Below are 55,700 nucleotides of genomic sequence, written 5' to 3'. Positions count from 1 at the left end.
AGGTCGGGGTCGGCGCCCTGGAGTGGCTGCACGCCCACCGCGACGGATTCCGGCTGGAGTTGGACGTCGACCCGGAGGTCGGCTTCCTCGAACGCTTCAAACCGGTCGGCGAACTGGCCCTCATCTGCAAGGTGTTGTTCCGCGAAGGCGTGGCCGGGTCCCGACAGTCCGCGCTGGCGCGGCAGTTGATCGACCATGCCTGGTGCCACACGCTGGACGGCGGCAGGATGCTGGTGCGCGGCCAGCGCACCGAGCCCCTCTCGCCCATCCCCTTCGAGGTGTACCTGCCGTTCCGGGAGCTGGGCTACAGCAGCCCCGAGGCCGAGCGGGCCTTCCGGCTCAACCAGCGGCTGGACAGCTTCGCGGCCCTGGAGATGTCGCCGGTCCGCCGCCTCGGTCTGTCCGCCTTCCAGCGCCGCTTCGGCCTGCCGCCCCGGCCGCCGGAAGCCGACCTCGTCGGCGCTACCTGGCTCGGCCGCGCACCCGAACCCTGGACGGTGGAGGGGCACATCGCCTACGACATCACGCACACCGTCTTCCATCTCACCGACTGGGGAGAGAACCCCGAAGGTCTGCCGGCCGGGGTGGCCGACTACCTCGCGACCTGGCTTCCGGTCTGGCTGGACGACTGGCTCGATCTGCAACGCTGGGACCTGCTCGGAGAGTTGCTCGTCGTCGACGCCTGTCTGCCGCACCCCACGTTCGACGAGCGGGCCTGGGAGGGTTTCGCCGCCGCCCAGCAGCCGGACGGCACGATGCCCGCCGTGCGCACGATGCCGCAGGGCGAACCCGACGAGGTCTTCGACATCGTCTACCACCCGACGCTGGTCGCCGCCTTCGCCTCCGTCCTGGCCACGTCCCGCGCCCTGACGCGGCTGGCGCACACCCCGTCATGACAGTCGGCGCGCACCCCTGGCCGGGCGGTCCGCCCGACCTCACCGACGTCCTCCCGCCCGACGTCCCGCAGCGGGGACCGGCCGCGGCCGACGAGGTCGTACGGCGACGACTCGACGCGGCCGTCGACGCCGTGGACGCGCCCGACGTCGTGTTCGCCCTCTCCCGGCACGGTCGCCGCACCGTGCGCACCGGAGGCACCGCACCGCCGCCGCCCGTGCCCCGCGAGCGGTTGCGCTACGAACTGGGCTCGGCCTCCAAGACGTTCACCGGGCTGCTGCTGGCCCAGCTCACCCACACGGGCCTGCTGTCCGGGGGCGAGCCCGCCGCCGCCCTGCTGGATCCCGCTCGGCGGCCGGACGAGCAGCCGGTCACCCTGGCCCACCTGATCACCCACACCTCCGGCCTGCCCGCCCTGCCCGCCGACTTCTTCGTCCGGGCGCTGCCGGCGTGGCGCACCAACCCCTACGCCCGCTATCCCGCCGAGCGCGTGGTCGACGCCTTCCTGCGCCACCGGCAGCACCGCCGGCCGGGCACCCGCTGGCACTACTCCAACTTCGGTGTCGCCGTCCTCGGTCACGCCCTGGCGGCGGCGACCGGCACGCCGTGGGAGGAGCTGCTGACCGGTCAGGTGCTGGGCCCGCTCGGGCTGAGCGAGGCCACCCTCGTCCCCGGCGGCCCGGACACCGACGCCACCGGGCACCGCAGGGACGGCACGACACCCCTACCCCCGCTGGCCGTCGGCGGCTTCCAGGCGGCCGGCGCCGTCCGGGCCGCCCCGCACGACCTGCTCACCTTCCTGGAGGCGCACCTGGATCCGTCGGACCGGCCCCTGACCGGCGCGCTGCGCGCGGTCCGCCGCCCGGTGCTCCGGCGCGGCCTAGGACACCGGCAGGTGCACACGGTGGCCTGGTTCCGGCACCCCGCGGAGGGCGGCCCGATGTACTTCCACGGCGGCGCGACCCTCGGCCAGCAGGCCTTCCTGGGTTTCCGGCCCGACACCGGCACGGCCCTGGCCGCCCTGTGCACCCGCCGCTTCCGGGTCGGCGACGCCTTCGTGCCGACCGCGTACGCCCTGCTGGCCGAGCTGTAGCGGGACGGCGCGGGGGCGGGATCCGCGGACCCCGCCCCCGTCACGTCGTCACGGTGTCCTCAGACGCGCTGCCACAGACCCGGAGCGAGGGCGGGCTGCCAACCGGCCTGCGCCTGATGGGGCTGCAGGCACTCGTAGGAGACTCCGTCGACGGTCACCCGTGCCCCGACCTCGTACACCCGGCCCGCGGCCCAGGCGCCCTCCTGGCCGTCCTCGGGGGTGGAGGTGCCGCTCTCGCTCGTGCTGGTCCGCAACGTGAGGCCGTAGGTGCTGAGCAGCGGGTTGATCGGCTGGTAGAAGGTCGTGCCGCCGCGCGTGCAGTCGCCTGAGCCCCCGGAGGTGACGCCCTGGGCCTGGACTCCCGAGATGTACGAACCGCCGGAGTCACCCGGCTCCGCGCACACCGTCGTACGGGTCACTCCGTCGACGGTGCCCTCGGCGTAGTTGACGCTGGTGTCATGCTGCTCGATCGTGCCGCAGTGCCAGCCGGTGGTGGAGCCTGACCGGCACACCGCGGCACCCGCCAGGGCCTGCACCGACCCGGCGGTCTGCACGTCCTGGCCGCCCTCGCCCTTGACGGCGGGCGTCGCGGTCCAGTCACTGTTGACGCCCACCCACGCCATGTCGTGCCCGGGGAAGACGGAGGCCTGGAAGGTGCCCTGGGCGACCTGGTTGTACCCGGCGGTCCTGGCCCCCGCCTTCCCGCAGTGGCCGGCCGTGGCGAAGCCCTGCTGGTCGCCCTTGGTGACGCCGAATCCCACGGAGCAGCGGGCCGTGTCGTCGATGTAGAAGGCGTCACCGCCCCGGATGTCGTAGAGGGCTCGCGGCTGGTCGGCCGACACCTTGACGTCCACGAGCGCGCTGTCGACGCCGGCGGCCTCGACGAGCGTGTCCGCGGCCGCGCGGCTCGTCGCCTGCAGCGTCACCCGGTTGGTCCGTACGTCGATGTACCGGACCGGCGTCTCCAGGCCCTTGCCCATGACGGCACGGTCCAGCTTGGTCTTGACGGCCTTCAGGTCCGCCAGCGGGGTGTCGACGACCACCGCCCGCGCGCCGCCGGCCTCGATGGCCGGGCTGTCCGCGACATCGGTGCTCGCGACCGTGAGGTCGGCGGAGGTGGCGCCGCTCACCCACGCTCCCGCGAAACGCTTGCCCAGCGCGTTCTGGAGCCGGCCGGCGCGCGTGCCCGCCTCGGCCTCGTTCACCAGGCGGGTCCTGGCCTGGGCCTCGGTCAGGCGCAGATCGCGCTCCATGGCCCGCAGGACCACGGGCGAGGGGCTGTTCGCGCCCAGCGTCTCGGCGGCGGACGGTGCCGGCGTCGGCGCGGGGGGCTCGACGGCCGCGGCCGCGGGCAGCCCCGTGAGCACGAGTGCGCCGAGTACCGTCAACGCGGCACAGCCGGCTGAAACGTGTCTGTGGGCCATCAGGCGTCTCCTCGGGTGGGGGTACGAAAGGTCTCGAATCCCTAGGTTTCGCCGAAAAAGGATCAGATGATGTCCGTTTCCCGCTCGTTCCGCGCAACGGACGACAAGAAGGGGCCGCCCGGCCGAGCACGGGATGCCGGGGAGCCTGACCGCCGGGTACCGGAGGGGTCCCCGGCGGCGACGCCGAGCGTGAACGGGTCACTGCCGATCCTGGCCGCGTCGAGTTCGCGGGAGCCGGCCGCACCCCGGGCCGGCAGGCTGGTCCCGAAGGCCAGAGCGGCGGCCGCCGCGGTGACCGTGAGGAACCGCCGTCGGCCCAAGTGCCGTGCGGCGGCGCGCAGTTCGGGGTGGTGTCGCGAAGCCGAGGGGGCTCCTCCCGCGGTTGATCGCCGGCAGAGAACCCCCGCATGCCAACCAGACAATGATCAGATTTCGGACATGCCTGTCGGAGCGCCGGTTAACCTGTGCTCATGCCTCGCTACGAATACCGCTGCCGGACCTGCGGCGACACCTTCGAACTCAGCCGCCCCATGGCCGAGTCCTCCGCCCCCGCCGACTGCCCGGCCGGCCACGACGACACGGTGAAGCTGCTGTCGACGGTGGCGGTGGGCGGTTCCGCGTCCGCCGCCGCCTCGGCCCCGGCACCCCGGGCGGGCGGCGGCGGAGGGTGCTGCGGCGGCGGTTGCTGCGGCTGACCGCCGTACCGAAGCGACTTCAGGCTGCCTTCAGGTCCGCTTCCCTAGCGTGGGCCCATGTCAGCCATCGACTGGGTCAACGGCCTCATGGACACCCTGGGCGCGCCCGGGGCCGGGGTCGCCATCGCCCTGGAGAACCTCTTCCCGCCCATCCCGAGCGAGGCGATCCTGCCGCTCGCGGGCTTCGCGGCGAGCACCGGCCGGATGAGCCTGGTCGCCGTGCTGCTGTGGACGACGGCGGGTTCGGTGATCGGCGCCCTCGCGCTCTACGGCGTCGGCGCGCTCCTCGGCCGGGACCGCACGGTGGCACTCGCGGCCCGGCTGCCCCTCGTCAAGGTGTCGGACATCGAGCGGACCGAGGCCTGGTTCCTGCGGCACGGCACGAAGGCGGTGTTCTTCGGCCGGATGATCCCGGTCTTCCGCAGCCTCGTCTCGGTCCCGGCCGGCGTCGAACGCATGCCGCTGCCCGTGTTCCTGGCCCTGACCACCCTCGGCAGCGCCCTGTGGAACACGGCGTTCGTCCTCGCGGGCCACGCCCTGGGCGCCAACTGGGCCCAGGTCACCGACGTCGTGTCCGCGTACTCGAAGGTGGTCCTCGGGGCCGCCGCGCTCGCGGTCGTGGCGTTCGTCGCCGTGCGACTGCTGCGGCGGCCCTCGTCTACTGAGGCGTCCGAGCCGTCCTGAGCAGCTCCCGCAGGATCCGCTCCCCCGCCAGCACTCCCCGCTCCGGCAGCGCGCTGATCGCCGGAGCGGTCCAGTTCTCGTCCGCCAGCTCTCCGTGCCCCGGCCGCCAGCCCCGGTCGGCCGCGAGCAGCAGGTCGGCGTCGAGCAGGGAGTCGCCCGCGGCCAGCGTCAGGGCGGCCCCGGTACGGCGGGCCACCTCGCGCACGGCCGCGCTCTTGGTGAGCGGCTTGGGGACGGCGTAGATCTTGCGGCCCTGGAGGGAGACCGTCCAGCCGCGGCTCTCGGCCCACACCGCGAGCTCCTTCACCCACTCCTCGGGCAGCAGTTCGCGCTCGACGACGAGGTAGGCGAAAAGGTCCTCGGCGACGCGGTGCTTGCGCACCCACAGCGGGTCGGCCGTCTCCTGGAGATGCGCGGTGATCTCGTCCAGCGGGGCGCACTCGTCGGCGAGGCGGGCCAGGACCCGCGCGTGCCAGTCGAGGTCGGTGACGCCGTCGACCAGCAGATGGCCGCCGTTCGCGCAGATCGCGTAACCGGGGGGCGGGCCGGGCAGGTTGATGCGCTGGTACTGCTTGCGGGTGCGGGTGGTCGTCGGCACGAAGACCGCCTCGTCCCCGAGTTCGCAGAGCAGTCCGGCCGCGGTCTCCGTCATGTACGACAGCGGCCTGCTCTCGTGCACCTCGACACAGAGCAGCCGGGGCGCCCGCGCGTCCGGCATGGTCAGCGCGAGGGCGGCGGCGGAGTAGATGAGCGTACGGTCGAGGTCGCTCGCGACCAGCACCGGAGCCTGGACCGGCATCAGACCGACACCGCCCGGCCGTCGGCGCCCGTCGCGCCCCGCGTGTACTTGGGGTGGATCAACCCCACGCAGGTGTACGGGAGTTCGGCGACCTCTTCGACCGGAACACCTCGCTGCCCGGCCAACAGGCGTACGTGGTCCAGGTCCGCGCCCGCGCCGGCCCTGGCGAGGATCTTCCAGGGCACCCGGCGCAGCAGCACCCGGGTGGTCTCACCGACGCCGGGCTTGACGAGGTTGACGTCGTGGATGCCGTACTCCTCACTGATGCGTTCGACGGCGGCCCAGCCCTCCCAGGTGGGCTCGCGGTCGCCGGCCAGCAGTTCCTTCACGGTGGCGTCGACGGCGTCGACGACCTCGGGGAAACGGGCGGCGACGGCGTCCAGGAAGTCCACCGACACGTCCGCGCCCGCGAGTTCGCGGTAGAACTTCGCGCCGTGGAAGTCGTCCGGGCCGACCAGGTCGGCGCGCAGAACCGTGCGCGAGATCAGGCCGGACACCGTGGAGTTGAGACAGGCGGAGGGGATGAGGAAGTCCTCACGGGTGCCGTACGTCCGCACGCACGAGCCCGGGTCGGCGAGCACGGCGATCTCCGGGTCGAAGCCGGCGGCGCCGCCCTCGGCCTCGAACGTCCTGACCGCTTCGGTCAGTTCGCGGGTGATCGCGCCCTTGCCGGTCCAGCCGTCGACGAAGACGACGTCGGCGGGGTCGTGGTGGTCGGCCAGCCAGCGCAGGGCGTTGGCGTCGATGCCGCGGCCGCGGACGATCGAGACGGCGTAGTGCGGCAGGTCTAGACCGTGGCGGAACCCGGCCCAGCGGCGCATCAGGACGCCCACAGGGGTACCGGCGCGGGCGAGCGAGACGAGGACGGGACGGGGCGAGCGCTCCTGGAGCACGATCTCCGTGACCGCGCCGACGGCCTGGGCGAGCCGCGCCGAGGACTCCTCAAGAGCGGTCCGGAACAGCTCCTGGTACTGGTCGCTCGGCTGGTACTCCATCGGCAGCGACTCCGCGTAGTGCGCGCCGCCGCTCTGGATGGCCTCCTCGCGCTCCTCGGTCGGCGCCTCCAGCGTGACGTCCGAGAGGTCCTGGAGCAGCCAGCCGACGTCCTCCGGTGCGTAGGAGGAGAAGGCGGGGCCGCGGAGGGGCTCTGGGAGCATGGAGGGCCTTTCGGGGGTGTAACTGGGGACGACGACGAGGACGACCTGCCGGGTGTGCGCGGCGAGCCGGGCCAGGAGGCCGTCGGGGGCGGTCAGTTCGGGGGTGTCGGCGGCGGAGTCGATCACGGCGACGACCGCGTCGAAACCGGCGCCGGCGACGTTGTACGCGTAGCGGTCGCCGGGCCCGTCCACCGGGTTGTCGTGGGCCGGGAAGCTCAGGCGGGTGCGGATCGCGTAGCCCGGGTCGTCCACGGCGAGCACCGGGGAGCGGGTCGTGGTGGAGAAGGTCACCTCGACGCCTTCGGCGACCTGCTCCAGCTCGCGGGCGAGACGCAGGGGGGCGTACATCAGCTCTTCGAACCCGAGGACGTGTACGCGGTGCGCGTCTGTCGGGAGGGCTTCCGCCAGGCGGGCGGCCATCGCGGGGAGCGCGGATTCGAGGCGTATTCGGTGTTGCGGAGTGAATCCGTGGCGGCCTCCGTCGGGGAGGTCCCGGGGCCACGAGAGGTCGACGCGGCTGGTTGCCGGGCGCGGGTCCGTGGGGGCCGGTCGCGCCCGCGCGGCGGTAGCCGCAGATTCAACACAGCCCCGCGCCCCTGACGGGGCTTCCTCGAACCTCGCCACAAGGTCCTGCCCCTTCTCCAACACCCCCTCGGGCAGTTTCACGGTGCCGGAGGCCGCCGCCACCAGGTCCACCCTCGCGCCGATCTCCGCGGCGAACCCGGACAGCCGCCCCGCGTCCTCCGGCGACCTCATGTCCACCAGCGCGACCACGACGTACCGGTCCCGTGGATACCGCTCGTGCAGGTCCCTGATCGTGTTCAGGACCGTGTTGCCCGTGGAGAACTCGTCGTCGACCAGGACGAGGGGGCCGTCGCCGGCCAGCAGCGCGGGGTCCTCCGGGAGGAGCAGATGGCTCGTGGCGTGGGAGTGGGACTCCTCGAAGCCGCCCGCGGGGGCCACGCCGGGGACCGGGCGGCGGGTGGAGTGGAGGTAGGGGGCGAGGGCGACGCCGTCGGCGACGGAGTGGCCCAGGCCCGTCGCCGTCTCCGCGTAGCCGAGGACGACCGCGCGGGCCGCCTCCTCGTCGCCCAGCAGCTCGCGCACCCGGCGGCCCAGGGCGAGGCCGTGGCCGTGGACGACCGAGGGCGACTGCGGGACGTGCTTGCCCAGCACGTTGGAGACCAGCAGATGGGCCCGCTTGGGGTTGCGGCGCAGCGCCAGTCCCAGCAGGTCGGTCAGCCGGTCGTCGCCGACGAGTTCGACGCCGAGCCGGTCGGCGACCCACGTCCCCGACCAGACCTCGCCCGGTGCCGGGTCGTTCACTGCCTTGTTCATGCGTCCCTTGGTGTTCACGGATGGTCAGCCGGAGATCCCGGCGGCGAGCAGCTCCACGAAGCCGATGTCCTCGTTGGCCACCCCGAAGACCTCGGCGCGCAGCATGGTCCGCTCGGCCCAGGCGCGATGCGGCTTCACTTCGTTCATCTTGTTCGTGTACTGCGACCTGAGCACCCCGCCGCCGCCGCGCTCGGGGCGCAGGATGTCCTGGGCGTCGCTGAACTCCTCGTGGCTGACCACGGACAGCGCGTGCACGGGCAGCACATGGGAGGGGTGGATGCAGGTCTTGCCGAGCAGGCCGTTGGCCTGGTCGAGGGTGATCTCGCGCAGCAGGCCGTCCATGGCGTGCTCGATGAGCGCCTCGCGTAGTTCCTCGGCCTGGCCCTCCAGGAAGGGGCTGCGGCGCAGCTGCGGCTTGAACATGCGCTCCTGGACCCGGAAGTACTCCCAGACCGGCCCGGTCACGGTGAACCCGGTGCCGTCGGCGCGGCCCAGCATGTTCACCACGTCGGCGATCACGGAGGCGACGATCTGGACGTCCCAGGCGGTCATGTCGGGGGCGCGGCGCAGGCCGTAGGAGGAGCAGAAGTCGGTGACGCCGAGGCGCAGCGCCAGGACCCGGTCGCGGTACTTGTCGACCGCGCGGGCGATGCCCTCCAGGGTCTCTACGCGCGTCTCCCGGTAGAGCAGCTCCGGCGACTCCAGCACCGGCATGGCGAACAGCCGGTGCCCGCCGGCGGCCTCGGCGGCGGAGAGGGCCTCCAGGAAGGGGATGCCGCGCTCCTCGGTGAACTTCGGGAGGACGAATCCGGACAGCAGCCGGACCGCGGGACCGAGCCGGCGCACGAGATCGGGGATCTGCTCGGGGGAACGGACCCGGATGAAGAGCAGCGGGAGATCCACCCCCCGCTGCGCCAGGTCCGTGAACTGCCGGACGAGGTTCTCCTCACCCTCGGCGACGTCCTCGTCACCGATCGAGTCTTCCAGGCACAGCACCATCGAGACCACGCCGCGTCCGGTCTGCTTGACGATGTCGTCGGCGAGCCGCGGCCGCGTGGCCGGACTGTAGAGCGTGGCGCCCAGGGCCGCGGAGAGCAGCCGGGCCGGGGAGTCCGCGGTGAACTCGCAGGGCTCCTGGTGGAAGAGGCGCTGACGCACCTCAGGGGCGATGTGCCCGAAATGACGCATATGACTCCCCCGTGGTAGCTGTGCCCTCTGTGAAGGGTTCACAGGTGGCCGGTAATAGTACGTAGGTACCCATGTCTGAGGTTCCCACCGGGCATGAATTTCAGGTAACGCGGACAAGCACGGCCGTCTCGGCACCGGTACGAATCGAATCGGTGTCGCGTACCCCCACGTTGTCGTGATCAGGACCGAGAGGGCAGGATGACCGCATGACGCACGCCATGCTGAAGGGGTCGAACGTCCCGCTGGAAGCCACCACGGTACGCGCCGTGCTGCGCTGGGCGCCCGGGCAGGGGGTCCCGGTCGTCGACGCCTCGGCGCTGCTCCTCGGCCCCGACGGTCGCGTGCGATCCGACGAGGACTTCGTCTTCTACAACCAGCCCCGGCATCCCTCCGGGAAGGTCTGGCTGCTCGGCAAGAAACGCGTCGCCGAGGGCCCCACCGACACGATCCAGACAGAGCTCTCCGGTGTCGAGCCCGACGTCAGCCAGATTCTCCTGGTCGCCTCCACGGACGACACCTCCGCGGAGGACGCCACCTTCGGCAGGGTCCGGGGCCTGTGCATCCTGCTGTACGACGCCTCGGTCCCCGACGGTGAGCCGCTGGTCTCCTTCGACATCAAGCCGGAGACGGGCCAGGAGACGGCCCTGATCTGCGGCGAGCTGTACCGCCGCGGCGAGGGCTGGAAGTTCCGCGCCCTGGGCGAGGGCTACGTGGAGGGTCTGCAGGGCCTGGCCACGGACTACGGCATCGTGGTGGACGAGACCGACTCCGCGGAGACCCCGTCCCAGCCCGAGCCCACGTCGTTCCCGCTCCCCCCGGAGCAGCCGGCCCAGTCGGCCGCCTCCGTCCCCACCCAGGCGGCCTACGGCTACCCCCAGTCACCGACCCCGGCCACGGCCCCCGTGGCGGCGTCCGGCTACGGCTACCCGCACCCGGTGCCCACGGTCCCGGCGGGCGCGGAGTTCCGGATGCCGCCCCAGGGGCCGCAGTTCATCGGACGGTAGCGGCGCTCACCGGTCGGCCTTCGACTTGTATCCCCGCCCCCACTGCAACCCCCACCCGTAGAGCCGGTCCAGCTCGCCCTGGAACCCGTACACGAACTGCACCTCGCGCCGCACGATGAGCTCGTCCTTGACGTTCTCGATCATCACGACCGCGCAGGATCGGGCCTGGGGGTGCCGCTCGTCGAGACCTATCTCGATCCGCGGCCCGTTGCTCGGGTACAGCGTCACGATCGCGTGCGTACGGTCGAACGCCGGCGTCTGGTCGTAGATGTACACGAAGACCAGCAGCCGCTTGATCTGGTCCCGGTGGTCGAGGTTGACGTACATCGTCTCGCCGGACGCCGACCCGAACCGGTCGTCCCCGCTGAGCTTCACGTACGGCGGCGCGTTGACGTCCCCCAGCAGGCCGCCGAGGGGCTGGACGACTCCCTTGGTGCCGTCGGCCAGCTCGTACAGACAGCCGAGGTCGAGGTCGACGTTGACCATGCTCTGGCTGTGCCCGAGGACCTCCGGCGGCTTGAGCGCCTTGAAGGGGTGCCTCAGCAGCGACTCCCGCTGGGAGCCCCCGATGTCGGAGGTCCGCATCCGCCAGGTCAGGTTGACGCGCAGGTTCCCGGTCGCCGCGCCCTGCTTGGTCAGCGAGACCCGGTTGTGCCGCTTGGTCAGTTCGATGGCGTTGCTGGCCGCGCTGCCCGAGTCGAAGTCGACCTCGCGGCCGCCTCGGAGTCCGTCCAAGAAGCCCATTCCCGCCCCCATGTTCACTTTGGAGAAGACCGGCGGGGCGGCCGGAGGCCGGCCGCCCCGCTCAGAGCGTTCCTCACCAGGGAGGGTGTCACACCCCGGACGAGACCTCAGTCTTCTCGTCCGAGCCCTGGGCTTTTCCCTCGGCCGCTGCCAGCGCCCTGTTGCGGCGCACCGAGGACAGGAAGGACCAGCCGATCAGGAGGACACCGACCAGGCCGGTGATGATCTCGTGGATCTCGTACTGGATGGTGACCATGAGGATCACCGCGAGGGCGCCGATCGCGTAGTGCGCGCCGTGCTCCAGGTAGACGTAGTCGTCCAGGGTGCCCTGGCGGACCAGGTACACGGTCAGGGACCGGACGTACATCGCGCCGATGCCCAGGCCCAGCGCCATCAGGACGATGTCGTTGGTGATGGCGAACGCGCCGATCACGCCGTCGAAGGAGAACGAGGCGTCCAGGACCTCCAGGTACAGGAACATGAAGAAGGCGGCCTTGCCGGCCATCGCCACGGCCGACTTGGGCTTGCCCTCGCGCTCGGCGCGCTCCTCCTCCTCGTGCTCGCGTTCCTCGTCCTCTTCGAGCTTGTCCTCGAAGTAGCCGGAGAGACCGCCGACCACCATGTAGGTGATCAGGCCCGCGATGCCGGAGATCAGGACGGTCTGCGCCTTGTCCACGTGCGCGCCGCCGTGCTGGTGGGCGTGGGTGGCGAAGGTGAACGCGGTGATCAGCAGGACGACCAGGGCGATGCAGACCGACAGCATGTCGACCTTGCCGAGCTTGGCCAGCGGCCGCTCGATCCAGCGCAGCCACTGGATGTCCCGGTCCTCGAAGATGAAGTCCAGGAAGATCATCAGCAGGAACATGCCACCGAACGCGGCGATCGCCGGGTGCGCGTCGGTGACCAGCTCCTGGTAGTGGTCCTTGTTGTTCAGGGCGAGGTCGACGGCCTCGATCGGCCCCATCTTGGCGCTGATCGCGACGATCACCACGGGGAAGACCAGCCGCATGCCGAACACGGCGATCAGGACGCCGATCGTGAGGAAGATCTTCTGCCAGAAGGCGTTCATCTTCTTCAGGATTCCGGCGTTGACCACCGCGTTGTCGAACGACAGGGAGATCTCGAGGATGGAGAGGATCGCCACCACCCCGAAGCCCTCCCACCCCCCGTAGAGGACCGCAGCGACCAAGCCGAGCGCGGTGACCGCGAACGACCAGCCGAAGGTTTTGAGAACCACTGGCTACCCAATCCGTACGTGTACGGGTTTCCCCCGTGCCGCACTCGGCTTTACGAAACTTTGAAGCGAAGTGTAGTCGGGCACCCTCGAAGCCCGACCCGGCCCCGGCTTTTGCTCATATCGCGTTATGAGACGTTGACCCCGAAGTCGAGGGCGATGCCCCTGAGGCCCGAGGCGTAGCCCTGGCCCACCGCCCTGAACTTCCACTCGCCCTGGTGGCGGTAGAGCTCGCCGAAGATCATCGCGGTCTCGGTGGAGGCGTCCTCGGAGAGGTCGTAGCGGGCCAGTTCCTGGCCGTCGGCCTGGTTGACCACGCGGATGAAGGCGTTGCTGACCTGGCCGAAGGTCTGCCCGCGGTTGTCGGCGTCGTGGATCGACACCGGGAAGACGATCTTGTCGCACCGGTCCGGCACCTGGGAGAGGTCGACCAGGATCGACTCGTCGTCGCCCTCGCCCTCACCGGTGAGGTTGTCGCCGGTGTGCTCGACCGAGCCCTCCGGGCTCTTGAGCTGGTTGTAGAAGACGAAGTACTCGTCACCCAGGACCCGCCCGCTGCTGCACATCAGGGCGCTGGCGTCGAGGTCGAAGTCGGCTCCGGTGGTGGAGCGCGCGTCCCAGCCGAGTCCGACCATCACCTGGGTGAGGTTGGGGGCGGCCTTGGACAGGGAGACGTTCCCTCCCTTGGCGAGCGTGACGCCCATGTGCTGTTCCCTCCCCGAGAGTGTGTTGCTGTGCTGTTCCTGCACGTCCGGCGCCGCACGCAAACCGTGCGGCGCCGGACGAAAAGAGCCGGGGCCGGCCCGGGGGCCTGCCCGGGGGCCAGGTCCTAGACGTTGACGCCGAAGTCCTGGGCGATGCCGCGCAGGCCCGAGGCGTAGCCCTGGCCGATGGCGCGGAACTTCCACTCGGCGCCGTTGCGGTAGAGCTCGCCGAAGACCATGGCGGTCTCGGTGGAGGCGTCCTCGGAGAGGTCGTAGCGGGCGATCTCCGCCTCGCCGGCCTGGTTCACGACGCGGATGAACGCGTTGCGCACCTGGCCGAAGGACTGCTGGCGGTTCTCGGCGTCGTAGATCGAGACCGGGAAGACGATCTTGTCGACGTCGGCCGGGACCGCGGCGAGGTTGACCTTGATCTGCTCGTCGTCGCCCTCGCCCTCACCGGTGATGTTGTCACCGGTGTGCTCGACGGAGCCGTCCGCGCTCTTGAGGTTGTTGAAGAAGACGAAGTTGGCGTCGCTGGCGACCTTGCCGGCCGCGTTCAGCAGCAGCGCGCTCGCGTCCAGGTCGAAGTCGGTGCCGGTTGTGGTGCGGACGTCCCACCCCAGACCGACGATGACCGCGGTCAGGCCCGGGGCCTCCTTGGTCAGCGATACGTTGCCGCCCTTGCTGAGGCTGACTCCCACGAGTCCTCCATAGGTTTGCTGGTTGAGATGCTGCCGGATCAACGATTCGATCCTAGTGACGGGTTCCCGGCACACGCAGTCCCTGGAGGCGAACAATCACAGGGTGTCGAGCGCCTTCACGTACTCGTTCAGGTCGCGGGCGTCCGGCAGGGCGTTGACGACGGTCCAGCGCACCACGCCCTCCTTGTCGATGACGAAGGTGCCGCGCACCGCGCAGCCCTTGTCCTCGGCGAAGACGCCGTAGGCCCGGGAGACCTCGCCGTGCGGCCAGAAGTCGCTGAGCAGCGGGTACTCCAGGCCCTCCTGCTCGGCGAAGACGCGCAGGGTGTGGATGGAGTCGTTGGAGACCGCGAGCAGCTGGGTGTCGCGGTCGGCGAACTGCGGCAGGTTGTCACGCAGCTCGCACAGCTCACCGGTGCAGACACCGGTGAAGGCGAAGGGGTAGAAGAGCAGCACGACGTTCTTGCCGCCGCGGAAGTCGGACAGCTTCACGGTCCGGCCGTGGTTGTCCTTGAGCTCGAAGTCGGGGGCCTTTTCGCCGACCTGGATCGCCATCGCGTGGATGTCCCTTCGGGAGGCTGTTCGAGTGACACGCCCACCCTACGCAGCGATCACCGCAGGAAAGCGGACGGGCCGGTCGCGCCGGCCCGTCCGGTCCTGCAGGGCTACTTCTTGGACTTGGCCGCCTTGGGTGTCACCAGCCGGCTGCCGCTCCAGTCCTTGCCCACACTGACGCTCTTGGAGGCGGAAAGGCCTGCCGTCGTCGCGGCTTCGGAGATGTCACTCGGCTCCACGTAGCCGTCCCGGCCGGTCTTCGGCGTCAGCAACAGGATCGAGCCGCCCTCCTCGATGTACGTGGTGGCGTCCACCAGCACATCGGTCAGGTCGCCGTCCTCGTCACGGAACCAGAGCACCACGGCATCGGCGACGTCGTCGTAATCCTCGTCCACAAGGTCGCTGCCGATGACTTGCTCGATGGCCTCGCGGAGTTCCTGGTCTACGTCGTCGTCGTAGCCGATCTCCTGGACCACCTGCTCGGGCTGGAACCCCAGCCTCACGGCAGGGCTCGTCTCCGCGTGGTCCGCGGTCGCGCTCACGGGTTGCCTCCTGGTCTTGTCTTTGATGGGGGGTCCCCCATGGGGGGAGTCTCAGCCACGCGCGTGCGCGAAGCATTGGCCGTAGTCCACACGGGCGGGGCGGATCGCGCAAGTACCCGGCGTTTCAGACCGCCGAAACGGTGACGTTCCGGAACGTGTCGCCCAACTCCTGGCACATCATCGCGGTCACGTCGTGACGCATGCCACACCTTTCTGCCCTCTTTGCGTGTTTGGGAACCATACCCGGGTACGGACCCCCGGGTTACCCCGGAGTAGAGATGACGTTTGGCCCCCCGAGGTACACGATGGGGAGCGGTGCAGACATACAGAAATACGGCCCTCTGACAGGTAAGGAACAGCGTGGCTTCCGGATCCGATCGCAACCCGATCATCATTGGCGGCCTTCCGAGTCAGGTTCCTGACTTCGATCCCGAGGAAACCCAGGAGTGGCTCGACTCCCTCGACGCCGCCGTGGACGAGCGCGGCCGGGAGCGGGCCCGCTATCTCATGCTGCGGCTCATCGAGCGGGCCCGCGAGAAGCGCGTGGCCGTGCCCGAGATGCGCAGCACGGACTACGTCAACACGATCCCCACCAGGGCGGAGCCGTTCTTCCCGGGCAACGAGGAGATCGAGCGGAAGATCCTGAACGCCACCCGGTGGAACGCGGCCGTGATGGTCTCGCGCGCCCAGCGTCCCGGGATCGGCGTCGGCGGCCACATCGCCACCTTCGCGTCCTCCGCGTCCCTGTACGACGTCGGCTTCAACCACTTCTTCCGCGGCAAGGACGAGGGCGACGGCGGAGACCAGGTCTTCTTCCAGGGCCACGCCTCCCCCGGCATCTACGCGCGCGCCTTCCTGCTCGACCGCCTCAGCGAGGACAACCTCGACGCGTTCCGCCAGGAGAAGTCGAAGGCCCCGCACGGACTGTCGTCCTACCCGCACCCGCGTCTGATGCCGGACTTCTGGGAGTTCCCGACCGTGTCGATGGGCCTCGGCCCGATCGGCGCGATCTACCAGGCCCGGATGAACCGCTACATGCACGCGCGCGGGATCGCCGACACCTCGAAGTCGCAGGTGTGGGCGTTCCTCGGCGACGGCGAGATGGACGAGCCCGAGTCGCTCGGCCAGCTGACCATCGCCGCCCGTGAGGGCCTGGACAACCTGACCTTCGTCGTCAACTGCAACCTCCAGCGCCTCGACGGCCCGGTGCGCGGCAACGGCAAGGTCATCCAGGAGCTGGAGTCGGTCTTCCGGGGCGCCGGCTGGAACGTGATCAAGCTGATCTGGGACCGCACCTGGGACCCGCTGCTGGCGCGGGACCGCGACGGCATCCTGGTCAACCGGATGAACACCACCCCGGACGGCCAGTTCCAGACGTACGCCACCGAGTCCGGCGCCTACATCCGCGACCACTTCTTCGGCGACGACCAGCGCCTGCGCGCGATGGTCGAGGGCATGACCGACGACCAGATCCTGCACCTGGGCCGCGGCGGTCACGACCACAAGAAGATCTACGCCGCGTTCAAGGCGGCCGTGGAGCACAAGGGCCAGCCGACGGTCATCCTCGCCAAGACCGTCAAGGGCTGGACGCTGGGCCCGAACTTCGAGGGCCGCAACGCCACGCACCAGATGAAGAAGCTGACGGTCGACGACCTCAAGGGCTTCCGCGACCGGCTGCACCTGCCGATCTCCGACAAGGAGCTGGAGTCGGGCGCGCCGCCCTACTACCACCCGGGCCGGGACTCGGAGGAGATCCAGTACATGCACGACCGCCGGCTGGGCCTCGGCGGTTACGTCCCCACGCGCGTGGTGCGCGCGAAGCCGCTCGCGCTGCCGGACGACAAGACGTACGCGACCGTGAAGAAGGGCTCCGGGCACCAGTCGATCGCCACGACGATGGCCTTCGTACGACTGCTCAAGGACCTGATGCGGGACAAGGAGCTCGGGCGCCGCTTCGTCCTGATCGCGCCGGACGAGTACCGCACCTTCGGTATGGACTCGTTCTTCCCGAGTGCGAAGATCTACAACCCGCTCGGCCAGCAGTACGAGTCCGTCGACCGGGAGCTGCTGCTCGCGTACAAGGAGTCGCCGACGGGCCAGATGCTGCACGACGGCATCTCGGAGGCGGGCTGCACGGCCTCGCTGATCGCCGCGGGTTCGGCGTACGCGACCCACGGCGAGCCGCTGATCCCGGTCTACGTCTTCTACTCGATGTTCGGTTTCCAGCGCACCGGCGACCAGTTCTGGCAGATGTCGGACCAGCTGGCGCGCGGCTTCGTGCTGGGTGCGACCGCGGGCCGTACGACGCTGACGGGTGAGGGTCTGCAGCACGCGGACGGCCACTCGCAGCTGCTCGCCTCGACCAACCCGGGCTGTGTGGCGTACGACCCGGCGTTCGGGTTCGAGATCGCGCACATCGTGCAGGACGGTCTGCGCCGGATGTACGGCCCGGACAGCGAGGACGTCTTCTACTACCTCACGGTCTACAACGAGCCGATCCAGCACCCGGCGGAGCCGGAGAACGTGGACGCCGAGGGCATCATCAAGGGCGTCTACCGCTACTCCGAGGGCACCTCGGGGTCGATCCCGGCGCAGATCATGGCGTCCGGTGTGGCCGTGCCGTGGGCGGTCGAGGCGCAGAAGATCCTCGCCGAGGAGTGGGACGTCAAGGCGGACGTGTGGTCGGCGACCTCCTGGAACGAACTGCGGCGCGAGGCGGTGGCCTGTGAGGAGTACAACCTGCTGCACCCGGAGGAGGAGCAGCGGGTGCCGTACGTGACGCGGAAGCTGACCGGGGCGCAGGGGCCGTTCGTGGCCGTCTCCGACTGGATGCGGGCGGTTCCGGACCAGATCGCGCGGTGGGTGCCGGGCACGTACCAGTCGCTGGGCGCGGACGGGTTCGGCTTCGCGGACACCCGGGGGGCCGCGCGGCGGTTCTTCCACATCGACGCGCAGTCGATCGTGGTGGGCGTGCTGACGGAGCTGGCCCGGGAGGGCAAGGTGGACCGTTCGGTGCTGAAGCAGGCGATCGACCGGTACCAGTTGCTGGACGTCTCGGCGGCCGACCCGGGTGCGGCGGGGGGCGACGCGTAGTTCCGCGCGTCCCTGGGAAGTCGGAGGGCGGTGCGCTCGAAGGCGCGCCGCCCTTTGCCGTTTCTCTACGATGCGGACATGAAGGAACACTCGGCGCAGGCCCGTTGGGAACAGCACACCCAGCGGCCCCTACTGGCGCTCGCGGTGCTGTTCGCCGTCGCCTATGCCGTGCCGATCGTGGACACCTCGGCGGGACGGTCGCTCACGGCGGTGTGCACGGTGGCCGAGTGGGTGGTGTGGGCGGTCTTCGCCGTCGACTACCTCATGCGGTTGTCGCTCTCCCGGGACCGCCGCGGATTCGTACGGCAGCACTGGATGGACCTGTGCGCCGTGGTGGTGCCGCTCATACAGCCGCTGCGGCTGCTGCGGCTCGTCTCCACGCTGCTGCTGGTGGGACGACGGGCGCGGATGGCCTCGCAGATCAGGGTGACGACGTATGTCGGCGGAGCGGTCGTCGGGCTGCTGATGTTCGGCTCGCTGGCCGTGCTCTCGGTCGAACGGGACTCCCCGAACGGGAACATCAGGACGCTGGGTGACGCGGTGTGGTGGTCCTTCACGACCATGACGACCGTGGGCTACGGCGACCACGCCCCGACGACCGGCCTGGGCCGCATGATCGCGGTCGGGCTCATGCTGTCCGGTATCGCCCTGCTGGGTGTGGTGACCGCGAACATCGCCGCGTGGTTCATCGAGCGCTTCGAGAAGGACGACGTGGAGGAACGCCAGCAGACGGAGGCGATCCGTGCCCTGACGGAGGAGGTACGCGCCCTCAGAGCCGAGGTCGCGGCCCTGCGCAACACATCCGTCGGGGGATGACCCGGGCGCCCGCCGGCGATGATTCCGGGCGCCGCGCGCTCCAGCCGGCTCCGGGACCGAGCCGCGCGAAGGCATGAGGCGGGCCCCCGGTCGTCCCACCGGGGGCCCTCCCTCACGCACCCCGGGTCAGAACATCCCGCTGCCCGGGGAGGCCGCTCCGACGAGCCAGATGATCGCCAGGAGCGTGTCGATGGCGCCCAGAACGAAGGCGACCAGAGCAGGCCAGGCACCGTTGGCACCCGACCAGGTGCGGCCCATGGCGAGCCAGCCGCAGACCAGCGCGACGGGGCCCAGAATGATGCCCAGCACGAAGAAGCCCGCGACCGCGCAGATGACTCCGATGATTCCGAGCGTCGCGCGGTCCGGCCCGGTCCGTGACCACGTCCGGCCACGTGATCGGGGGTACTTGCGCGTTCCCTGTCCGAAGCTCGTCATCATCAACTCCCTGACACCCTTGGTTGGTTGGGTTCGTCTCGGGTTCAACGATGCGAGTACCCCGGTTCCCGGGGTTAATCCTCCGGCCTTGCGGCGCGCCGCCCCCCTCCGGCAGCGCGCCGCAGCGCCGTCCGCCCTCCGCGTCGCACGAGCGTGCCGTGCGGAGGGCTTGACTTACTGTGACCTGCGGCGCGTACCGGAGGCGAGAAATCTTTAGCCTCTTCACCCTGATAGGGGAAGTGCGCTGACGTCTCGTCAGGCGTCAGATGTGACCGACCCCCGCACCCGCCTCCGCGTTCTCGCCGCGCTTGGTGAACAGGGCGACGAGGATCGCGAACGCGGCGACACCCGCGGCGACCAGGGACGCGAGGCTCATGCCGGAGATGAAGGTGTCGTGGGCGACATCAGTGATCTTCGCGACGATCTCCGGCGGGGTCCCCTTGGCGACCGGGGCCACACCCACCTGGACCGCCTCCGAGGCCTGGTCCAGCTGGGCCGGCGTCAGCGCCGGCAGTCCCGCGTCCGTCCAGTTGCCCGCGAGGTCGCCGTCCACCTTGGAGGCCATCACGGCGCCGAGCACGGCCGTACCGAGGCTGCCGCCGATCTGCATCGCGGCCTGCTGGAGACCGCCGGCCACACCGGAGAGCTCCATGGGCGCGTTGCCCACGATGACCTCGGTGGCGCCGACCATCACGGGCGCGAGGCCGAGGCCGAGCAGCGCGAACCAGAGGGACATCAGCGCGCTGCCGGTGTCCGTCTCCAGCGTCGACATGCCGTACATGGCGATCGCCGTGGCCGCCATGCCGCCCGCCAGCGGGATCCGCGGGCCGAGCTTGGTGATCATCGCGCCCGCGAGCGGGGAGCCGACGATCATCATCCCGGTGAGCGGGAGCAGGTGGAGACCGGCGTCGATCGGGCTCATCCCGTGCACGTTCTGGAGGTAGAAGGTCACGAAGAACAGGCCGCCCATGAACGCGATCGCCATGAGGACCATGAGCACCACACCCGCCGACAGCGCCACCGAACGGAACAGCCCGAGCGGGATCAGCGGTTCCTTGACCTTCGTCTCCCAGAGGGCGAACAGCCCGAAGCCCACGACGGAGGCGACGATGAAGGTCCAGGTCAGTCCGTCGCCCCAGCCCCAGGTCGGGGCCTTGATGAGCGCCCACACCAGGCAGAACATGGCGGCGGACAGCAGGGCTATGCCCAGGAGGTCGAAGGAGCGCGGGGCGTTCTCGGCACGGTGGTCGAGGAGGATCAGCACCCCGAGGACGAGGGCGAGGACACCCACCGGCACGTTGATGAAGAACACCGACTGCCAGTTGACGTGCTCGACGAGGACACCGCCGAGGATCGGACCGCCGGCGGTGGAGGCGCCGATGACCATGCCCCAGATACCGATGGCCATGTTGAGCTTCTCGGCCGGGAAGGTGGCCCGCAGCAGACCGAGCGCGGCCGGCATCAGCAGGGCGCCGAACAGGCCCTGCAGCACCCGGAAGGTGACGACCGCGGCGATGGAGCTGGACAGTCCGATCGCGCCCGAGGCGGCGGCGAAGCCGACGACGCCGATCAGGAAGGTCTGGCGGTGGCCGAAGCGGTCACCGAGCTTGCCCGCGGTGATCAGGGCGACCGCCAGCGCGAGGAAGTAGCCGTTGGTGATCCACTGGACGTCCGCGAAGCTCGCCTTGAGGTCGGCCTGGATGGCCGGGTTGGCGATGGCCACGATGGTGCCGTCCAGGGCCACCATCATGACGCCGACAGCCACGGTCAGGAGGGTGAGCCACGGGTGGCCGCGCAGCCCGGAGGCGGGCGCCTGATCCGACGGGGACGGTGACGCCCCGTCCCCCGGTCCCGTCTTGCCGAGGGTGGTCTGACTAGTCATGTGTTCGAGGCTAGTGACAGCCGCTGACAATTGACAAACCAATTCACAAGTCGGTAACTGACACCAATGGAAACACTGCGCGAACGCAAGAAACAACGCACCAGGGAGGCCCTGCTGCGGGTGGCGATCGAGCTCTTCACCACCCGCGGGTACGAGCGGACGACCGTCGACGACATCGCCGACGCCGTCGGGGTCTCGCAGCGCACCTTCTTCCGCTACTTCGCCGGCAAGGAGGACGCGGCGCTCGCCCTGGACGCGATGACGGTGAGCAACTTCGTCGACTCCGTACGCGCCCGCCCGCCGCACGAACCCCCGCTGGAGGCGCTGCGCCTGGCCGTGCTGGAGGGCTGGGACACGCTGCACGAGGTCGTGGAGTCGGTCGTACCGGTGGAGCGGTTCCTGGGCATGTACCGGGTGATCGAGTCGACGCCCGTGCTGCTCGCCGCGCATCTGCGGCGCTCGGCGGAGGCCGAGGAGGTGCTCACCCGGGTGCTGGCCGAACGCGAGGGCCTCGACCCGGCCACCGACCCGCGGCCCAGGCTGCTGGTGGCCGTCTTCAGCGGCGTGATGCGGGTGACGGAACGTCAGTGGTCGACCGACGGAGAGTTCAGTCTGGAGGCGATGCGCGCACTGACGGTCTCCCACCTCGAACTGCTGGGTCCCGCACTGACCGGCAAGTGGTCCCCCTACACCAAAACGTGATCCCCGTCACTGGATTAACCCGAGACCGTCCCGTTCTCCTAGTGTGTCCTTTCAGTGACTTCCTTCGACACCTCCCCGCAACTCAACGTCTGGCGCGCACTGCTCGCGCTGGCCGTGGTGTTCGTGATGCTGGCGACCACTGGCTGGACCGCCCTGCGCAACCAGCGGGAGGCCGGTCCGCTCCAGGCCTCGCTCGAATCCTGGACGCACGGCCGCCTCCACGGAGACCGGCTGCCCGACCCGGACACCGCCCCCGCCCGGCTCACGCACTTCTTCGCCTCGCTCACCTCCCAGGAGCGGGTCCGCCTCGCCCAGCGCTACCCGCTCGCGGTCGGCAACATGAACGGCGCCCCCGTCGCACTGCGCTACCAGGCCAACCGCCTCGCGCTGCTGCAGGCCCGCACCGTCGAGCGCGCCCGCATGCACGACGCCCGGCTCACGCCGGCCGGTCAGCAGGAGGCGGGCCGCCGTATGCACCGCTTCGAGGCGCTGACCGCCCCGGACCGCCACATCCTCGCCTTCGACCCCGAGGGCTCGGGCCGGGTCGCCGAGGTCTTCGGCGATCTCGCCGCGGCGGAGCGGGTCTCCGTGGTCGTGCCCGGCGTCGACACCGACGTGCTCACCTTCCAGCGCACGCATCGCAGTTACTCCGCGCCGGTCGGCATGGCCCAGGCCCTGTACCGGGCCGAGCGGGAGGCGAGCCCGTCCACGCGTACGGCGGTGATCGCGTGGGCGGACTACACGGCACCCGCCGGACTCGGCATCGACTCGGCCACCGCGATGCGCGCCGAGAACGGCGCCGTGCGGCTGAACGCGCTGGTGCGCGCACTGCCCGGCACCTCGCCCGTCTCCCTGTTCTGCCACAGCTACGGCTCGGTGGTGTGCGGGGTGGCCGCGCACCGGCTGCCCGGCCGGGTGGCCGACATCGCGGTGGCCGGCAGCCCCGGCATGCGGGCCTCCGACGCCTCCCACCTGCGCACCACCGCGCGCGTGTGGGCGATGCGGGACGCCGACGACTGGATCCAGGACGTGCCGTACCTGGAGGTGGGCGGGCTCGGCCACGGCGCCGACCCGGTGTCCTCCGCGTTCGGCGCACGCGTGCTGTCCGCGCGGGGTGCGGACGGTCACGCCGGTTACTTCGAGCCCGGAACGGAGAGCCTGCTCAACTTCGCCGAGATCGGCATTGGCGCGTACCGCTCGGTGCACTGCGCCCACGAGGACGAAGCCTGCCGCGCCGGTTTGTCCGGCACGGCCACGGCCGGACGCGCGTAGAGACCGCAGGAAGTGCGGTCTGCGCGAGGAGGGACGAAGGAGCTCGTGCCGAATACGATGACCCGCATGGGTGACGTACTGGCCGGATTTCATGCCGCCTGGGAGTTCGACTCCGACTCCGTGCTCATCCGCTACGAACGGGGGATTCGCACACCGAAGCTCTTCCAGGCGCTGGGGGAACGACGGATCCCGCTGGAGGCGATCTCCGGGGTGACGCTGACTCCCGGCAAGCGGGGCACGGTGGTGCTGCACGCCGAGCCGCGGCCCGGGGCGGATCCGCTCATGGAGGCGGCGGCGGGGCAGCTGAAGGAAGGGTGCGATCCGTACCGGCTGGTGCTGCCGGCCGACAAGGAGACGCTCGCCGAGTACTACACGGACGAGCTGCGCGCGCTGCTGAAGGAGGACGACGAGCCGGCGGACCGTTTCCTGGTGCCCGCGCCCGAGGTGCCGTTGCAGTTCAAGGCGTACGACGGCAAGGCGTCCTTCGACGGCCGTACCGTGCACTTCCGCTGGTTCTGGACGGGAGCGTCCTCGGCGAAGTGGAAGGCCGGCGACCAGAGTTTCCCGGTGTCCGAGCTGACGGGTGTCGAGTGGCGGTCGCCGGAGGTCTTCGAGGGGCACCTGCGGCTGCTCCGCGGGGAGCCGGGGCCGGTGCAGGCGGACCAGGACCCGGCAGCCGTGGTGTTCGGGCTCGGGTACGGGCCGGTCCACGAGTCGTTGCCGTTCGCGGCGGCGGTCCTGGCCGCCGTACGGCAACGGGGGCCCGCCGCCGCGGTCCCGGCCGTGACCGCGCCACGCCGGGACCCCGCCGACATCGCCGAGCGGATTCGCCATCTCGGGGAGCTGCACCAGGCCGGTCTGGTCACCGACGAGGAGTTCTCCGTGAAGAAGGCGGAGTTGCTGGCGGAGCTCTAGCTCACTCGCGTCCTGCGGACGAGAACCGCATGTCCGCGTACCGGTCTCCGGCCACCTGGCCCGCGATCGGCTCCAGCAGCTCCAGCTCCTCCTTCGTGAGCTCGATGCCCGTCGCCGCCGCGTTCTCCTCCACCCTGCCGGGCTTGCGTGTGCCCGGGATCGGGATCACCGGCAGGTCGTGGACCGTGGTCTGCTGCTGGACCCAGGCCAGCGCGATCTGGCCCAGGGAGACCCCGTGGGCCTCGGCGACCGTGCGGACCGGCTCCAGCAGGGCCGCGTTCGCGGCGGCGTTGTCGCCCGTGAAGCGGGGCTGCTGGCGGCGGAAGTCGTCGGCGGTGAGGTCCTTGTCGGCGTTGGTGAAGGAGCCGGTGAGGAAGCCGCGACCGAGCGGGGAGTACGGGACGAGGGCCACGCCCAGTTCGCGGGCGGCCGGGACCACCTGGGCCTCGATGTCCCGGCTGAACAGGGACCACTCCGACTGCACGGCGGCGATGGGGTGGATGTCCTGGGCCGCGCGCAGTTCCGTCGCGGTGACCTCGCTCAGGCCCAGGTGCTTGACCTTGCCCTCGCGCACCAGCTCGGCCATGGTGCCGACGGACTCCTCGATCGGCACGTTCACATCGCGCCGGTGCATGTAGTAGAGGTCGATCGCGTCGACGTCCAGGCGCTTCAGGCTCGCCTCGACCGCCTGGCGGATGTACGGCGGGTCGTTGCGGATGATCCGCCGGGTCGGGTCGTCCGGGGGTATCGCCAGGGCGAACTTCGTGGCGATCACGACCTCGTCGCGGTGGGCCTTGAAGAACGGGGACAGGAACTTCTCGTTCTCCCCCTGGCCGTAGGCGTCCGCCGTGTCGTAGAGCGTGATGCCGAGTTCCAGGGCCCGCTCCAGGGTGGCCCGGGACGCCTCCGCGTCCGTGGGGCCGTAGGCGAAGCTCATGCCCATGCACCCGAGTCCCTGGACGCCGACCGCGGGGCCGTGGGCGCCGAGCTGTGCGGTGGGGATCGTGCTGTCCGTCATCCGGCCTTCTCCGATTCGTAGGCGCGACCGGCTTCGGCGTAGAAGCTGATCTTCCGGTCGAGAACGGCGAGCGTGTCCTGGAGTTCCGCGATCCGGGACAGGACGTCCCGGCGGGTCGTCTCCAGGAGCTCGAACCGTTCGGTGAACGTGTGGTCGCCCTCCCGCACCAGTTCCGCGTACCGCACCATGTCGGCGACCGGCATGCCGGTGAGCCGGAGCTTGCCGACGAGGTCGAGCCAGTCGAGGTCACGGTTGCTGTAGCGGCGCTGGCCGGTGTGCGAGCGGTCGATGTGCGGCATCAGGCCGATGCGCTCGTACCAGCGCAGGGTGTGCGCGGTCAGGCCGGTGAAGGCGACGACCTCGCTGATCGTGTAGCTGTCCTGGCCGTTGGGGCGCCGGTGAGCGTTCGGCGGGGCGGCGCAGCTGTCGGTCCTGGTACTCGTGGTCTCCATCACCGTCATGACCACCACGCTATGGCCTTGGAGTGCACTCCAAGCAAGCAGAACCGGTAAGAAATCGGCAGGACGCGCCACAGGTGCGGTCGCTAGCGTGCGGGCCATGAGTCTCGTACGCCGTGCCACGACCGAGGACGCCGGGGAAGTGCTGCGTCTGCGCCAGGTGATGATCGACGCCCTGCCCGGCGGGGATGCCTCCACAGCGTGGCACACGGAGGCGCTGCCGTCGCTGCGCGGGAAGCTGGGCGAGGCGGACGGGGACTTCGCGGCCTTCGTCGTCGACCACCCGGACCGGCCGGGGGCGCTCGCCGCGCTGGTGGCCGGGACGGTCGACTACCGGATCGGCAAGGCGGGCAATCCGCACGGCCTGGCCGGATACGTCTTCAGCGTCGCCACCGATCCCGGGGCGCGTCGGCGCGGCTACGCGCGCGCGTGCATGGACGAGCTGCTGGCGTGGTTCCGCGAGCGGGGCGCCGGGCAGGTCATGCTGACCGCGTCCCCGGAGGCCGAACCGCTCTACGTCTCGCTCGGCTTCGTCCCCAAGCCGGACCCCACGATGATTCTGAGGCTGTGAGCGGCTTACGCTCGACGGCATGTCCTTGCAGAGCCTCGCGTTGATCGAAAACTGGCCGGTTCCCACCGCTGCGGCGGGGGTGGTGCGCGCCGACGGCACGGTCCTCGGCACCCACGGCCCCCTGGACCGGCGCTTCCCGCTGGCCTCGGTCACCAAGCCGCTCGCCGCGTACGCCGTCCTCGTCGCGTACGAGGAGGGGGCGATCGAGCTCGACGAGCCGGCCGGGCCGAGCGGATCGACGGTGCGGCACCTGCTCGCGCACACCTCGGGGCTGGCCTTCGACGAGCACCGGGTGACGGCCGCTCCCGGAGAGCGGCGGCTGTACTCGAACGCGGGCTTCGAGCAGCTCGGCGACCATGTCGCCAAGGCGACGGACATCCCCTTCGCGGAGTATCTGCGGCAGGCGGTCCTGGAGCCGCTGGGCATGACGTCGACGTCCCTGGAGGGCTCCCCCGCGAAGGACGGCGTGTCGACGGTCGAGGACCTGCTCCGGTTCGCGGCGGAGGCGCAGGCACCGAGGCTGCTGGATCCGCGCACGGTCGCGGAGGCGATGACGGTCCAGTACCCGGGCACGAAGGGCGTGCTGCCCGGCTACGGCCACCAGAACCCCAACGACTGGGGCCTCGGCTTCGAGATCCGCGACGGCAAGTCCCCGCACTGGACGGGGAGTTCCTCGTCCCCTCGCACGTTCGGGCACTTCGGCCAGTCCGGCACGTTCGTGTGGATCGACCCGGACGCGCGGGCGGCCTGCGTGGCGCTGACGGACCGCGCGTTCGGGCCCTGGGCGGTCGAGGCGTGGCCGGCGTTCACCGACGCCGTCCTGGCCGAGCTCTAGGACATCTCCCACACCAGCAGTTCGGCCGGCGTCACCGCCACCAGATCCAGCTCCTTGGCGTCGGTGACCCGGGCCGCGTCACCGGTGCCCAACTCCTCGCCGTCCAGCCGCACTTCACCGCGCACGACATGGACGTACAGGTGGCGCCCGTCCGGCACCGCCGTCCGCTCCCCCGCGCCGAGCCGGCGCACATGGAGCATCGCGGCCGCCTCCGGGACGGCGTACGGCGTCGAGTCGGCGATCCCGCGGACGATCTCGTACGACGGCTCGCCGCCGGGCTCCAGGGGCGCCAGCCAGGTCTGCACGAAGGTCAGCGGGGTCTCGGCGTCGTTGCGCTCGATGTGCCGGACGCCCGCGGCGGCGCTCAGCCGCTGCACGTCACCGGGCCGTACGACGGTCTCGTGCCCGGTGGAGTCCCGGTGCGTCAGCTCCCCCTCGACCACCCACGTCACGATCTCGGTGTGACTGTGCGGATGTTCGTCGAACCCGGCCCCGGGCAGGAGCCGCTCCTCGTTGCAGGCGATCAGCGCGCCGAACCGGAGGTTGTCGGGGTCGTAGTGCGGCCCGAAGGAGAAGGCGTGCCACGACTCGATCCCGGTCCCGGGGTCCCCGCCTGGGTAGCGCTCCGCGGCGCGCCGTACGTCCGTCACGGGACCACGGTAGTGCCGGGCGGGCCGCCGGTGGGGCCTCAGTCGGTACCCGGCGGCGCGCACTGACGTCCGGATAAGGCAGTCTTGTCCCCGTGCCCGAACCCGAACACAGCAAGTCCGACCCCGCCGCACGCGGCAGCCACGCTCATGCCGCGACCCTGAAGCGGCTGGAGAAGTCGTCCGGGTCCCTCGCCCAGCAGGCCATCGCGCGCATGGACGAGACGCTGCCGTGGTACCGGGCGATGCCCCCGGAGAACCGTTCCTGGATCGGGCTGGTCGCCCAGGCCGGTATCGCGGCCTTCACCGAGTGGTTCCGGCGTCCGGACGCCCCGCAGGCCATCTCCACCGACGTGTTCGGGACCGCTCCGCGTGAGCTGACCCGGGCCATCACGCTGCGGCAGACCGTGGAGATGGTGCGCACCACCATCGAGGTCATGGAGAGCGCGATCGACGAGGTCGCGGCCCCCGGTGACGAGTCCGTGCTGCGTGAGGCCCTGCTGGTGTACGCCCGTGAGATCGCCTTCGCCACCGCGCAGGTCTACGCCCAGGCCGCCGAGGCACGCGGTGCCTGGGACGCCCGGCTGGAGTCGCTCGTGGTGAACGCGGTGCTCAGCGGGGAGGCCGACGAGGGTGCCGTGAGCAGGGCCGCGGCGCTCGGGTGGAACGCCCCCGAGCATGTGTGCGTGGTCCTCGGCACCGCTCCCGACGGTGACTCGGAGTTGACGGTCGAGGCCATCCGGCGGGCCGCCCGACACGCCAAGCTCCAGGTGCTGACCGGGGTGCTCGGGGCCCGGCTCGTGGTGATCGCGGGCGGCAGCGACAACCCGCTCGCCGTGGCCAAGTCGCTGATCGGGCCCTATGCGGCCGGGCCGGTGGTCGCCGGGCCCGTGGTACCCGATCTGCTCGCCGCGACCCGGTCCGCGCAGGCGGCCGCCGCCGGGCTCAAGGCGTGTTCCGCCTGGCAGGACGCCCCGCGCCCGGTGCTGGCGGACGACCTGCTTCCGGAACGCGCGATGGCCGGTGATCCCCGTGCGCGTGAGCAGTTGGTGGAGGAGATCTACAGACCGCTGGAGGAGGCCGGTTCCGCTCTCCTGGAGACCCTCTCGGTCTACCTCGAACAGGCGTCCAGTCTGGAGGGCGCGGCCCGGATGCTGTTCGTGCATCCCAACACCGTGCGCTACCGGCTTCGACGTGTGACTGACGTCACCGGCTGGTCACCCTCCGATGTACGTTCGGCGTTCACCTTGCGGATCGCGCTCATCCTGGGGCGTCTGGCCGACGGAGATCTCCAGCCCTAGGCTTTTGTCGGGGGCCCACAAAACCCCCTCGTGTTCTTCGTCCCTGTCCCCACGGGCGGCTTGGGCCGCCCTCAAGAGAGAGTGTGAGAGTGCTCGTACTCGTCGCTCCCGGCCAGGGCGCCCAGACGCCCGGCTTCCTGACCCCCTGGCTCGAACTCCCCGGTGCCGCGGACCGCGTCGCCACGTGGTCCGACGCCATCGGACTGGACCTTGCCCACTACGGCACACAGGCCGACGCGGACGCCATCCGCGACACCTCCGTGGCGCAGCCGCTGCTGGTCGCGGCCGGGATCCTGTCCGCCTCGGCACTCGGTGACATGGCCGCCATCGCCCCGGGCGCCGTCGCCGGGCACAGCGTCGGTGAGATCACCGCCGCGGCCTTCGCGGGCGTGCTGGACGACTCCGCCGCCCTCACCCTCGTCCGCAAGCGGGGTCTGGCGATGGCCGACGCCGCCGCGATCACCGAGACCGGTATGTCGGCGCTGCTCGGCGGCGACCCCGAGATCTCCGTGGCGCACCTGGAGAAGCTGGGTCTGACCCCGGCGAACGTCAACGGCGCCGGGCAGATCGTCGCCGCGGGCACGCTGGAGCAGCTCGCCGTCCTGAACGAGGACAAGCCCGAGGGCGTCCGCAAGGTCGTCCCGCTGAAGGTCGCCGGCGCCTTCCACACGCACCACATGGCCCCCGCGGTCGACGCGCTGGCCAAGGCCGCCGCCGACCTGACGCCGGCCGATCCGACGCTCACGTACGTCTCGAACAAGGACGGACGGACCGTCGCCACCGGCGCCGAGGTGCTGGAGCGGCTGGTCGGCCAGGTCGCCAACCCGGTCCGCTGGGACCGGTGCATGGAGACCTTCAAGGAGCTCGGCGCCACCGCGTTCATCGAGGTCTCCCCCGGCGGCACACTGGTCGGCCTCGCCAAGCGCGCGCTGCCCGGTGTGAAGACGCTGGCGCTCAAGACCCCCGACGACCTCGACGCTGCTCGCGAGCTCATCGCCGAGCACAGTGCCTGAGAAGGAGCACGAGAGCATGTCGAAGATCAAGCCCAGCAAGGGCGCCCCGTACGCGCGCATCCTCGGGGTCGGCGGCTACCGCCCGACCCGGGTCGTGCCGAACGAGGTGATCCTCGAGACGATCGACTCGTCCGACGAGTGGATCCGCTCGCGCTCCGGCATCCAGACCCGGCACTGGGCCAACGCCGAGGAGACCGTCGCCGCGATGTCGATCGAGGCGTCCGGCAAGGCGATCGCCGACGCCGGGATCTCCGCCGAGCAGATCGGCGGCGTGATCGTCTCGACCGTCTCGCACTTCAAGCAGACCCCGGCCGTGGCGACGGAGATCGCGGACAAGCTGGGCACGAACAAGGCCGCCGCCTTCGACATCTCGGCGGGCTGCGCGGGCTTCGGCTACGGCCTCACCCTCGCCAAGGGCATGATCGTCGAGGGCTCGGCGGAGTACGTCCTCGTCATCGGCGTGGAGCGGCTGTCCGACCTCACCGACCTGGAGGACCGGGCCACGGCCTTCCTGTTCGGCGACGGTGCCGGCGCGGTCGTCGTCGGTCCGTCCGCGGAACCCGCGATCGGCCCCACCGTCTGGGGCTCCGAGGGTGACAAGTCCGAGACGATCAAGCAGACCGTGGCGTGGACCGAGTACGACTCCACGGGCAAGTTCCCCGCGATCACGCAGGAGGGCCAGGCGGTGTTCCGCTGGGCCGTGTTCGAGATGGCGAAGGTCGCCCAGCAGGCGCTGGACGCGGCCGGGATCAGCCCGAGCGACCTGGACGTCTTCATTCCCCACCAGGCCAACGAGCGGATCATCGACTCGATGGTGAAGACGCTGAAGCTGCCGGAGCACGTCACGGTCGCGCGTGACGTGCGCACCACCGGCAACACCTCGGCCGCCTCGATCCCGCTCGCTATGGAGCGGCTCCTGGCGACCGGTGAGGCGAAGAGCGGCGACACCGCGCTCGTCATCGGATTCGGGGCGGGTCTCGTCTACGCCGCCACTGTCGTTACCCTCCCCTAGGCACTCCGTGCCGGACCACCCGGTCCGGGACGGGAAGCACTGCCAACCCTCTGGATAAGAAAACGAAGGAGCGCCACCATGGCCGCCACTCAGGAAGAGATCGTCGCCGGTCTCGCCGACATCGTGAACGAGATCGCCGGCATCCCGGTTGAGGACGTCCAGCTGGACAAGTCCTTCACCGACGACCTGGACGTCGACTCGCTGTCCATGGTCGAGGTCGTCGTCGCCGCCGAAGAGCGCTTCGACGTCAAGATCCCGGACGACGACGTCAAGAACCTCAAGACGGTCGGCGACGCCACCGACTACATCCTCAAGCACCAGGCCTGAGTCACCCGGGCTCCTCACGGAGCCCTCCAGGCCGGACGTGCCGGCCCCGCCACCCGGCGGTGGCGCCGCTTAATCCTCGTACCGTTGGAGAAAGATTTCCCGTGAGCCCGACCAATCGCACCGTGGTCGTCACCGGTATCGGCGCAACCACACCGCTGGGTGGCGACGCAGCCTCTACCTGGGAGGGTCTGGTCGCCGGCAAGTCCGGCGTCAAGCCCCTGGAGCAGGAGTGGGCCGCCGAGCAGGCGGTCCGTATCGCCGCGCAGATCGCGGTGGAACCGACCGAGGTCATTCCCCGGCCGCAGGCCCGCCGTCTGGACCGCTCGGCGCAGTTCGCGCTGATCGCGGCCAAGGAAGCGTGGGCCGACGCCGGTTTCGAGGGCAAGGCCGGTGAGGACGGTTCGGTCGGCGAGGTCGACCCCGACCGTCTCGGCGCCGTCATCGCCTCCGGCATCGGCGGTGTCACGACCCTGCTCGACCAGTACGACGTGCTCAAGGAGAAGGGCGTCCGCCGCGTCTCCCCGCACACCGTGCCGATGCTGATGCCCAACAGCCCGTCCGCCAACGTGGGTCTGCTCGTCGGGGCCCGCGCGGGTGTGCACACCCCGGTCTCCGCCTGCGCGTCGGGCGCCGAGGCCATCGGCTACGCCATCGAGATGATCCGTACCGGCCGCGCCGACGTCGTCGTCGCCGGTGGCACGGAGGCGGCGATCCACCCGCTGCCCATCGCCGCGTTCGGCAACATGATGGCGATGTCCAAGAACAACGAGAACCCCGAGGGCGCCTCGCGTCCCTACGACGTCGCCCGGGACGGATTCGTCCTCGGCGAGGGTGCCGGTGTCGTCGTCCTGGAGTCCGCCGAGCACGCCGCCAAGCGCGGTGCGCGGGTGTACGCCGAGGCGGTCGGACAGGGCATCTCCGCCGACGCCCACGACATCGTGCAGCCGGAGCCCGAGGGCCGCGGCATCTCGCACGCGCTGCAGAACCTGCTGGACCGCACCGACCTGAACCCGGCGGAGATCGTGCACGTCAACGCGCACGCCACGTCGACCCCGGCCGGTGACATCGCCGAGCTCAAGGCGCTGCGCAAGGTGTTCGGCGACGACGCCGACCACATGGCCGTGTCCGCCACCAAGTCGATGACCGGTCACCTGCTCGGTGGCGCGGGCGGCGTGGAGACGGTCGCCACCGTCCTCGCCCTGTACCACCGGGTGGCTCCGCCGACCATCAACGTCGAGAACCTCGACCCGGAGGCGGAGGCCAACGCCGACGTCGTCCGCGGCGAGGCGCGCAAGCTGCCCGTGGAGGGCCGTATCGCCGCGCTGAACGACTCGTTCGGGTTCGGCGGGCACAACGTCGTCCTGGCGTTCCGTACCGTCTGAGAACGCGCGTGAAGGGCCCCCACCGAGCGGTGGGGGCCCTTCACGTGTACAGAAGACCTACACCACCTGGTGCAGCCAGCGGACCGGGGCGCCCTCGCCGGCGTACCGGAAGGGCTCCAACTCGTCGTCCCAGGGCTTGCCGAGGAGCTTGGCCAGCTCCGCTTCCAGGTCCGTCTCCCCGCGCTGGGAGCGGGTCAGGGCCGCGCGCAGGCGGTCCTCCGGGATCAGGATGTCGCCGTGGATGCCGGTGACGGCGTGGAAGATGCCGAGCTCCGGCGTGCAGCTGTAGCGCTCGCCCTCGGCGGTGGCGCAGGGCTCGGCCGTGACCTCGAAGCGCAGCAGGTGCCAGCCTCTGAGGGCGGAGGCGAGCTTGGACGCCGTGCCCACCTCGCCCTTCCAGGAGAACTCCGAGCGCCAGGTGCCCGGCGCGGCCGGCTGCCGGATCCAGTCGAGGTTGACGCGCGTGCCGAGCACCCCGGCGACGGCCCACTCGACGTGCGGGCACAGCGCGCGCGGCGCGGAGTGCACGTACAGAACTCCACGTGTCGTCACCGGGACCTCCGGGCAGAGCGGGACAAGTCTTGCTGGCTGGCATGGCGGCGATGGCGGGCAGCCACGTTGATGGCGAGGCTACCGTGCGGCGGCGCAAGGAGTGTGACGTACCGTCGGTCCCGGTGCCCCGAAACGCCCGCCATTCACCCGGCAGGACGCTAGTACGGGTGCCGATCGTTCCCTCGGGCGCACCGGGAACTCTCGTGCGTTGTTATGAGAGGACCACCATTTCACGAGGGGAACTCCACGGATGCGGAAGCAGGGCCACCGCTCGCGGGCCGTCGTCGCCGTCCTGGCGGCGGCTCTTGTGGGTGTCGCCGGCTGCGACGCCGTGGGCGGCGACTCGGCGGGACCGACGCAGAAGCCCAAGCCCTCGCCGAAGCCGAGTCCGGCGTGGGACGGCAGCCCGGCCTCGATCGCCGCCGTCGGCGACTCCATCACCCGTGGCTTCGACGCGTGCGGGGTGCTGAAGGACTGCCCCGACGTGTCCTGGGCCACCGGCGCCAGCACCCAGGTCGACTCTCTCGCCGTACGGCTGCTGGGGCGGGCGAAGGCCGCCGAGCGCAGCTGGAACTACGCGGTGTCCGGGTCGCGGATGGCCGATCTGCCCACCCAGATGGCACAGGCCGCCTCGCGCGCGCCGGCCCTGGTCACCGTGATGGTGGGCGCCAACGACGCCTGCCGGGACTCCACGGCGGCGATGACCTCGGTGTCCGACTTCCGCGCCGGCTTCGAGGACGCGCTCGGCGTGCTGCGCAAGCAGGCGCCCAAGGCGCAGGTGTACGTGGCGAGCGTGCCGAACCTCAAGCGGCTGTGGTCCCAGGGCCGTACCAATCCGCTGGGAAAGCAGGTGTGGAAGCTGGGCGTGTGCCCGTCGATGCTGGCCGACGCGGACGCGCTGGACGCGGCGGCGACCGAGCGGCGGGACACCGTGCAGGAGCGGGTGGAGGCCTACAACACCGTGCTGAGGCAGGTGTGCGCCGAGGACGAGCGGTGCCGGTACGACGGGGGCGCGGTGTACGACTACCGGTTCGGCACCGACCAGCTCAGCCACTGGGACTGGTTCCATCCGAGCGTGAACGGACAGGCGCGGCTGGCGGAGATCGCATACCGCAAGGTCAGGTCCGTGTCCTAAAGTTCCGCACATGAACGAACTCTTCGCCACACTTTCGGACGGCACACCGGTCCACCGCTGGACTCTGGAGCGTGCGGGCGTCCGGGTGCGGATTCTGTCGTACGGCGGGATCGTGCAGTCGGTCGAGGTCCCGGACCGGGGCGGCCGCACGACGGACGTGGTGCTGGGCTTCGCCGGTCTTGAGGGGTATCTGGAGCACTCCGGCCCGTATCTCGGCGCCTTCGTGGGGCGGTACGCGAACCGGATCGCGGGCGGCCGCTTCGATCTGGACGGGGTGACCTACGCGCTCGCGCCCAACAACGCGCCCAACTCCCTGCACGGCGGCGAGAACGGATTCGACAAGCGGGTGTGGGACATGGAGGCGGCCGGTGCGCACGGGGTGCGACTGAGCCGGGTCAGCCCGCACGGCGAGGAGGGCTTCCCGGGGCGCCTGGAGGTCTCGGGGACGTACAGCCTGGACGAGTCGGGGGCGCTGCGGATCTCCTACGAGGCGGTCACCGACGCCGCGACCGTCGTGAACCTGACCAACCACAGCTACTTCAACCTGGCCGGTTCCGGGAACGCGGGCGGGCACGAACTGCGGATCGACGCCTCGCGGTTCACCCCGGTCGACGCGGACCTGATCCCGACGGGCGTCGAGGAGGTCGCGGGCACCCGGTTCGACTTCCGGCAGACGCGCAAGATCGGCTCTGGCTACGACCACAACTTCGTGCTCGACAAGGGGGTCACCGAACAGGCCGTCGAGGTCGCCGAGTTGTACGACCCCGGGTCCGGACGGGTGCTGACGGTGGCGACCACCGAGCCGGGGCTCCAGCTGTACACCGCGGACCATCTGCCCGAGCCCTTCGCGCCCGGCGACGGCGTCGCGCTGGAGACCCAGCACTTCCCCGACTCCCCCAACCGCCCGGAGTTCCCGAGCACGGTGCTGCGGCCGGGCGAGGTGTACCGGTCGCAGACGGTGTACGGCTTCGGTACGCGCTGAGCACGAACGAGCCCCGGCCCAGGGGTCAGGTCCCGGGCCGGGGCTGCTTGTACGAGGGGTCTGCCCCCTGTGATCAGACGTTAATCGTCTCGGTGAGCCTGCGGTCCCCGATCGAGCGACCCACCTGGATTTCGTACGAACCCTTCACATACGCCCACGATGAGGTCTTCTCGTCCCAGATCTCGAAGGCCCGGCGCGGGATCTCCACGGTGACCTCGACGCTCTCGCCCGGGCCGGCCTCGGCCCCCGCGAATCCGGCGAGCCGACGGGCCGGGCGCTCGGCGTCCGGCTCGGCGGGCGCCAGGTAGACCTGGACGACCTCGCGGCCCGCCCGGGCCCCGGAGTTCCGCAGCCGGACCCGGACGGCGGTGCCGCGGACCTCGACGGACTCATAGGTCCAGTCGGTGTAGCCGAGGCCGTGGCCGAAAGGGTAGGCCGGGGTGCGGCCCTCCTTCTCCCAGGCCGCGTACCCGATGAACACGCCCTCCTCGTAAGGGAGTTCACCGCCCTGCGGAGTGACCCGGGTGACCGGGGCGTCGGCCAGGGTGCCCCAGGTGGTGGGGAGGCGGCCGCCGGGCTCGTGGTCTCCGGTCAGGACGTCGGCGAGGGCCGCCCCGCCTTCCTGGCCGGGGAACCAGCCGAGCAGGACGGCGGCGACGTCCTCGCGCCAGGGCAGCTCCACCGGGGAGCCGGAGTTGACGACCACGACGGTGTTCGGGTTGGCGGCGGCGACCGCGCGGACCAGTTCGTCCTGCCGGCCGGGCAGGGTCAGGTCCCGGCGGTCGTAGCCCTCGGACTCGACGCGCTCGGTGGTGGCGACCACGACGACGGCCGTGTCGGCCGTGCGCGCCGCCTCGACGGCCTCGGCGATCAGTTCGTCGGGGTCGCGCCGCGGGTCCTGGTGGGCGAGGGAGAACGCGACGATCTTCATCGGGGCGTCCTCGGGGAGGACGACGACGTACGTCAGGGAGACCTCGACCGGCTCGCCCGCGGTCAGTTCGACCCGGGCGCGGGGCTCGGGGGCGCCGAAGAAGGTGACGAAGGGGTCGTCCTCGTCGGTGCGCTGGACGTCGTCGAAGTACGTCGCGCCGTCGACGACCAGCCTGAAGGCGCCGAGTCCCTTGATGCCGAAGGTGTGTTCGCCGCTCTCGCGCGGGGTGAAGGTGCCGGTCAGCTCGACGGTGTGCAGCCGCTCGTGGGTGACGCCCTCGGGGAGGTCCGCGCCCATCCACTGGATCTGGCCGTTGGGGGCCACCGCGGTCCCGATGATGTCGCCCGCCGTGTCCCGGCAGACCGCCCTGAGGCGGAATCCCTTGTCGGCGACGGCGAGTTCGGTGTTCGGGTCGGCGCCGACGCAGTAGCTCAGCGAGCCCTCGGGGAGGGCGGCGGTGAGGCCGTCGAGCGGGGAGACGACATGGTCCGGGAAGACGGTGGCGGAGCCGCCGCCGAGGACCCGGGCGTCCCGGGCGGCGGCGCCGATGAGGGCGACCGTGCCCGGCTTCAGCGGCAACGCCCCCTGGTTGCGGACCAGTACGAAGGCGCGGCGGGCGATCTCACGGGCCAGCTCGATGCCGTCGACGGCGTCCGGGAGTTCGGTGACGACGGGTTCGGCGCCGTCCAGGATGCCGACGCGGGCGGCGAGCCGCAGCACATGGCGCACGGCCGTGTCGACCGCGCTCTCCTCGACCTCGCCGTCCCGCACCGCCCGGGCGAGGGCTTCGCCGAAGACGGTCGTCGGGCCGGGCATGGCGACGTCGAGGCCGCCCTCGATGGCGGCCTTGGTGGAGCGGGCGGCCATCCAGTCGGAGACGTTGTAGCCGTCGAAGCCCCATTCGCCGCGCAGGACCTCGTTGACCAGATGGTGGTGCTCGGTCATCGTCGTGCCGTTGACCGTGTTGTAGGCGGTCATGATGCCCCACGGGTGGGCGTTCTCGACGATGTGCTCGAAGGGCGCCAGGTACAGCTCGCGCAGGGCGCGTGCGGAGACCAGGTTGTTCACCGTGAAGCGGTCGGTCTCGGCGTCGTTGGCGACGAAGTGCTTGACGGTGGTGCCGACACCGCCCTCCTGTACGCCGGTGACGTACCCGGCGCCGATCCGCCCGGTCAGGTACGGGTCCTCGCTGTAGGCCTCGAAGTGCCGGCCGCCGAGCGGGGAGCGGTGGAGGTTGACGGTGGGGGCGAGCAGGACGTGGACGCCCTTGCGGCGGGCCTCCTGGGCGAGCAGCACTCCTGCCCTATGGGCGAGTTCGGGGTCCCAGGCGGCGGCGAGCGCGGTCGGGGAGGGCAGGGCGATCGACGGGTCGTCGGCGCTCCAGCGCACGCCCCGGACGCCGATCGGGCCGTCGGACATGACGAGGGAGGCCAGACCGATCTCGGGGAGCGCGGGCAGGGTCCACATGTCCTGGCCTGCCAGGAGCGCCGCCTTGGCGTCGAGACCGAGCGCGGCGAGCGCCCTCTCGACGGCCGCCTCACGGGCCTGGTCGGCGGGGGTGGTGCCCTCGGGTCCCTCGGGTGCCGCCATGGCGGTGCCTCCTCGTTGACGTCCGTGCGGTCCTCTCATCGTGCACCGATTACCTGGCGAGCGGTAGGTTTCGTGATCTTGCCGTTACATTCACGAGGGTGGCATGTCGTACGGTGACGCCATGAGCGCCAGGACCAGAAGCGGGGAACGCCGGGCCGAGATCGTCCGGGCGGCCCTGGAGGTCATCGCCGAGCGCGGCTACCGGGGCGCGAGCCTCGCCGCGGTGGCCGAGCGGGTCGGGCTGACCCAGCAGGGGCTGCTGCACCACTTCCCGACGAAGGACGCCCTGCTGGTCGCGGTGCTGGAGGAGCGGGACAAGTGGGACGCGGTGCCGAACGGCAGCTGGCGCGTCGACCTGCTCGCCTCGCTCGTCGAGTACAACGCGATGCGGCCCGCCATCATCCAGACCTTCTCGGCGCTGCTGGGCGAGAGCGTGACGGAGGGGCATCCGGCACGGGAGTACTTCACCGACCGCTACAGCCGGGTGCGCGCGTCGATGGCGACGGCCCTGCGCGCGGAGTACGGCGACCGCCTCCCGAACGGACTGAGCCCGGAACGCACCGCGCCGCTGCTGGTCGCGGTCATGGACGGCCTGCAGTACCAGTGGCTGCTGGATCCGGAGTCGGTCGACATGCCGGGCGCGTTCCGGGACTTCCTGCGGCTGCTGGGCGAGACGGTGGAGTGAGGGGCTGCCTCACCTGCCTGCCGGCACCGCCGCCACGACTTCGATCTCGATCCGCGCCTCGGGCCGGAAGAGCCGGGACACCTCGAAGGTCATGCTGGTGGGCGGGGTGCCGGTGAGGAACTCCCGCCGTACGGCGCCGTACTGCTCCAGTTCGGAGATGTCCGTGAGGCAGGTGCGGATGTTGATGACGTCGGCCAGGCTCGCGCCGTGCGCCGCCAGCAGCGCGGTGAGGGTCTCGAAGACGCCCCGGGACTGCTCGGCGAGCGTGGCACCCTCGGCGATCTGGCCGGAGACGAACAACAGGGCCCCGCCGTCGGCCTGTTCGACGCGGGCGACCTGGGAGTAGTAGGGGCTCAGGGGCTGCGGCGCGCCGGCGGGGTTGTCCAGGGTGATCTGCATGTCCTCGACGCTAGATCCGCCCTTGCGATGCGACCAGCGAATGTCCAGCATGGCTGCCATGCCGAGCCCGCATCGCACGGATCTGCCGCCCGATCTCGCCACCGTCTGGCTGCGGGTGTTCCTGGAGGTCGCCCGGCACGAGTCGTTCACCGTGGCCGCGCGCACCCTGGGCTGGACGCAGTCGGCCGTGTCCCGGCAGATCGCCTCGCTGGAGGGGGCGTTGGGCGGGTCGCAGCTGTTCGACCGGCTGCCGAGGGGGGTCCGGCTGACGGAGGCGGGGCGGGTGCTGGTGCCGTACGCGGAGACCGTGACCGGGGCACTGCACGGGGCTGTGCGCGAGCTGGCGGCGCTGCGTGAACCGGCGGGCGGGCGGCTGCGGTTCGGGGCGTTCCCCACGGCGGACGCGGCCCTGGTCCCGCACGCCCTCGGCGCCTTCCGTGCCCGCAGTCCGGGCGTGCGGGTCTCCCGCGAGGAGGGGCTCACGCCGTCGTTGCTGGACCGGCTCACCGGCGGGCGGCTGGATCTCGCGGTCGTCTCCACGACCGGCGGGGCGCCGCTGTCGGCGTACGAACTCAGCCATCTGCTCGACGAGTCGCTGTACGTCGCCGTCCCGGCCGGGCATCCGCTGGTCGGTGAGGGCGGCGGGCCGGTGCGGCTCGGGCGGCTCGCGGACGCCGACTGGATCGCCGGGAGCCCACGACCCGAGGGGACGCTTCTCGACGCGGCCCTGCGGCAGGGCTTCCGGCCGCGGATCGCGCATGTCGTCGGCGAGTGGACCGCCAAGCAGGGATACGTCGCCGCCGGGCTCGGGGTGACGCTGGTCCCGGCGCTCGCCGCGCAGTCCGTGCGGCCGGACGTCGTGCTGCTGCCGGTGCTCGACGAGGGGGCTCCGGCGCGGGCGGTGTACGCGGCGACGCCCCGGGGGCGGTCGGCCTCGCCGGCCGTGGCGGCGTTCGTGGGGGCGCTGCGGGAGGCGGCGGGACGGATTCCGCGCCCTTCGCCCCCCATGGCGTAGACCACTTCCCGCACGCGATACTGCCGTCGTCCGGCACCACTCGCGCCCCACAGCGACGGAAGGACCTGAACTCCCTTGACATCCCTACGTGTTCGGATCGGCATCCTCGGACTGGCCCTGCTGGCGGGGCCGGTGGCCCCCGCCGGCCCGGCGGCGGCCGCGACCGCGCCCTCGCCCACGGTGGAGGAGCGACGGCTCGACCATGCCGTGCCGCGGGAGATCCTCGAACGGTCCGGATTCGACACCGTGCCGCCGCGCCTGCACCGGGCGCTAGGGTCGGCGCGTTCCTACCCGCAGGCGCGCAAGGCCGTCGCACGGCAGGGGTCCGCGCTGTGGAAGCGGGCCGTGGACCGGGCGCAGGGGCGGGGGCCGGCCGGTGGGGATCTGAGCCGGGACGACGACCGGCCCCTGTACTGGGCGCGGTTGGCGTTGACGCGTGAAGTGCGGACCTGGGAGCCGTCGTTCGGGCTGTCGGACGGGCAACGCGCTGCCCTGCTGGACGAGTTGGAGCGGACCTCGCGGGGGCAGGCCGCGGTGCGGTATCCGGCCGGCGAGCGGCTGAAGCGGGTGCTCGTCACCGGGTTCGATCCGTTCACGCTGGACCGGGACATACGGATCTCGAATCCGTCCGGGGCGAGTGCGCTCGCGCTCGACGGGACGGTGATCGAGACGGCGGACGGGCCGGCGCGGGTGGAGACCGTCGTGTTCCCGGTCCGCTGGCAGGACTTCACGGACCGGACCGTGGAGCGGGCGCTGCGGCCGTATCTGAAGCGGGTGGATCTCTTCACCACCGTGAGCCAGGGACGGGTGGGGCGCTTCGACGTCGAGCGGACCAACGGCGCCTGGCGGGGCGGGTTCGCGGACAACGACAACATCGGGGTGACGGGCACGGTCCCGGTGACCGATCCGGGCTCGCAGCCGCAGTGGACGACCACGACGCTGCCGTACAAGGCGATCGTGGACGCGGACACCGGGCGCTTTCCCGTCTACGACCACACGAGCGTGACCGAGATCCCCGCGGGCGGGACGCAGCCCGTCGTCCGCCCGGACGGGCCGACCCCGGGGTCCACCGCGAGGGCGGGCGGCGGCGGGGACTACCTGTCCAACGAGATCGCGTACCGGGCCACGCTGCTGCGGGACCGGCTGGGGCTGCACGACGTACTGCCGGGCGGCCATGTGCACACACCTGTGCTGGAGTTCGGGGCGGGCAACACGGATCCGGCGACGGGGGCGGTGACCGATCCGGGGTTCGTGCGCAACCGGCTGGACATCATCGCGCAGGTGCGGGCGATCGTGGCGGTGGCGGCGGGGTCGTAGGGCATTCGGGGCGGGTGGGGGCCGACTCGGGTGTCCCGCCCCCGCCGTCCGTCGTCTCAGCCCCCGAGCCCACCGGACACGGTCCGCTCGTCGGCTTCGTCGGCGTCATCGGTGTCATCGGACTCGTCGTCCCCGTCCCATGTCTCCTCCCCGAGCAGTTCCCGGGCCATCAGCGTCGCCCCCGCCACCGCGCCCGGCATCAGGAACACCGCGACGAAGGGGACCAGGAAGGACAGGCCGAGCGGGGTGCCGAAGCCCCAGATGAGGGTTTTGCGGGCACGGAGGAGCCTCAGGCGGGTCCGGAGGTCGACGCCCCGCCGCTGGAGGGCCACCGCGGTGAGCTCCTCCGTGAGGAAGAAACCGGTCACGAAGAAGCCGATCACGGGGATCACGGTCTGGCCGACGAGGGGGACGAAGCCCAGGGCGAAGAGCAGGACCGCCCACAGGGCGGCCCGGATCACGATGCGCAGGCTGTCCCTCGCCGAGATCCACAGCTCGCGCCAGAGCGGCAGACCGGACTCGGGGGCCGTGCCGTCCGGGGAGACGTCCCGGTCGACCTTCTCGGAGAGGTTCTCGTAGAAGGGCTGGCCGATGAGGAGGGTGACCGCCGTGAAGGTCACCACCGCGAGGAGGAGCGCCAACGCGAACAGGACCACGGTGAGGAAGCCCCGGAACAGTCCCCGCCACGGGCTCGACCAGTCGTCGGAGAAGGGTGTCGCCCAGGACACCGCGTCTCCGCCCCAGTTCGCCAGGGCCGCCAGCGCCGCCCCGTACAGCACCAGGGTGATCAGGCCCGGGATCAGTCCGAAGCCGTACTGCTTGCCGTGCCGGGCCACCCACCGCTGGCCCTTCAGGAGATAGTGGAAGCCCGCCCCGAGATCACGCATGTCCCGCACCCTATCGGGTGCCCCTCGGGCCGCGGACAGGGCCGCGTCCCCGGTCCGGACACCCGAGTTGCGCCATCCGGGGCATCCGCGCCACGAACTCCCTCTTGTTGCGGTTGAGTCGAACAGGTACATCTCGCCGTACCGATCTCAGGAAGCCCGGAGGAGGTACGCGTGCCCACCACGAGAACCGTTCCTGCGCGACCCGTCCTGCTCATCGCCCTCACCAGCGCACTGCTGCTCGCCCCGAACAGCGCGACCGCGGACCCCGAGCCCCCCACCCGCGAGAGCGCCCGGGACCAGGGTCCGGCCCGGGCCCCGGAGAGCGCCGCCCGGCGGTCGCTCACCGCCCCGGCCACGAGCTTCACCGACACCACCCGCGGCTATCCCCGTGAGCAGGTCCTCACCCCCGACCCCGCGAACCCGGCCGACCGGTCCCTCAAGCTGGGGCTCGTCCCGTACCACGCGATCGCGACCAGGCTGAACGCCCTGCAGCGGCTGGGCGACCGGGTGAGCGTCGAGGTCGCCGGGCGTTCGGCGGGCGGGCACCGGCTCTATCTCGTCACCGTCACCGCCCCGGAGACCACCGCCCGGACCCGGGCCCAGGAGCGGATGCGCGAGCTCATCGAGAACGCGCCCGCGACCGCCGCCAAGTCCCGCGAGATCAAGACGGGTTACAAGACGCCGGTCTTCTTCAACAGCAACATCCACGGCAACGAGTGGGAGGGCACGGACGCCTCCCTGGAGATCATCGAGCGGCTGGCGACGGCTCAGGACGCGCGCACGAAGGACCTGCTCGCCCACTCCCGGCTGTATTTCAACGTCACCGCCAACCCCGACGGCCGGATCGCCGGAACCCGGGCGAACGCCAACGGCTTCGACCTGAACCGGGACTTCGTGACCGCCTCGCAGCCCGAGACGCGGGCGATGCGGCAGATCGAGATCGACAAGCAGCCGGCCGTCATGCTCGACCTGCACGGTTACGTCAACGGCACGCTCATCGAGCCCACCACTCCCCCGCACGGCGAGAACTACGAGTACGACCTCTTCCTCAAGAACACCTACGCCAACGCGCTCGGCATGGAGGCCGCCGTCGACGGCCTCGGCTACACGCCCGCGAAGGACGGTGTCGAGCCCGCGCAGATCCCCTTCCGGGACCAGGAGGAGGGCTGGGACGACTGGCCGCCGATCTTCACCCCGCAGTACGCGGCCTTCCACGGCGCGGTCGCCGCGCACACGGTCGAGATCCCGCTGGCCGTCAACAACTCCCTCTACGACAGCCTGCCCGTCGCGGAGCTGCGACGCCGGTCCACGGTCAACACGGCCGTCGCGGGGGCGGCCGTCACGGCGACGCTCGACTTCGTGCGGGAGAAGCGAACAGCGCTGATCGCCGACCAGATCGAGGTCTTCCGGCGCGGGGCCGCGGGGGCCGCTCAGGTGCCGGTGTCGGAGGAGACCGTCCCCGGGGTGCCGGGCATCGGTCCCGAGGACGTGTACACCACCGACTTCCCCCGCGCGTACGTGATGGCGCCGGGCTCGACGGCCACCGCCCGTCTCGTCGGCCATCTCCTCGCCAACGACGTGCGGGTCACGCGCGCGAGCCGTGACCTCCGGCTCGGCGGACGGACGTACCCGAAGGGCTCGTACGTCGTCGACATGCGCCAGCCGAAGCGGGGCCTGGCGAACGCGCTGCTCGCGGACGGCCGGGACATCAGCGACAAGGTCTCGGTGATGTACGACATCTCGGGCTGGAGCCTGGGACGGCTGTGGGGCGCCCGGGTCACACCCGTGACCTCCGGGAGCCTGGCCGGCGCGCCCCTGACGCCCGTCCGGGCCGCGGCGCGGGTCGGTCACGTCGCCCCGCGCGGCGACCTGCGGCTGCGGCTGACCGATCCGCAGGAGATCGCCGCTCTCAACTCACTGCTGCGGCAAGGGGTTTCGGTACGCCGGGCTCCTGACGGCAGTGCGATCGTGCCCGCCTCGGCACGGGCCCTGGCCACCGAGGCCGCTCGCACCCACGACGTGGTCCTCGAAGCGACGGGACTCAAAGGCACGGCCGCACTGCGCCGCACCCGCGTGGCCGCCGCCGTCACCCCCGGCGAGCTGTTCGCGCTGCGGGAGATGGGCTTCGAGGTCACCCCCGTCTCGACGGCCGTCCTGAACGCCGGCTTCGACTGGTCGTCGGTGGACGTGCTGTTCGTGTCGGCGGGGCTGGACCGCGACGCCCTCACCAGCAGGGCCCGTGCGGCCCTGGACTCCTTCCTGGCCGCCGGGCACGGACTCGTCGGGCGCGGGCTCACCGGGGCCCAACTGAGCGCGGACTCGGGGCTGCTGGCCGTGAAGCCGGTGGCGGGCAACGGGGACGCCAACGGCGTGGTGCGCGTGGTGAACTCGGGTCCGGTGACGGCCGGGGCCCCGGATCACGGGTTCGTCTACGCACCGGTGTGGTTCACCGACCTCGGGCCCGGGGTGCGGGTCGAGCAGTCGTACGCCGCTCGGAACCCGCTGGTCGCCGGGCACTGGCGGCCCCTGCCGGACGGTGCGGGCGGTCCCGCCGCCGCGGCCGGACAGGCCGCGGTCGTCAGTGGCCCGCGAGCCGTCCTGTTCGGCACCGAGCCGCTCTTCCGGGATCACCCGAAGGGGGAGTTCACCCAGGTCGGGCGGGCATTGTTCACCATGTCAGCGAGCAGCGGCTGAAGTTGAGGAGAGCGGATGACGCAGGAGATCCACGGCACCGTCGCGGACGGCTTCGAGGCGGTGCGCGAGGAGTTCGCCGCTTTCGTGGCGGGCGAACGGCCCGACTACGAGGGGCAGTTGAGTGCGTACGTGCACGGCAGACGGGTCGTCGACCTGTGGGCCGGCGAGGGTGGCGGACCGGACTCCCTCTACGGCGTGTTCTCGTCGACCAAGGGGGCCGCGCATCTGGTGGTGGCGCTCCTCGTCCAGGAGGGCACGCTGGAACTGGACCGCAAAGTGACCTACTACTGGCCGGAGTTCGCCGCCGAGGGCAAGGGGCAGCTGACCCTGCGGGACCTGCTGGCGCACCGGGCCGGAGTGGTCGGGCTGGATGCCGGGTTCACCGCACAGGAGCTGTCGGACGACCGGGCGGTGGCGGAACGGCTCGCGGACCAGAAGCCGTTCTGGCGCCCCGGCACGGCCTTCGGCTACCACGCGCTCGTGATCGGCGCGCTCACCGGCGAGATCGTACGGCGGGCGACGGGCCGGACGCTTCAGGAGGTGTACGAGGAGCGGATCCGGGCGCCGTACGGGCTGGACTTCTATCTGGGGCTCCCCGAGGCCCTGGAACCCCGTTACCGCTCGGTGCAGCCGATGATGCCGACGGCCACGCAGCAGGCCCTGCTGGACGCGACGCCGACGGGTCCGCACACGCTGGCCGCGATCGCCTTCAACCAGCAGGTGCCGGACCCGGGTGACCTGGTGGGTTACGCCAACTCCCGTGCCGTGCGCGCGAAAGGGCCGGCCTCCGCGGGTGGGGTGGCGGCCGCGCGGGGCCTGGCCGGGATGTACGCGGCGGCGATCAGTGAAGCGGCCGACCGGCCGCCCCTGCTGAAGCCGGACACGATCGCGGACGTGGGCCAGATCCAGTCGGTCGGCTACGACCTGGTGGCCCGCGCCCACAAGTCCTACGGTCTGGGCTTCCAGGCCACGGCCGACATGTGGCATCCGTTCCTGGGCGCCGGTTCCTTCGGCCACAGCGGCGCGGGCGGCTCCCAGGCCTTCGCCGACCCGCGCAGCGGCCTCGCCTACGGCTACACGCGCCGCCGGATGGCGTTCCCGGGAGGGGCGGCGCCGGAGAACGAGCGGTTCGTGAGGGCGGTGCACCGGGCGGCTCTGGCCGTGTGAGCCGTACGAACACAGGAGCGGAGGCGGCACCCCACGTCCAGGGATGCCGCCTCCGCCCGGTACGACCAACGAGCTCCGTCAGGCGAGCGTCACGGAGATGTTCCCGCGGGTCGCCTTCGAGTACGGGCAGACCTGGTGGGCCTTCTCAAGGAGGGCCCGGGCGGTCTGCGGGTCGGCGTTCGGGATCGTCGCCGAGATCTCGACGATCAGGCCGAAGCCGTCGGCGTTCTTTCCTATGCCCACCTTCGCGGTGACCGTCGAGCCGGAGATGTCGGCCTGCTCCTGGCGGGCGACGACACCGAGAGCGCCCTGGAAGCAGGCGCTGTACCCGGCGGCGAAGAGCTGTTCCGGGTTGGTGCCCTGACCGTTGCCGCCCATCTCCTTGGGCGGGTTGACGACCACGTCGAGCCTGCCGTCGTCGGTGGCGACCCGGCCGTCGCGACCGTTCTCGGCGGTGGCGACGGCGGTGTACAGGACGTCGGACTGCTGGATTTCCGGCATGCGGGTGTCTTCCTCCTCGGTCCACCGCGACTCGCGCCCACGATCGACGGCGGGATTCGGAAAGAAGTTACCGCATGACGGAAACCCCTTGGAAGACGTCAGAGCTTGACGATCATCTTTCCGGTGTTGTCGCCGCGCAGGACCCCGAGGAACGCCTCCAGGTTGTTCTCGATGCCCTCGACGACCGTCTCGCGGTACTTCAGCTGCCCGGACGCCACCCACGGGCCGACCTCGGCGACGAACTCCGGCTGGAGGTCGTAGTGGTCGCCGACCAGGAAGCCCTCGATCCGGCCGCGGGTCTGGATCAGACGGGCGAGGTTGCGCGGGCCGGGGGCGGCCTCGGTGTTGTTGTAGACCGAGATCATGCCGCAGACCGCGATCCGGCCGCCCTGGTTGAGGGAGCCGATGGCGGCCTCCAGGTGGTCACCGCCGACGTTGTCGAAGTAGACGTCGACACCGTCCGGGGCGGCCTCCCGCAGCTGGTCGCTGACCTTGCCGTTCTTGTAGTTGAAGGCCGCGTCGAAGCCGTACTCCTCGACGAGCAGCTTGACCTTCTCGTCGGAGCCGGCCGAGCCGATGACCCGGGAGGCGCCCTTGAGCTTGGCGATCTGGCCGACCTGGCTGCCGACGGCACCCGCGGCGCCGGAGACGAAGACCGAGTCGCCCTCCTTGAAGGAGGCGGTGCGCAGGAGGCCGGCGTAGGCGGTGAGTCCGGTCATGCCGAGGACGCCGAGGTATGTCGACAGCGGGGCCGCGTCGGCGTCCACCTTGACGGCGTGCTTCGCGTCCATCACCGCGTACTCGCGCCAGCCGAAGAAGTGCAGGACGTGGTCGCCGACGGAGATGCCCTCGGCCTCGGAGGCGATGACCTCGCCGACCGCGCCGCCCTGCATGACCTTGCCGAGCTCGAAGGGCGCGGCGTACGACTTCGCGGCGCTCATCCGGCCGCGCATGTACGGGTCGACGGAGACGTAGGTGTTGCGGACCAGTACCTGGCCCGCGGCGGGGGTCGGGACCTCGGCTTCGACCAGGGCGAAGTCCTCGGGCTTGGGCCAGCCGACCGGGCGGGAGACGAGGTGCCATTCGCGGTTGATCATGATGCCTGCGACCTTTCCATTTACTTCAGTGCCTTAAACAACCATGCTCCTGAATATTTCAGGTTGTCAAGTAAAGGGGTACCCTGGAGCGCATGCCCACTCCTCAGAAGACCCGGCCCGACGCGCTGACCATGGAAGTGGTGGAGCTCATCGGGGACGTGGTGGCGCGCTTCTACTCGGACTACGAGGACGCGGCCGCGGAGCACGCCCTCACCGGGGCGCAGGCACGGCTGTTGAGTCTGCTGTCCCTTGAGCCGCTGCCCATGCGCAAACTGGCCCAGAAACTGAAGTGCGAGCCGTCGAACGTCACCGGGATAGTGGACCGGCTGGAGGCCCGCGCGCTGGTGGAGCGGCGCCCCGACCCCGCGGACCGGCGGGTCAAGGTGGCGGCGGCGACGGAGGCGGGGCTGCAGGTGGCCCGGGAGCTGCGGGAGGGCCTGCGGTTCGCGCGAGAGCCGCTGGCGGGGCTGTCCCAGGGGGAGCGGGAGTCACTGCGGGACCTGCTGCGGCGGATGCGGGACGCGTAGCGCTCCGCCACGAGGGCCGCCCGCCTCACCGGAGCGAACGCCTCAGCTGCACCACCACAGGAACTGCGTGCAGGTTCTTGACGGAGAGGGCTCCGGGGTCGGGGATGCCGAGGTCGGTGCGGTCGTGGGGGTGCTCGCGCCGGTCGGGGTCGCCGGGGTCGGCGTCGTGGCCGACTGGGGAGTCCTGGTGACCTTGCCCTTGTCCGCGTCCTCGGTCTTCGACGCGGAAGGGGACGGGGACCTGGAGGGGTCGGCGGAGGTCGACGGAACGGTTCCGCTCGGGTCCGGCACCGGCTTCGCCGATGCGCTCGGTGTCGTTGCGGCGCCGTCCTCGGTCGCGTCGTCGCCGGCCGCGGCCGGCTTGGGGGAGCTGCCTGGCGCGTCCATGCCGAGTTCCGCGAGACTGAGGCCGCCCGCCGCGAGGACGAAGCCGGCGGCTATCAGGAGGGTTCTGCGACGGCGGCGACGGTGGGCCGCGGCCTTGCGGTCACGTCGGCTCGCGCCCGCCGTGGGGTCGTCGAAGTCGTCCGGATCGTCATCGTCGTGGTCGTCACGGCCGTCGCCGCCACCGCCCCGGCCGTCGTCGCCGTCTCCCCCGTCTCCGGAGCCCGCGGAGTCGCCGGAGCCCGCGGGGTCGTCGTAACCGTGGACGTCGTCCTGCCCCTGCACCGAGTCACCGCTCCCCGCGACCTCGGCCTCCGCCGCTCCGCGCTGTTCGGGTACGCCCGTGTACGGGACGACCTCGTGGCCGTCGTACGGGACACCCCCGCCGGAGTACATGGCATACGCCTCGGGAACGCCCCCGGCGTACCCGCCCGTGCCGACCGGCACCGGCGTCGGCGGCGCCTGCTGTGGCTGGTACTGAGCCTGCGCGGGGACGTACGACTGGGCCGCGTACGCGTCCAGTTGCTCGGCGAAGGTGCCGCACCCCGGGCATGCGAGGGCGCCGTTGAGGTGCCGTCGGCACGGGTGGCAGTAGTCCATGACGCGGGAAGAATAAGTTCCGCTCGGCGGGCGGACCTAGGGATTCTCGTGAAGGTTCGGTGCGGAACTGGCGATTCACGTCAGCGCAGTTGAGGTCAAGGTGCACCATTCCGCACCATCTCCCTCCCGACGCACCGGAGCGGTCGCTCCCGCGGGACACGTGGGAGCGACCGCTCCGGTGCGGGTCAGGTCTTCTTGCGGGTCGTCATGGCGCGCTGGATCAGGATGAACGCGCACAGCAGCACACCGGTGGCGATCTTCGTCCACCAGGAGCTCAGCGTGCCCTCGAACTGGATGATGCTCTTGATCAGGCCCAGGACGAGGACGCCGAAGAGGGTGCCCAGGACGTAGCCGGAGCCGCCCGTCAGCAGCGTGCCGCCGATCACGACCGCGGCGATCGCGTCGAGTTCCATGCCGGTGGCGTGCAGCGGGTCACCGGACTGGATGTACAGGGTGAAGAGCAGTCCGGCCAGCGCCGAGCAGAAGCCGCTCACCGTGTACACGGCGATCTTGGTGCCGCCCTGCGGCAGGCCCATCAGCAGGGCCGACTGCTCGTTGCCGCCGATGGCGTACACCCGCCGTCCGAAGCGCGTGTAGTGCAGGACGTAGAAGGCCACGGCGAGGACGACGAGCGAGACGATGGCGCCGACCGACAGGAAGCCCACCCCCAGGGACGCCTGCGCCTGCGCCATGCTGCTCACCGTGGAGTCGCCGATGGAGATCGACTCCTTGCTGATGACCAGGCACAGGCCCCGGAAGAGGAAGAGTCCCGCGAGGGTCACGATGAAGGGCTGGATCTCGAAGTTGTGGATCACATAGCCCATCAGGAAGCCGCCGAAGGCACCCACACCGAGCGCGATGGGGATGACGACCAGGACGGGCAGGCCCTGCTTCTCCACCAGCCACGCGGTGAGCATGGTCGTGAAGCCGATCACCGAGCCCACCGACAGGTCGATGCCGCCGGAGAGGATCACGAAGGTGGCGCCCACGGCGGCGACCAGCAGGTAGCCGTTGTCGATGAACAGGTTGAGGAAGACCTGCGGTTCACCGAAACCGTAGTTCGCGTAGCGGCTCAGGCCCGCCGCGTACATCACGAGGAACAGCGTGGCGGTCACCAGGACGGGCAGGCGCCGGTCGCCGAGCAGCCGCGTGGCCCTGGACGGCGTACGACCGCTGTCGGTGGCCGTGGGGGTCTGGGTGGCCGTGCTCATCACGACACCTCCATCTTGGGGGCCGTCGCGGTCGAAGGGGTGGTGTCCGTCGGGGTGGCGGACGGCTTGCCGCCGCCCTTCGCGCCGAACCTGGCGCCGAAGACCTTCGCGCGGAACTTCGGGGACTGCAGCAGGCAGACGACGATGACGACGGCGGCCTTGAAGACCAGGTTGGTCTGGGTCGGTACGCCGATGGTGTAGATCGTGGTGGTCAGGGTCTGGATGACCAGGGCGCCCACCACCGTGCCGCCGATCGAGAACCGGCCGCCGAGAAGCGACGTACCGCCGATGACGACGGCCAGGATCGCGTCCAGCTCGATCCACAGTCCCGCGTTGTTGCCGTCCGCCGCCGAGGTGTTGGAGCTGATCATCAGGCCCGCGATGCCGGCGCACAGCGCGCAGAACACGTACACCATGATCTTGATACGGCGGGAGCGGATGCCGACCAGACGGCTGGCCTCGGCGTTGCCGCCGACCGCCTCGACGAGGAGGCCGAGGGCGGTCCTGCGGGTGAGGGCGACCGTGACGGCGACGACCGCCGCGACCACGAAGATGGAGAAGGGCAGGGTCAGCCAGTAGCCGCCGCCGATCAGCTTGTACGGCTCGCTGTTGATGGTGATGATCTGGCCGTCGGTGATCAGCTGGGCCACACCGCGGCCCGCGACCATGATGATCAGCGTGGCGATGATGGGCTGGATGCCCATCCGGGCGACCAGGAAGCCGTTCCACAGGCCGCAGACCACCGCCGCCACCAGGCCGATGCCCATCGCCAGAAAGACTCCGGCGAGGGCGCCCTGGTCCGACTGGTCGCTGATGTACGAGCAGGTCAGGGCGCCGGTGATGGCGACGACCGCGCCGACGGAGAGGTCGATGCCGCCGGTCGCGATGACCAGGGTCATGCCGACCGCCACCAGGATCAGCGGCGAGCCGAACAGCACGATCGAGACGAGGCTGCCGTAGAGGTGGCCGTCCGTCATCTTGATCGCGAAGAAGTCGGGGGTGAAGGGAACGTTGATCAGCAGCAGGAGGACCAGCACGGCCACCGGCCAGAACAGGTGGTGCTGCGTCAGCGCTCGCCATCGGGGAGTGGTGGTCACTGGTGCTCTCCGCTCGCGATGGTCTCCAGGATCCGGGTGGGCGTGATCTCGGGCCCGTTGGCGATCCGGGCGACCAGCTTGCGGTCGCGCAGCACGCCGATGGTGTGGCTGAGCCGGAGCACCTCCTCCAACTCGGCCGCGATGTACAGCACGGACATGCCTTCCTCGGAGAGCGAGACGACGAGCTTCTGGATCTCCGCCTTCGCGCCGACGTCGATGCCGCGCGTCGGCTCGTCGAGGATCAGCAGCTTCGGCTGGGTGATCAACCAGCGGGCCAGGAGGACCTTCTGCTGGTTGCCGCCGCTCAACTGGCCCACCCGGGCCTCCGGGTTGGCGGGGCGGATGTCGAGGGCCTTGATGTACTTGGCGACGAGTTCGTCGCGCTGCGCGGCCGGGATGGGCCGGGTCCAGCCGCGGGCCGCCTGGAGGGCGAGGATGATGTTCTCCCGTACCGTGAGGTCGGGGACCAGGCCCTCGGTCTTGCGGTTCTCCGAGCAGAAGGCGACGCCCGCGCCGATGGCGTCGTTCGGGGCGCTCATCGAGACCTGTTTGCCGTCGATGGTGACCTTGCCGCTGTCGGGCTGGTCGGCGCCGAAGAGCAGCCGGGCGAGTTCGGTGCGGCCGGAGCCGAGGAGACCGGCGAGGCCGACGACCTCGCCCTTGTTGACCTCCAGGTCGAAGGGGTCGATGCCGCCCTTCCTGCCGAGACCGTCCGCCCGCACCAGCGGCTCGCCGACCTCGGCGTGCAACTGGTGCTCGTGGAGCCCCTCCAGCTGGTCCATGGCCTTGCCGATCATGAGCTGGATCAGGCCGACCTGGTCCAGGTCGCTGACCATGTGCTCGCCGACGAGGGCGCCGTTGCGCAGGACGGTCATGCGGTCGCAGATCTCGTAGATCTGGTCGAGGAAGTGCGAGACGAACAGGATCGCCACGCCCTCGTCCCTCAACTGCCGCATCAGACGGAACAGTTCGAGGACCTCGTCGCGGTCGAGGCTGGAGGTCGGCTCGTCGAGGACCAGCACCTTGGTGCCCGCTCCGGCGCCGTCGCTGTCGCCGGTGCCCACCGACCGTACGATCGCGACCAGTTGCTGCACGGCCAGCGGGTACGAGGACAGCGGCGCGGTGACGTCGATGTCGAGGCCGAGGCGGTCGACCAGCTCGGCGGCCTCCTTGCGCATCTGCTTCCACTGGATGCGGCCGAAGCGGGTCGGTTCACGGCCGATGAAGATGTTCTCCGCCACCGAGAGGTTGGGGCAGAGGTTCACCTCCTGGTAGACGGTGCTGATGCCGGCCTGCTGCGCCTGGAGCGGGCTGGCGATGCGCACGGACTTCCCGTCGAGGGTGACGGTTCCGCCGTCCAGCGAGTAGACGCCGGTCAGCACCTTGATCAGGGTGGACTTACCGGCGCCGTTCTCGCCCATCAGGGCGTGGATCTCACCGGGGAAGAGCCGGAAGTCGACACCCGACAGAGCCCGTACCCCCGGAAACTCCTTGACTATGCCCGTCATTTCCAGGACGGGCCGCGGCTCTGCCATGGCAGCGCTCCTCTTGGATCTCGGATCTGGTTCAGGCCCGCGGGGAGCCCCGTCTGAGGGAGCTCCCCGCTGATGAACGCGGTCGGTCAGTACTTGCGGGTGGGGAGGGCGGCGGCGGCCTGGTCCTGCATGAAGTCGCCCTCCTTGGTCTTGATCCAGCGCTCGACCGGCTTGCCGTCCTTGACCTTCTGGACGACCTCCATCAGCTGGGGGCCGAGCAGCGGGTTGCACTCGACGATGGCGTTGATCTTGCCCTCGGACATGGCCACGAAGCCGTCCTTCACGCCGTCGATCGAGACGATCAGGATGTCCTTGCCGGGCTTCTTGCCGGCCGCCTCGATGGACTGGATGGCGCCGATGGCCATGTCGTCGTTGTGCGCGAAGAGGACGTTGACGTCCGGGTTGGACTGGAGGAAGGCGGCCATGACCTGCTTGCCGCCGGCCCGGGTGAAGTCACCGGTCTGGCTGACGACGATCTTCCAGTCGTCCGCGTGGTCGGCGTCCATGACCTCCTTGAAGCCCTTGGCGCGCTCGATGGCGGGGGCGGCACCGGTGGTGCCCTCCAGCTGGGCGATCTTCACCTGGCCCTTGAGGCCGGCCTTCGCGATGACCTTTTCGAGGATCTTGCCGGCGCGGCGGCCCTCCTCAGTGAAGTCGGAGCCGACCAGGGTGACGTACAGGGACTCGTCGGAGGTCTCGACGGAGCGGTCGGTGAGGACCACCGGGATCTTCTTGGCCTTGGCCTCCTTGAGCACCGCGTCCCAGCCGGTGACGACCACCGGCGAGAAGGCGATGACGTCCACACCCTGGGTGATGTAGCTGCGGATCGCGGAGATCTGGTTCTCCTGCTTCTGCTGCGCGTCGGAGAACTTGAGCGTGTAGCCCGCCTCCTTGGCCGCGGCCTTCACGGAGTCGGTGTTGGCGCTGCGCCAGCCGCTCTCCGAGCCGACCTGGGAGAAGCCGAGGACGAGCGCCTTGCTGCCGCCGGAGCCGGAGCCGGAGGAGCCGTCGTCCTCCTTGGCGCAGGCCGCCAGGCCCGTCGCGGCCGCCACGCCGACCGCCGCGGTGAGGAAGTTCCTTCTGCTGAGCATGTTCTTCTCCTTTGAAGAGCCGGTCCGGGGCCGGACCACTGGTGCTCGATGGGACCGGCCGCACTGCGTCCAGCCTGTCGATCATCGTTCGAAATATCGGCCATGCAGGGATGAAAGTCGATCGGTCGGCGCCGTCGGCGCCGGGTCAGCCGGGAGCGGTGCCTGGTTGCGGGAGGTACGGGAAGGTGCTGGCGCGGACCACGAGTTGGGGCTCGACGGCGATCCGGGACGACTCGTCGGGGGTGCGGCCCTCGATGAGGTCGAGGAGGAGGCCGATGCTCCGCTTGCCCACCGTCGCGAAGTCCTGCCGGACGGTGGTGAGCGGCGGAGCGAAGAACTCCGACTCCGGGATGTCGTCGAAGCCGACCACCGCTACGTCCTCGGGGGTGCGCACCCCCGCCTCCCGCAGCGCCCGCAACACCCCCAGTGCCATCTGGTCGTTGGCGACGAAGACGGCGGTGAGACCGCGGCCCACCCAGCCGGCCAGTTCCTGGCCCGCACGGTAGCCCGACAGCGGGCTCCAGTCACCCCCCAGCGGCAACGGCGGTGCGACACCCGCCTCTTCGAGGGTCGCCCGCCAGCCGTCGGCCCGGTCCGCGGCCTCCTGCCAGTCCTCGGGTCCGGCGAGATGCCAGACCGTGCGGTGGCCGGAGGCCAGCAGATGGCCGGTGGCCAGCCGGGCGCCCGCGTGCTGGTCCACGTTGACGCTGGGGATCTCCACACCGGAGCCGGTCCCCACGGCCACCACCGGAAAGGGCCGGCGGAGTTCGGTGAGGGCCTCGACGGCGGAGCGCTGCGGGGCGAGGGCGATCACTCCCTCCACCCCGCCCTCACTGAGGTGGTCCAGCGCCTCGGCCACCGTCTCCACCGTCAGCCTGCGCAGACCGACCGTCGAGACCACGTACCCTTCGGCGCGCGCCGCCTCCTCCAGCGCGAACAGCGTGCTGGCGGGCCCGTAGAGCGTGGTGTCGGAGGCGACGACCCCGAGGGTGCGGGTTCGCCGGGTGACCAGGGCACGGGCGGAGGAGTTGCGGCGGTAGCCCATCTCCTCGATCGCGCGCTGCACCCGGATCCGGGTCTCGTCCCGCACGTTGGGGTGGTCCCCCAGCACCCGGGACACGGTCTGGTGGGACACCCCGGCCAGGCGGGCCACGTCGGCCATGGTGGGCGGCCGGTGTGTCGAGTTCGTCTGCAAGTGGCCCACGGCTGCACCTCCTTGGCGATCGTCTGCGGACACGTCCCTCGGTTTGGAGCGTTGTTGCTTCGCCATCGGCTTCACGACCGGCGTCGGGAGAGCCACAAGGCGCAAAACGGAAAGCCAAGTTGGGGCATTGCCGACAGGACGCTCACACCTCCTCAGGATGTCGCCTGGTGACGACCGGCGAATGCGGACGTCATTGTGAGCGCTAACAATCAACGGGGGTCAAGAGGGCTGCACAAAGGGGGCCGTCACGGTTGGATAACGCGACGGACAAAGGGTGACAGGGGTGTCGCCCGGCGATGTGGGAACGGATGATGGCCGTCCAAGACACCGTCAGGGTTCTTCGTCCGGACCATTGACACCCCGACCCGGTCATCCTTAATGTCGCGACAGCATTTCGAACACGTGACGAAATCTCGAACAATCCACAGAGGACCTAGGGAGCACCGTGCGCATCACGGGAATCAGCACGCACGTAGTCGGGACGCCGTGGCGGAACCTGACCTACGTCCAGGTGCACACCGACGAGGGGCTCACCGGCGTCGGCGAGACCCGCATGCTGGGCCACACCGACGCCCTGCTCGGCTATCTGCGGGAGGCCGAGACCAACCACATTCTCGGTTCCGACCCGTTCGCTGTCGAGGACCTCGTCAAGAGGATGAAGTAC

Annotated in this window: 53 protein-coding genes and 1 pseudogene (2 of these 54 running past the window's edge); 26 read left to right on the top strand and 28 right to left on the bottom strand. The window is 70.7% G+C overall.

Features of this window, described 5'->3' with window-relative positions; all coding sequences use genetic code 11:
* Both AQI94_RS03990 and AQI94_RS03985 read left to right on the top strand, forming a co-directional pair.
* On the top strand, positions 1-896 hold the 3' portion of the coding sequence (locus AQI94_RS03990; protein ID WP_031058942.1) for a DUF6895 family protein. The gene continues 25 nt to the left of window position 1, outside the view; only the last 896 of its 921 coding nucleotides appear in the window; its start codon lies beyond the left edge, outside the window; the stop codon is at positions 894-896.
* A complete protein-coding gene (locus AQI94_RS03985; protein ID WP_031058943.1) occupies positions 893-1,987 on the top strand; it encodes a serine hydrolase domain-containing protein in 1,095 nt (364 codons plus the stop codon). Before AQI94_RS03990 ends, AQI94_RS03985 begins: the two co-directional genes overlap by 4 nt.
* A 59-nt stretch (positions 1,988-2,046) precedes the next feature.
* On the opposite strand, the gene AQI94_RS03980 is transcribed toward AQI94_RS03985, so the two are convergent.
* Complete coding sequence (locus AQI94_RS03980) at positions 2,047-3,411, bottom strand: carbohydrate-binding protein (protein WP_031058946.1); 1,365 nt, start codon at positions 3,409-3,411, stop codon at positions 2,047-2,049.
* Positions 3,412-3,575: 164 nt separating this feature from the next.
* Positions 3,576-3,752 (bottom strand): annotated as a pseudogene (locus AQI94_RS45465) (alkaline phosphatase D family protein); the annotation flags it as partial.
* 129 nt (positions 3,753-3,881) lie between these two features.
* Here AQI94_RS45465 and AQI94_RS03970 point away from each other — a divergent pair.
* A complete protein-coding gene (locus AQI94_RS03970; protein WP_031058952.1) occupies positions 3,882-4,106 on the top strand; it encodes an FmdB family zinc ribbon protein in 225 nt (74 codons plus the stop codon).
* A gap of 57 nt (positions 4,107-4,163) precedes the next feature.
* Positions 4,164-4,790: a DedA family protein gene (locus AQI94_RS03965; RefSeq protein WP_031058955.1), complete on the top strand. Its 627-nt coding sequence runs from the start codon at positions 4,164-4,166 to the stop codon at positions 4,788-4,790.
* Here the strand turns inward: AQI94_RS03965 and AQI94_RS03960 are convergent.
* Genes AQI94_RS03960 through AQI94_RS03950 form a run of 3 tightly spaced genes read right to left on the bottom strand, consistent with a single transcriptional unit; the run spans position 4,765 to position 9,272 of the window.
* Positions 4,765-5,589 (bottom strand): HAD family hydrolase, encoded by an 825-nt coding sequence (locus AQI94_RS03960; RefSeq protein WP_031058957.1) that lies wholly within the window; start codon positions 5,587-5,589, stop codon positions 4,765-4,767. The two genes, AQI94_RS03965 and AQI94_RS03960, sit on opposite strands and share 26 nt — an antisense overlap.
* The gene (locus AQI94_RS03955; protein WP_031058961.1) at positions 5,589-8,084 is read right to left on the bottom strand and encodes a phosphoribosyltransferase; all 2,496 of its coding nucleotides are present in this window, start codon (positions 8,082-8,084) and stop codon (positions 5,589-5,591) included. Before AQI94_RS03955 ends, AQI94_RS03960 begins: the two co-directional genes overlap by 1 nt.
* Positions 8,085-8,108: 24 nt before the next feature.
* Positions 8,109-9,272 carry an HpcH/HpaI aldolase/citrate lyase family protein gene (locus AQI94_RS03950; RefSeq protein WP_031058964.1) on the bottom strand — a complete coding sequence of 388 codons (1,164 nt, stop codon included), beginning with the start codon at positions 9,270-9,272 and terminating at the stop codon, positions 8,109-8,111.
* 206 nt (positions 9,273-9,478) lie between these two features.
* On the opposite strand from AQI94_RS03950, the gene AQI94_RS03945 reads away from it, so the two are divergent.
* Positions 9,479-10,276: a TerD family protein gene (locus AQI94_RS03945; protein WP_031058967.1), complete on the top strand. Its 798-nt coding sequence runs from the start codon at positions 9,479-9,481 to the stop codon at positions 10,274-10,276.
* A gap of 6 nt (positions 10,277-10,282) precedes the next feature.
* Here AQI94_RS03945 and AQI94_RS03940 read toward each other — a convergent pair whose 3' ends face one another.
* The 6 genes from AQI94_RS03940 to AQI94_RS03915 all read right to left on the bottom strand — a co-directional run bounded on the left by AQI94_RS03940 (position 10,283) and on the right by AQI94_RS03915 (position 14,756).
* Positions 10,283-11,020, bottom strand: a complete 738-nt coding sequence (locus tag AQI94_RS03940) for a TerD family protein (RefSeq protein ID WP_031058969.1) — start codon at positions 11,018-11,020, stop codon at positions 10,283-10,285.
* An 88-nt stretch (positions 11,021-11,108) separates the two neighbouring features.
* The gene (locus AQI94_RS03935) at positions 11,109-12,257 is read right to left on the bottom strand and encodes a DUF475 domain-containing protein (RefSeq protein ID WP_062229582.1); all 1,149 of its coding nucleotides are present in this window, start codon (positions 12,255-12,257) and stop codon (positions 11,109-11,111) included.
* A 125-nt stretch (positions 12,258-12,382) separates the two neighbouring features.
* A complete protein-coding gene (locus AQI94_RS03930; protein ID WP_031055929.1) occupies positions 12,383-12,958 on the bottom strand; it encodes a TerD family protein in 576 nt (191 codons plus the stop codon).
* A 125-nt stretch (positions 12,959-13,083) separates the two neighbouring features.
* A complete protein-coding gene (locus AQI94_RS03925) occupies positions 13,084-13,659 on the bottom strand; it encodes a calcium homeostasis/redox stress adaptation protein (RefSeq protein WP_007381726.1) in 576 nt (191 codons plus the stop codon).
* A 96-nt stretch (positions 13,660-13,755) separates the two neighbouring features.
* Positions 13,756-14,214 carry a peroxiredoxin gene (locus AQI94_RS03920; RefSeq protein ID WP_031055932.1) on the bottom strand — a complete coding sequence of 153 codons (459 nt, stop codon included), beginning with the start codon at positions 14,212-14,214 and terminating at the stop codon, positions 13,756-13,758.
* Between the two features lie 110 nt (positions 14,215-14,324).
* Complete coding sequence (locus tag AQI94_RS03915; protein ID WP_020116104.1) at positions 14,325-14,756, bottom strand: DUF3052 domain-containing protein; 432 nt, start codon at positions 14,754-14,756, stop codon at positions 14,325-14,327.
* Positions 14,757-15,116: 360 nt separating this feature from the next.
* Between AQI94_RS03915 and aceE the strand changes: the two genes are divergently transcribed.
* Positions 15,117-17,849, top strand: coding sequence for a pyruvate dehydrogenase (acetyl-transferring), homodimeric type (gene aceE / locus AQI94_RS03910; RefSeq protein ID WP_031055934.1), 2,733 nt, complete (start codon positions 15,117-15,119; stop codon positions 17,847-17,849).
* Between the two features lie 78 nt (positions 17,850-17,927).
* Entirely contained in the window at positions 17,928-18,665 is a 738-nt protein-coding gene (locus AQI94_RS03905) for a potassium channel family protein (protein WP_031055937.1), read from the top strand.
* A gap of 126 nt (positions 18,666-18,791) precedes the next feature.
* Here the strand turns inward: AQI94_RS03905 and AQI94_RS03900 are convergent, their stop codons facing one another.
* Positions 18,792-19,103: a hypothetical protein gene (locus AQI94_RS03900; protein WP_031055938.1), complete on the bottom strand. Its 312-nt coding sequence runs from the start codon at positions 19,101-19,103 to the stop codon at positions 18,792-18,794.
* Between the two features lie 259 nt (positions 19,104-19,362).
* Positions 19,363-20,982, bottom strand: a complete 1,620-nt coding sequence (locus AQI94_RS03895) for an MFS transporter (protein ID WP_031055940.1) — start codon at positions 20,980-20,982, stop codon at positions 19,363-19,365.
* A gap of 66 nt (positions 20,983-21,048) precedes the next feature.
* Here AQI94_RS03895 and AQI94_RS03890 point away from each other — a divergent pair, with 66 nt between their 5' ends.
* The 3 genes from AQI94_RS03890 (at position 21,049) to AQI94_RS03880 (ending at position 23,871) form a co-directional block, all read left to right on the top strand.
* A complete protein-coding gene (locus tag AQI94_RS03890; RefSeq protein ID WP_031055943.1) occupies positions 21,049-21,684 on the top strand; it encodes a TetR family transcriptional regulator in 636 nt (211 codons plus the stop codon).
* Between the two features lie 54 nt (positions 21,685-21,738).
* On the top strand, positions 21,739-22,956 hold the full coding sequence (locus AQI94_RS03885) for an alpha/beta hydrolase (protein WP_031055946.1): 1,218 nt from the start codon (positions 21,739-21,741) through the stop codon (positions 22,954-22,956).
* A gap of 66 nt (positions 22,957-23,022) precedes the next feature.
* A complete protein-coding gene (locus AQI94_RS03880) occupies positions 23,023-23,871 on the top strand; it encodes a DUF4429 domain-containing protein (RefSeq protein ID WP_031055948.1) in 849 nt (282 codons plus the stop codon).
* A 1-nt stretch (position 23,872) separates the two neighbouring features.
* On the opposite strand, the gene AQI94_RS03875 is transcribed toward AQI94_RS03880, so the two are convergent.
* Positions 23,873-24,889 carry an aldo/keto reductase gene (locus AQI94_RS03875; protein ID WP_031055950.1) on the bottom strand — a complete coding sequence of 339 codons (1,017 nt, stop codon included), beginning with the start codon at positions 24,887-24,889 and terminating at the stop codon, positions 23,873-23,875.
* Entirely contained in the window at positions 24,886-25,350 is a 465-nt protein-coding gene (locus AQI94_RS03870) for a MerR family transcriptional regulator (RefSeq protein ID WP_031055952.1), read from the bottom strand. The genes AQI94_RS03875 and AQI94_RS03870 overlap by 4 nt, the downstream gene beginning before the upstream one ends.
* 97 nt (positions 25,351-25,447) lie before the next feature.
* Between AQI94_RS03870 and AQI94_RS03865 the strand changes: the two genes are divergently transcribed.
* Together AQI94_RS03865 and AQI94_RS03860 are read left to right on the top strand one after the other, a co-directional pair.
* Entirely contained in the window at positions 25,448-25,918 is a 471-nt protein-coding gene (locus AQI94_RS03865) for a GNAT family N-acetyltransferase (protein ID WP_031055955.1), read from the top strand.
* A 19-nt stretch (positions 25,919-25,937) separates the two neighbouring features.
* The gene (locus AQI94_RS03860; RefSeq protein ID WP_031055957.1) at positions 25,938-26,753 is read left to right on the top strand and encodes a serine hydrolase domain-containing protein; all 816 of its coding nucleotides are present in this window, start codon (positions 25,938-25,940) and stop codon (positions 26,751-26,753) included.
* Here the strand turns inward: AQI94_RS03860 and AQI94_RS03855 are convergent.
* A complete protein-coding gene (locus tag AQI94_RS03855; RefSeq protein WP_031055961.1) occupies positions 26,750-27,403 on the bottom strand; it encodes a pirin family protein in 654 nt (217 codons plus the stop codon). The two genes, AQI94_RS03860 and AQI94_RS03855, sit on opposite strands and share 4 nt — an antisense overlap.
* A gap of 92 nt (positions 27,404-27,495) precedes the next feature.
* Here AQI94_RS03855 and AQI94_RS03850 point away from each other — a divergent pair, with 92 nt between their 5' ends.
* From AQI94_RS03850 to fabF, 5 genes are all read left to right on the top strand, one after another.
* Positions 27,496-28,701: a PucR family transcriptional regulator gene (locus tag AQI94_RS03850; protein WP_031055964.1), complete on the top strand. Its 1,206-nt coding sequence runs from the start codon at positions 27,496-27,498 to the stop codon at positions 28,699-28,701.
* A gap of 89 nt (positions 28,702-28,790) precedes the next feature.
* Positions 28,791-29,714, top strand: a complete 924-nt coding sequence (locus AQI94_RS03845; RefSeq protein ID WP_031055967.1) for an ACP S-malonyltransferase — start codon at positions 28,791-28,793, stop codon at positions 29,712-29,714.
* Positions 29,715-29,730: 16 nt separating this feature from the next.
* Positions 29,731-30,726 carry a ketoacyl-ACP synthase III gene (locus AQI94_RS03840; RefSeq protein WP_020116119.1) on the top strand — a complete coding sequence of 332 codons (996 nt, stop codon included), beginning with the start codon at positions 29,731-29,733 and terminating at the stop codon, positions 30,724-30,726.
* A 78-nt stretch (positions 30,727-30,804) separates the two neighbouring features.
* A complete protein-coding gene (locus AQI94_RS03835; protein WP_007381745.1) occupies positions 30,805-31,053 on the top strand; it encodes an acyl carrier protein in 249 nt (82 codons plus the stop codon).
* Positions 31,054-31,154: 101 nt separating this feature from the next.
* Positions 31,155-32,435 (top strand): beta-ketoacyl-ACP synthase II, encoded by a 1,281-nt coding sequence (gene fabF, locus AQI94_RS03830; RefSeq protein WP_031055970.1) that lies wholly within the window; start codon positions 31,155-31,157, stop codon positions 32,433-32,435.
* Positions 32,436-32,492: 57 nt separating this feature from the next.
* Here fabF and AQI94_RS03825 read toward each other — a convergent pair whose 3' ends face one another.
* A complete protein-coding gene (locus AQI94_RS03825) occupies positions 32,493-32,987 on the bottom strand; it encodes a DUF3145 domain-containing protein (protein ID WP_031055972.1) in 495 nt (164 codons plus the stop codon).
* A gap of 250 nt (positions 32,988-33,237) precedes the next feature.
* On the opposite strand from AQI94_RS03825, the gene AQI94_RS03820 reads away from it, so the two are divergent.
* Positions 33,238-34,122: an SGNH/GDSL hydrolase family protein gene (locus AQI94_RS03820; RefSeq protein ID WP_031055976.1), complete on the top strand. Its 885-nt coding sequence runs from the start codon at positions 33,238-33,240 to the stop codon at positions 34,120-34,122.
* A 10-nt stretch (positions 34,123-34,132) separates the two neighbouring features.
* Positions 34,133-35,104 (top strand): aldose epimerase family protein, encoded by a 972-nt coding sequence (locus tag AQI94_RS03815; protein ID WP_031055979.1) that lies wholly within the window; start codon positions 34,133-34,135, stop codon positions 35,102-35,104.
* Between the two features lie 73 nt (positions 35,105-35,177).
* On the opposite strand, the gene AQI94_RS03810 is transcribed toward AQI94_RS03815, so the two are convergent.
* Complete coding sequence (locus tag AQI94_RS03810) at positions 35,178-37,625, bottom strand: beta-glucosidase (protein WP_031055993.1); 2,448 nt, start codon at positions 37,623-37,625, stop codon at positions 35,178-35,180.
* 103 nt (positions 37,626-37,728) lie between these two features.
* On the opposite strand from AQI94_RS03810, the gene AQI94_RS03805 reads away from it, so the two are divergent.
* On the top strand, positions 37,729-38,310 hold the full coding sequence (locus tag AQI94_RS03805) for a TetR/AcrR family transcriptional regulator (RefSeq protein WP_031055996.1): 582 nt from the start codon (positions 37,729-37,731) through the stop codon (positions 38,308-38,310).
* A gap of 9 nt (positions 38,311-38,319) precedes the next feature.
* On the opposite strand, the gene AQI94_RS03800 is transcribed toward AQI94_RS03805, so the two are convergent.
* Positions 38,320-38,709: a RidA family protein gene (locus AQI94_RS03800; RefSeq protein ID WP_031055997.1), complete on the bottom strand. Its 390-nt coding sequence runs from the start codon at positions 38,707-38,709 to the stop codon at positions 38,320-38,322.
* A 58-nt stretch (positions 38,710-38,767) separates the two neighbouring features.
* Between AQI94_RS03800 and AQI94_RS03795 the strand changes: the two genes are divergently transcribed.
* Positions 38,768-39,724, top strand: coding sequence for a LysR family transcriptional regulator (locus AQI94_RS03795; protein ID WP_051832756.1), 957 nt, complete (start codon positions 38,768-38,770; stop codon positions 39,722-39,724).
* 75 nt (positions 39,725-39,799) lie between these two features.
* On the top strand, positions 39,800-41,041 hold the full coding sequence (locus tag AQI94_RS03790) for a C15 family peptidase (RefSeq protein WP_031056011.1): 1,242 nt from the start codon (positions 39,800-39,802) through the stop codon (positions 41,039-41,041).
* Positions 41,042-41,097: 56 nt separating this feature from the next.
* Here the strand turns inward: AQI94_RS03790 and AQI94_RS03785 are convergent, their stop codons facing one another.
* Positions 41,098-41,928 (bottom strand): EI24 domain-containing protein, encoded by an 831-nt coding sequence (locus tag AQI94_RS03785; protein ID WP_031056014.1) that lies wholly within the window; start codon positions 41,926-41,928, stop codon positions 41,098-41,100.
* Positions 41,929-42,099: 171 nt separating this feature from the next.
* On the opposite strand from AQI94_RS03785, the gene AQI94_RS03780 reads away from it, so the two are divergent.
* Both AQI94_RS03780 and AQI94_RS03775 read left to right on the top strand, forming a co-directional pair.
* Positions 42,100-44,622, top strand: coding sequence for a M14 family zinc carboxypeptidase (locus AQI94_RS03780; protein WP_031056030.1), 2,523 nt, complete (start codon positions 42,100-42,102; stop codon positions 44,620-44,622).
* 15 nt (positions 44,623-44,637) lie between these two features.
* A complete protein-coding gene (locus AQI94_RS03775; RefSeq protein WP_031056033.1) occupies positions 44,638-45,789 on the top strand; it encodes an EstA family serine hydrolase in 1,152 nt (383 codons plus the stop codon).
* A 78-nt stretch (positions 45,790-45,867) separates the two neighbouring features.
* Here the strand turns inward: AQI94_RS03775 and AQI94_RS03770 are convergent, their stop codons facing one another.
* Positions 45,868-46,290 (bottom strand): organic hydroperoxide resistance protein, encoded by a 423-nt coding sequence (locus tag AQI94_RS03770; RefSeq protein ID WP_031056035.1) that lies wholly within the window; start codon positions 46,288-46,290, stop codon positions 45,868-45,870.
* A 98-nt stretch (positions 46,291-46,388) separates the two neighbouring features.
* Positions 46,389-47,387: an NADP-dependent oxidoreductase gene (locus AQI94_RS03765; protein ID WP_031056038.1), complete on the bottom strand. Its 999-nt coding sequence runs from the start codon at positions 47,385-47,387 to the stop codon at positions 46,389-46,391.
* A 92-nt stretch (positions 47,388-47,479) separates the two neighbouring features.
* On the opposite strand from AQI94_RS03765, the gene AQI94_RS03760 reads away from it, so the two are divergent.
* Positions 47,480-47,914 (top strand): MarR family winged helix-turn-helix transcriptional regulator, encoded by a 435-nt coding sequence (locus AQI94_RS03760; RefSeq protein WP_031056041.1) that lies wholly within the window; start codon positions 47,480-47,482, stop codon positions 47,912-47,914.
* A gap of 42 nt (positions 47,915-47,956) precedes the next feature.
* On the opposite strand, the gene AQI94_RS03755 is transcribed toward AQI94_RS03760, so the two are convergent.
* From AQI94_RS03755 to AQI94_RS03730, 6 genes are all read right to left on the bottom strand, one after another.
* Positions 47,957-48,898 (bottom strand): SCO2400 family protein, encoded by a 942-nt coding sequence (locus AQI94_RS03755; protein ID WP_031056044.1) that lies wholly within the window; start codon positions 48,896-48,898, stop codon positions 47,957-47,959.
* Between the two features lie 185 nt (positions 48,899-49,083).
* The gene (gene yjfF, locus AQI94_RS03750) at positions 49,084-50,109 is read right to left on the bottom strand and encodes a galactofuranose ABC transporter, permease protein YjfF (protein WP_031056047.1); all 1,026 of its coding nucleotides are present in this window, start codon (positions 50,107-50,109) and stop codon (positions 49,084-49,086) included.
* Complete coding sequence (locus tag AQI94_RS03745; protein ID WP_031056051.1) at positions 50,109-51,206, bottom strand: ABC transporter permease; 1,098 nt, start codon at positions 51,204-51,206, stop codon at positions 50,109-50,111. The genes yjfF and AQI94_RS03745 overlap by 1 nt, the downstream gene beginning before the upstream one ends.
* Positions 51,203-52,741 (bottom strand): sugar ABC transporter ATP-binding protein, encoded by a 1,539-nt coding sequence (locus AQI94_RS03740; RefSeq protein ID WP_031056054.1) that lies wholly within the window; start codon positions 52,739-52,741, stop codon positions 51,203-51,205. The genes AQI94_RS03745 and AQI94_RS03740 overlap by 4 nt, the downstream gene beginning before the upstream one ends.
* A gap of 86 nt (positions 52,742-52,827) precedes the next feature.
* Complete coding sequence (locus tag AQI94_RS03735; protein ID WP_031056058.1) at positions 52,828-53,832, bottom strand: ABC transporter substrate-binding protein; 1,005 nt, start codon at positions 53,830-53,832, stop codon at positions 52,828-52,830.
* Positions 53,833-53,977: 145 nt separating this feature from the next.
* Complete coding sequence (locus AQI94_RS03730; protein ID WP_051832758.1) at positions 53,978-54,994, bottom strand: LacI family DNA-binding transcriptional regulator; 1,017 nt, start codon at positions 54,992-54,994, stop codon at positions 53,978-53,980.
* Between the two features lie 487 nt (positions 54,995-55,481).
* Between AQI94_RS03730 and AQI94_RS03725 the strand changes: the two genes are divergently transcribed.
* Positions 55,482-55,700 carry the beginning of a mandelate racemase/muconate lactonizing enzyme family protein gene (locus tag AQI94_RS03725; protein WP_031056076.1) on the top strand. It continues 939 nt past the right edge of the window, so 219 of the gene's 1,158 nt are visible here — the first part of the coding sequence; it begins with the start codon at positions 55,482-55,484; its stop codon lies beyond the right edge, outside the window.

This window comes from Streptomyces pseudovenezuelae (assembly GCF_001513955.1).
Taxonomy (GTDB): domain Bacteria; phylum Actinomycetota; class Actinomycetes; order Streptomycetales; family Streptomycetaceae; genus Streptomyces; species Streptomyces pseudovenezuelae.
Note: the sequence above shows the minus strand (reverse complement) of the source record. Positions and strands in the feature narration are given on the sequence as shown.

Excerpts from the sequence above, each read along its gene's own strand:
- AQI94_RS03940 (WP_031058969.1), bottom strand. The coding sequence starts at position 11,020 with ATGGGCTTCTTGGACGGACTCCGAGGCGGCCGCGAGGTCGACTTCGAC.
- AQI94_RS03820 (WP_031055976.1), top strand. The coding sequence starts at position 33,238 with ATGCGGAAGCAGGGCCACCGCTCGCGGGCCGTCGTCGCCGTCCTGGCG.
- AQI94_RS03955 (WP_031058961.1), bottom strand. The coding sequence starts at position 8,084 with ATGAACAAGGCAGTGAACGACCCGGCACCGGGCGAGGTCTGGTCGGGG.
- AQI94_RS03800 (WP_031055997.1), bottom strand. The coding sequence starts at position 38,709 with ATGCAGATCACCCTGGACAACCCCGCCGGCGCGCCGCAGCCCCTGAGC.
- AQI94_RS03980 (WP_031058946.1), bottom strand. The coding sequence starts at position 3,411 with ATGGCCCACAGACACGTTTCAGCCGGCTGTGCCGCGTTGACGGTACTC.
- AQI94_RS03730 (WP_051832758.1), bottom strand. The coding sequence starts at position 54,994 with ATGGCCGACGTGGCCCGCCTGGCCGGGGTGTCCCACCAGACCGTGTCC.
- AQI94_RS03740 (WP_031056054.1), bottom strand. The coding sequence starts at position 52,741 with ATGGCAGAGCCGCGGCCCGTCCTGGAAATGACGGGCATAGTCAAGGAG.
- AQI94_RS03765 (WP_031056038.1), bottom strand. The coding sequence starts at position 47,387 with ATGATCAACCGCGAATGGCACCTCGTCTCCCGCCCGGTCGGCTGGCCC.
- AQI94_RS03970 (WP_031058952.1), top strand. The coding sequence starts at position 3,882 with ATGCCTCGCTACGAATACCGCTGCCGGACCTGCGGCGACACCTTCGAA.
- AQI94_RS03775 (WP_031056033.1), top strand. The coding sequence starts at position 44,638 with ATGACGCAGGAGATCCACGGCACCGTCGCGGACGGCTTCGAGGCGGTG.
- AQI94_RS03900 (WP_031055938.1), bottom strand. The coding sequence starts at position 19,103 with ATGATGACGAGCTTCGGACAGGGAACGCGCAAGTACCCCCGATCACGT.
- AQI94_RS03785 (WP_031056014.1), bottom strand. The coding sequence starts at position 41,928 with ATGCGTGATCTCGGGGCGGGCTTCCACTATCTCCTGAAGGGCCAGCGG.
- AQI94_RS03810 (WP_031055993.1), bottom strand. The coding sequence starts at position 37,625 with ATGGCGGCACCCGAGGGACCCGAGGGCACCACCCCCGCCGACCAGGCC.
- AQI94_RS03895 (WP_031055940.1), bottom strand. The coding sequence starts at position 20,982 with ATGACTAGTCAGACCACCCTCGGCAAGACGGGACCGGGGGACGGGGCG.
- AQI94_RS03760 (WP_031056041.1), top strand. The coding sequence starts at position 47,480 with ATGCCCACTCCTCAGAAGACCCGGCCCGACGCGCTGACCATGGAAGTG.
- AQI94_RS03905 (WP_031055937.1), top strand. The coding sequence starts at position 17,928 with ATGAAGGAACACTCGGCGCAGGCCCGTTGGGAACAGCACACCCAGCGG.
- AQI94_RS03920 (WP_031055932.1), bottom strand. The coding sequence starts at position 14,214 with ATGGCGATCCAGGTCGGCGAAAAGGCCCCCGACTTCGAGCTCAAGGAC.
- AQI94_RS03815 (WP_031055979.1), top strand. The coding sequence starts at position 34,133 with ATGAACGAACTCTTCGCCACACTTTCGGACGGCACACCGGTCCACCGC.
- AQI94_RS03805 (WP_031055996.1), top strand. The coding sequence starts at position 37,729 with ATGTCGTACGGTGACGCCATGAGCGCCAGGACCAGAAGCGGGGAACGC.
- AQI94_RS03865 (WP_031055955.1), top strand. The coding sequence starts at position 25,448 with ATGAGTCTCGTACGCCGTGCCACGACCGAGGACGCCGGGGAAGTGCTG.
- AQI94_RS03835 (WP_007381745.1), top strand. The coding sequence starts at position 30,805 with ATGGCCGCCACTCAGGAAGAGATCGTCGCCGGTCTCGCCGACATCGTG.
- AQI94_RS03945 (WP_031058967.1), top strand. The coding sequence starts at position 9,479 with ATGACGCACGCCATGCTGAAGGGGTCGAACGTCCCGCTGGAAGCCACC.
- AQI94_RS03930 (WP_031055929.1), bottom strand. The coding sequence starts at position 12,958 with ATGGGCGTCACGCTCGCCAAGGGAGGGAACGTCTCCCTGTCCAAGGCC.
- yjfF (WP_031056047.1), bottom strand. The coding sequence starts at position 50,109 with ATGAGCACGGCCACCCAGACCCCCACGGCCACCGACAGCGGTCGTACG.
- AQI94_RS03795 (WP_051832756.1), top strand. The coding sequence starts at position 38,768 with ATGCCGAGCCCGCATCGCACGGATCTGCCGCCCGATCTCGCCACCGTC.
- AQI94_RS03875 (WP_031055950.1), bottom strand. The coding sequence starts at position 24,889 with ATGACGGACAGCACGATCCCCACCGCACAGCTCGGCGCCCACGGCCCC.
- AQI94_RS03860 (WP_031055957.1), top strand. The coding sequence starts at position 25,938 with ATGTCCTTGCAGAGCCTCGCGTTGATCGAAAACTGGCCGGTTCCCACC.
- AQI94_RS03770 (WP_031056035.1), bottom strand. The coding sequence starts at position 46,290 with ATGCCGGAAATCCAGCAGTCCGACGTCCTGTACACCGCCGTCGCCACC.
- AQI94_RS03985 (WP_031058943.1), top strand. The coding sequence starts at position 893 with ATGACAGTCGGCGCGCACCCCTGGCCGGGCGGTCCGCCCGACCTCACC.
- AQI94_RS03890 (WP_031055943.1), top strand. The coding sequence starts at position 21,049 with ATGGAAACACTGCGCGAACGCAAGAAACAACGCACCAGGGAGGCCCTG.
- AQI94_RS03840 (WP_020116119.1), top strand. The coding sequence starts at position 29,731 with ATGTCGAAGATCAAGCCCAGCAAGGGCGCCCCGTACGCGCGCATCCTC.
- AQI94_RS03735 (WP_031056058.1), bottom strand. The coding sequence starts at position 53,832 with ATGCTCAGCAGAAGGAACTTCCTCACCGCGGCGGTCGGCGTGGCGGCC.
- AQI94_RS03960 (WP_031058957.1), bottom strand. The coding sequence starts at position 5,589 with ATGCCGGTCCAGGCTCCGGTGCTGGTCGCGAGCGACCTCGACCGTACG.
- AQI94_RS03965 (WP_031058955.1), top strand. The coding sequence starts at position 4,164 with ATGTCAGCCATCGACTGGGTCAACGGCCTCATGGACACCCTGGGCGCG.
- AQI94_RS03880 (WP_031055948.1), top strand. The coding sequence starts at position 23,023 with ATGGGTGACGTACTGGCCGGATTTCATGCCGCCTGGGAGTTCGACTCC.
- AQI94_RS03950 (WP_031058964.1), bottom strand. The coding sequence starts at position 9,272 with ATGCGTCATTTCGGGCACATCGCCCCTGAGGTGCGTCAGCGCCTCTTC.
- AQI94_RS03755 (WP_031056044.1), bottom strand. The coding sequence starts at position 48,898 with ATGGACTACTGCCACCCGTGCCGACGGCACCTCAACGGCGCCCTCGCA.
- AQI94_RS03870 (WP_031055952.1), bottom strand. The coding sequence starts at position 25,350 with ATGACGGTGATGGAGACCACGAGTACCAGGACCGACAGCTGCGCCGCC.